40 protein-coding genes, 1 tRNA gene and 1 pseudogene (1 of these 42 running past the window's edge) are annotated in these 44,351 nt (G+C 72.4%); 19 read left to right on the top strand and 23 right to left on the bottom strand.

Features of this window, described 5'->3' with window-relative positions; genetic code table 11:
- Nucleotides 1–1,287 precede the first annotated feature (1,287 nt).
- Complete coding sequence (locus tag ABEA42_RS18445) at nt 1,288–1,989, bottom strand: cation diffusion facilitator family transporter (RefSeq protein ID WP_345505346.1); 702 nt, start codon at nt 1,987–1,989, stop codon at nt 1,288–1,290.
- The gene (locus ABEA42_RS18440; protein ID WP_345505345.1) at nt 1,986–2,324 is read right to left on the bottom strand and encodes an ArsR/SmtB family transcription factor; all 339 of its coding nucleotides are present in this window, start codon (nt 2,322–2,324) and stop codon (nt 1,986–1,988) included. Before ABEA42_RS18440 ends, ABEA42_RS18445 begins: the two co-directional genes overlap by 4 nt.
- Nucleotides 2,325–2,424: 100 nt before the next feature.
- On the opposite strand from ABEA42_RS18440, the gene ABEA42_RS18435 reads away from it, so the two are divergent.
- On the top strand, nt 2,425–2,952 hold the full coding sequence (locus tag ABEA42_RS18435) for a DinB family protein (RefSeq protein ID WP_345505344.1): 528 nt from the start codon (nt 2,425–2,427) through the stop codon (nt 2,950–2,952).
- Between the two features lie 295 nt (nt 2,953–3,247).
- Here the strand turns inward: ABEA42_RS18435 and ABEA42_RS18430 are convergent.
- A pseudogene (locus tag ABEA42_RS18430) lies at nt 3,248–4,093 on the bottom strand (glycoside hydrolase domain-containing protein); the annotation flags it as partial.
- 450 nt (nt 4,094–4,543) lie between these two features.
- On the opposite strand from ABEA42_RS18430, the gene ABEA42_RS18425 reads away from it, so the two are divergent.
- Nucleotides 4,544–5,191, top strand: a complete 648-nt coding sequence (locus ABEA42_RS18425; protein ID WP_345505342.1) for a class I SAM-dependent methyltransferase — start codon at nt 4,544–4,546, stop codon at nt 5,189–5,191.
- 70 nt (nt 5,192–5,261) lie between these two features.
- Here the strand turns inward: ABEA42_RS18425 and ABEA42_RS18420 are convergent, their stop codons facing one another.
- Nucleotides 5,262–6,440 carry a serine hydrolase domain-containing protein gene (locus tag ABEA42_RS18420; RefSeq protein ID WP_345505341.1) on the bottom strand — a complete coding sequence of 393 codons (1,179 nt, stop codon included), beginning with the start codon at nt 6,438–6,440 and terminating at the stop codon, nt 5,262–5,264.
- Nucleotides 6,441–6,629: 189 nt separating this feature from the next.
- Between ABEA42_RS18420 and ABEA42_RS18415 the strand changes: the two genes are divergently transcribed.
- The 3 genes from ABEA42_RS18415 (at nt 6,630) to ABEA42_RS18405 (ending at nt 8,646) form a co-directional block, all read left to right on the top strand.
- Nucleotides 6,630–7,079: an iron chaperone gene (locus tag ABEA42_RS18415; protein ID WP_345505340.1), complete on the top strand. Its 450-nt coding sequence runs from the start codon at nt 6,630–6,632 to the stop codon at nt 7,077–7,079.
- A gap of 56 nt (nt 7,080–7,135) precedes the next feature.
- The gene (locus ABEA42_RS18410; RefSeq protein WP_345505339.1) at nt 7,136–7,831 is read left to right on the top strand and encodes a hypothetical protein; all 696 of its coding nucleotides are present in this window, start codon (nt 7,136–7,138) and stop codon (nt 7,829–7,831) included.
- Between the two features lie 131 nt (nt 7,832–7,962).
- On the top strand, nt 7,963–8,646 hold the full coding sequence (locus ABEA42_RS18405) for a phosphatase PAP2 family protein (protein WP_345505338.1): 684 nt from the start codon (nt 7,963–7,965) through the stop codon (nt 8,644–8,646).
- A 371-nt stretch (nt 8,647–9,017) separates the two neighbouring features.
- Here the strand turns inward: ABEA42_RS18405 and ABEA42_RS18400 are convergent, their stop codons facing one another.
- The 6 genes from ABEA42_RS18400 to ABEA42_RS18375 form a co-directional block, all read right to left on the bottom strand.
- Nucleotides 9,018–11,036, bottom strand: a complete 2,019-nt coding sequence (locus ABEA42_RS18400; RefSeq protein WP_345505337.1) for a DUF6541 family protein — start codon at nt 11,034–11,036, stop codon at nt 9,018–9,020.
- Nucleotides 11,033–11,779 (bottom strand): ABC transporter ATP-binding protein, encoded by a 747-nt coding sequence (locus ABEA42_RS18395; protein WP_345505336.1) that lies wholly within the window; start codon nt 11,777–11,779, stop codon nt 11,033–11,035. Before ABEA42_RS18395 ends, ABEA42_RS18400 begins: the two co-directional genes overlap by 4 nt.
- Complete coding sequence (locus ABEA42_RS18390) at nt 11,779–12,618, bottom strand: ABC transporter permease (RefSeq protein WP_345505335.1); 840 nt, start codon at nt 12,616–12,618, stop codon at nt 11,779–11,781. Before ABEA42_RS18390 ends, ABEA42_RS18395 begins: the two co-directional genes overlap by 1 nt.
- 86 nt (nt 12,619–12,704) lie before the next feature.
- On the bottom strand, nt 12,705–14,657 hold the full coding sequence (locus ABEA42_RS18385) for a glycosyltransferase (protein WP_345505334.1): 1,953 nt from the start codon (nt 14,655–14,657) through the stop codon (nt 12,705–12,707).
- The gene (glf, locus tag ABEA42_RS18380; RefSeq protein ID WP_345505333.1) at nt 14,654–15,850 is read right to left on the bottom strand and encodes a UDP-galactopyranose mutase; all 1,197 of its coding nucleotides are present in this window, start codon (nt 15,848–15,850) and stop codon (nt 14,654–14,656) included. The genes ABEA42_RS18385 and glf overlap by 4 nt, the downstream gene beginning before the upstream one ends.
- Nucleotides 15,847–16,758 carry a glycosyltransferase gene (locus ABEA42_RS18375; protein ID WP_345505332.1) on the bottom strand — a complete coding sequence of 304 codons (912 nt, stop codon included), beginning with the start codon at nt 16,756–16,758 and terminating at the stop codon, nt 15,847–15,849. The genes glf and ABEA42_RS18375 overlap by 4 nt, the downstream gene beginning before the upstream one ends.
- Before the next feature lie 202 nt (nt 16,759–16,960).
- On the opposite strand from ABEA42_RS18375, the gene glfT1 reads away from it, so the two are divergent.
- The 5 genes from glfT1 to ABEA42_RS18350 all read left to right on the top strand — a co-directional run bounded on the left by glfT1 (nt 16,961) and on the right by ABEA42_RS18350 (nt 21,316).
- The gene (gene glfT1 / locus ABEA42_RS18370; protein WP_345505331.1) at nt 16,961–17,905 is read left to right on the top strand and encodes a galactofuranosyltransferase GlfT1; all 945 of its coding nucleotides are present in this window, start codon (nt 16,961–16,963) and stop codon (nt 17,903–17,905) included.
- 83 nt (nt 17,906–17,988) lie between these two features.
- The gene (locus ABEA42_RS18365; RefSeq protein ID WP_345505330.1) at nt 17,989–18,729 is read left to right on the top strand and encodes an amino acid ABC transporter ATP-binding protein; all 741 of its coding nucleotides are present in this window, start codon (nt 17,989–17,991) and stop codon (nt 18,727–18,729) included.
- A 60-nt stretch (nt 18,730–18,789) separates the two neighbouring features.
- Entirely contained in the window at nt 18,790–19,626 is an 837-nt protein-coding gene (locus ABEA42_RS18360; RefSeq protein WP_345505329.1) for a glutamate ABC transporter substrate-binding protein, read from the top strand.
- A gap of 113 nt (nt 19,627–19,739) precedes the next feature.
- A complete protein-coding gene (locus ABEA42_RS18355; RefSeq protein WP_345505328.1) occupies nt 19,740–20,402 on the top strand; it encodes an amino acid ABC transporter permease in 663 nt (220 codons plus the stop codon).
- Nucleotides 20,399–21,316 carry an amino acid ABC transporter permease gene (locus ABEA42_RS18350; protein WP_345505327.1) on the top strand — a complete coding sequence of 306 codons (918 nt, stop codon included), beginning with the start codon at nt 20,399–20,401 and terminating at the stop codon, nt 21,314–21,316. Before ABEA42_RS18355 ends, ABEA42_RS18350 begins: the two co-directional genes overlap by 4 nt.
- A 65-nt stretch (nt 21,317–21,381) precedes the next feature.
- On the opposite strand, the gene ABEA42_RS18345 is transcribed toward ABEA42_RS18350, so the two are convergent.
- The 3 genes from ABEA42_RS18345 to dnaG all read right to left on the bottom strand — a co-directional run bounded on the left by ABEA42_RS18345 (nt 21,382) and on the right by dnaG (nt 24,036).
- A tRNA-Asn gene (locus ABEA42_RS18345) sits at nt 21,382–21,454 on the bottom strand.
- Nucleotides 21,455–21,550: 96 nt separating this feature from the next.
- Entirely contained in the window at nt 21,551–22,084 is a 534-nt protein-coding gene (locus ABEA42_RS18340; protein WP_345505326.1) for a hypothetical protein, read from the bottom strand.
- Nucleotides 22,084–24,036 carry a DNA primase gene (gene dnaG / locus ABEA42_RS18335; protein ID WP_345505325.1) on the bottom strand — a complete coding sequence of 651 codons (1,953 nt, stop codon included), beginning with the start codon at nt 24,034–24,036 and terminating at the stop codon, nt 22,084–22,086. The genes ABEA42_RS18340 and dnaG overlap by 1 nt, the downstream gene beginning before the upstream one ends.
- 133 nt (nt 24,037–24,169) lie before the next feature.
- On the opposite strand from dnaG, the gene ABEA42_RS18330 reads away from it, so the two are divergent.
- From ABEA42_RS18330 to ABEA42_RS18315, 4 genes are all read left to right on the top strand, one after another.
- Entirely contained in the window at nt 24,170–25,249 is a 1,080-nt protein-coding gene (locus tag ABEA42_RS18330; protein WP_345505324.1) for a lysylphosphatidylglycerol synthase domain-containing protein, read from the top strand.
- A 114-nt stretch (nt 25,250–25,363) separates the two neighbouring features.
- Nucleotides 25,364–26,392: an iron ABC transporter substrate-binding protein gene (locus tag ABEA42_RS18325; RefSeq protein WP_345505323.1), complete on the top strand. Its 1,029-nt coding sequence runs from the start codon at nt 25,364–25,366 to the stop codon at nt 26,390–26,392.
- Nucleotides 26,393–27,928 carry an ABC transporter permease gene (locus ABEA42_RS18320; protein WP_345505322.1) on the top strand — a complete coding sequence of 512 codons (1,536 nt, stop codon included), beginning with the start codon at nt 26,393–26,395 and terminating at the stop codon, nt 27,926–27,928.
- The gene (locus tag ABEA42_RS18315; protein ID WP_345505321.1) at nt 27,925–28,962 is read left to right on the top strand and encodes an ABC transporter ATP-binding protein; all 1,038 of its coding nucleotides are present in this window, start codon (nt 27,925–27,927) and stop codon (nt 28,960–28,962) included. Before ABEA42_RS18320 ends, ABEA42_RS18315 begins: the two co-directional genes overlap by 4 nt.
- Before the next feature lie 9 nt (nt 28,963–28,971).
- On the opposite strand, the gene ABEA42_RS18310 is transcribed toward ABEA42_RS18315, so the two are convergent.
- The 3 genes from ABEA42_RS18310 to ABEA42_RS18300 are packed head-to-tail and all read right to left on the bottom strand — an operon-like array spanning nt 28,972 to nt 32,273.
- Nucleotides 28,972–30,210, bottom strand: a complete 1,239-nt coding sequence (locus ABEA42_RS18310; RefSeq protein WP_345505320.1) for a deoxyguanosinetriphosphate triphosphohydrolase — start codon at nt 30,208–30,210, stop codon at nt 28,972–28,974.
- Between the two features lie 10 nt (nt 30,211–30,220).
- Nucleotides 30,221–30,901, bottom strand: coding sequence for a YdeI/OmpD-associated family protein (locus ABEA42_RS18305; RefSeq protein ID WP_345505319.1), 681 nt, complete (start codon nt 30,899–30,901; stop codon nt 30,221–30,223).
- On the bottom strand, nt 30,843–32,273 hold the full coding sequence (locus tag ABEA42_RS18300) for an APC family permease (protein ID WP_345505318.1): 1,431 nt from the start codon (nt 32,271–32,273) through the stop codon (nt 30,843–30,845). Before ABEA42_RS18300 ends, ABEA42_RS18305 begins: the two co-directional genes overlap by 59 nt.
- An 80-nt stretch (nt 32,274–32,353) precedes the next feature.
- On the opposite strand from ABEA42_RS18300, the gene pdxR reads away from it, so the two are divergent.
- Entirely contained in the window at nt 32,354–33,862 is a 1,509-nt protein-coding gene (gene pdxR / locus ABEA42_RS18295) for a MocR-like pyridoxine biosynthesis transcription factor PdxR (protein WP_345505317.1), read from the top strand.
- A 52-nt stretch (nt 33,863–33,914) separates the two neighbouring features.
- Nucleotides 33,915–34,475 carry a type 1 glutamine amidotransferase domain-containing protein gene (locus ABEA42_RS18290; RefSeq protein ID WP_345505316.1) on the top strand — a complete coding sequence of 187 codons (561 nt, stop codon included), beginning with the start codon at nt 33,915–33,917 and terminating at the stop codon, nt 34,473–34,475.
- Nucleotides 34,476–34,546: 71 nt separating this feature from the next.
- Here the strand turns inward: ABEA42_RS18290 and ABEA42_RS18285 are convergent, their stop codons facing one another.
- Both ABEA42_RS18285 and dusB read right to left on the bottom strand, forming a co-directional pair.
- Entirely contained in the window at nt 34,547–36,319 is a 1,773-nt protein-coding gene (locus ABEA42_RS18285; protein ID WP_345505315.1) for a S8 family serine peptidase, read from the bottom strand.
- A gap of 155 nt (nt 36,320–36,474) precedes the next feature.
- Nucleotides 36,475–37,704 (bottom strand): tRNA dihydrouridine synthase DusB, encoded by a 1,230-nt coding sequence (gene dusB, locus ABEA42_RS18280; protein WP_345505314.1) that lies wholly within the window; start codon nt 37,702–37,704, stop codon nt 36,475–36,477.
- Between the two features lie 38 nt (nt 37,705–37,742).
- Here dusB and ABEA42_RS18275 point away from each other — a divergent pair, with 38 nt between their 5' ends.
- The 3 genes from ABEA42_RS18275 (at nt 37,743) to ABEA42_RS18265 (ending at nt 40,697) form a co-directional block, all read left to right on the top strand.
- A complete protein-coding gene (locus ABEA42_RS18275; protein ID WP_345505313.1) occupies nt 37,743–38,579 on the top strand; it encodes a sulfurtransferase in 837 nt (278 codons plus the stop codon).
- Between the two features lie 163 nt (nt 38,580–38,742).
- Nucleotides 38,743–40,200 (top strand): FAD-dependent monooxygenase, encoded by a 1,458-nt coding sequence (locus ABEA42_RS18270; protein WP_345505312.1) that lies wholly within the window; start codon nt 38,743–38,745, stop codon nt 40,198–40,200.
- A complete protein-coding gene (locus ABEA42_RS18265) occupies nt 40,197–40,697 on the top strand; it encodes an ATP-binding protein (RefSeq protein WP_345505311.1) in 501 nt (166 codons plus the stop codon). Before ABEA42_RS18270 ends, ABEA42_RS18265 begins: the two co-directional genes overlap by 4 nt.
- Before the next feature lie 139 nt (nt 40,698–40,836).
- Here ABEA42_RS18265 and ABEA42_RS18260 read toward each other — a convergent pair whose 3' ends face one another.
- From ABEA42_RS18260 to ABEA42_RS18240, 5 genes are all read right to left on the bottom strand, one after another.
- Nucleotides 40,837–41,445, bottom strand: a complete 609-nt coding sequence (locus ABEA42_RS18260) for a response regulator transcription factor (protein WP_345505310.1) — start codon at nt 41,443–41,445, stop codon at nt 40,837–40,839.
- Nucleotides 41,442–42,668 carry a sensor histidine kinase gene (locus ABEA42_RS18255; protein ID WP_345505309.1) on the bottom strand — a complete coding sequence of 409 codons (1,227 nt, stop codon included), beginning with the start codon at nt 42,666–42,668 and terminating at the stop codon, nt 41,442–41,444. Before ABEA42_RS18255 ends, ABEA42_RS18260 begins: the two co-directional genes overlap by 4 nt.
- A 184-nt stretch (nt 42,669–42,852) precedes the next feature.
- Complete coding sequence (locus ABEA42_RS18250) at nt 42,853–43,707, bottom strand: arylamine N-acetyltransferase family protein (RefSeq protein ID WP_345505308.1); 855 nt, start codon at nt 43,705–43,707, stop codon at nt 42,853–42,855.
- Between the two features lie 53 nt (nt 43,708–43,760).
- Nucleotides 43,761–44,195: a VOC family protein gene (locus tag ABEA42_RS18245; RefSeq protein ID WP_345505307.1), complete on the bottom strand. Its 435-nt coding sequence runs from the start codon at nt 44,193–44,195 to the stop codon at nt 43,761–43,763.
- 89 nt (nt 44,196–44,284) lie between these two features.
- Nucleotides 44,285–44,351, bottom strand: partial view of a hypothetical protein gene (locus ABEA42_RS18240; RefSeq protein ID WP_345505306.1) — the 3' portion only. 83 nt of this gene lie beyond the right edge of the window; the window shows 67 of its 150 coding nt (coding positions 84–150); its start codon lies off the right edge, out of view; the stop codon is at nt 44,285–44,287.

Genomic DNA, 44,351 nt, shown 5'->3' with positions numbered 1-44,351 from the left:
ACTCCCCGAAGGCCCCTCCTGTGCCGCAACAACCTGCACCACTCGTGGGAGACAGCGCACACCCCGGACGTCCACCGCTTCATCCGCTGCGCGCGGTGCCTCAAGGAACGCGGCGACGGCCGCACCGGGACATCCCCGACAGGACTCAGCATGGGCGGCACCGGCTGAGCCCTCGACGCACCGCATCCGCGCTCGGCACAACGCATGACCCACCCGGCCGCACGTGCCCAGAGTGGAACGAGCAGGAGGGCAACGTCCGGGTTCGCGAGCGGTCGTCGACGTCGAGTTCGCGGAAGTGCTCGACGATGGTCACCCACCTCGAGGCTCTCGAACGAACAAGGACCTTGACGTCCTCGACGGGTTAGGCGCCCGTGAGCGATCCGCTCGCGGCGTTCACAGCCACCGGGGTGGCCGAGGGGCCGGCCTGAGCGCGTGACGTACCACCAGCACCGCATTGAGCGCACACCGTTTGGATCACGCCTACAAATTTGCCAACCACGCAGCCATCGTCGTTGCCCAATCGCAACGAGGGAAAGAACTCGTACAGGCCTTGCAGTCGAGCAGCACGAACTCACCGGATACTAGAGGACGTTTGGCTGGCCGCGCCGAGCTCCGGTGCCTCGGTGAGGACTTTCCTTACTGGTTCAAGGCCGCGGCTCCGCCGCGGCGGCGTGGGACCCCGCGGTGGGGCCCCGCGCTGCGGGCGGCGCTGGCGCGCCGTCCTCGCGCACCCCACCGCACCCCACGCCGACACGCAGAAGAGCAGCGCCCCGGACCATTAACAGGACACTGCTCTCAGCTCAGGCGACCATCACCTCTATTGCGCTGACGACGGCAGGGGCCGGCGCGTGCCTGGCTGCCGCAAGCCCCAGCCCTCACCACCGGCGTGGCATCCGTTCTCAGACCCGTCCAGCTGGCTCCCGCACCGGCATCGCAGCCGGACACCTTCCAGCCGACCCAGCTCGAGGTCACTGCGCAGACCCGACTGACCGGAGACCGCGTCTGTGGCGCAGGGGTGGCACACCAGCTTGAAAATGAGTTCTGGCGGGTGTCATCGAACCACCAGCAACGGAGCACGAATTGGCGAGGATCCGCGTCTGGCCTGCCGCTTCCGGACGTCTCATAATCCGTCGGTCGTCGGTTCAAGCCCGACCTGCCCCACCGCCACGTCATCGCTTTGCCATGCTCGTCGCAGCGGGTTGTCGGCTTGAGAGGACGTCCGGCCCATGGGGCCCCCCACGCTCTGGGCGCCTCGCGCCGGGCTCGCAACCCCACCGCCCGCCACGGTCAGTCCTCGCAGCACCCGTCGGCGCATGCCCCGGCCGGCGCCGTTGCACCGGACTCGTGCAGTGCCGCGTTCGGGGCACAGCAGGTGTCGCCCTTCCATGCCTCCCGCCCTTCCTTCAGGGCAACACCGGCGATCACCAGCGCCGCGAGGGGGTCGGCCCATGCCCACCCGAACAGGGAGTTCACGGCGAGCCCGACCAGCAGCACCGCGGACAGGTAGGTGCAGAGCAGGGTCTGCTTGGAGTCCGCGACCGCCGACCTCGAGCCCAGCTCCCGGCCGGTGCGGCGCTGGGCGTACGACAGGCCCGGCATGATCAACAGGCTCACCGCCGCCAGGACCAGCCCGACCGTGGAGTGCTCGGCCCCGGCCGACCCGAGCAGCGACCGGACCGCCTCGAACGTCACGTAGGCGGCCAGGGCGAAGAACGAGCAGCCGATCACCCGCAGGGCGACGCGCTCCCGCGCCTCGGGGTCCTTCCCGGAGAACTGCCACGCCACCGCCGCGGCCGAGGACACCTCGATGACCGAGTCCAGACCGAACCCGATCAGAGCCGTGGATGACGCCGCGCGCCCAGCCCAGAGGGCGATGACGGCCTCGACGACGTTGTACGTGATGGTGGAGGCCACCAGCAACCGGATCCGACGCGACAGCACGATGCGACGGGCCGAGACCGACGACGTGGTCAACTGGACCGAGGTCATGGCAGGGCCTCGTCCTTGTCGCACACGTCGACCGGCGAGCACGTGGGGTCCACGGCAAGCACCAGGCTCAGCAGGTCACCCAAGGCGTGGCCGATGTTCCGGTCGGCCAGCTCGTACCGCGTGCGACGCCCCTCCGGAACGGTAACGACCAAGCCGCACCCACGCAGGCACGCCAGGTGGTTCGACACACTCTGCCGGGACGCACCCACCTGATCGGCCAAGTCGCTCGGATACGACGAAGACTCACGCAGCGACAGCAGGATCCGGGCACGGGTCGGGTCGGCCAGCGCATGCCCGAACCGGGCCAGCACATCAGCAGGGGTCGCGGCTTCCACGGCGTTGACAGTACACGCTGTGCTGTATTCATCCAAGCCTGAACCGATGGACGGCGTACTGTGAAGAGCGCCGGACGAGGCAGCACCTCAAGGAGCCGCGATGGACAGGCAGGCCGTCCTGGACGAGCTCGAGCGGGCCCGGGCCGACTTCCACGACCTCGTCGACTCGGCCACCACGGCCGAACTCCGTCTGCCCAGCAACGGCACCAGGTGGACCAACGACCAGCTGCTCTTCCACATGCTGTTCGGCTACATGCTCGTCCGCACCCTCCTCCTCCTGGTTCGTCTGCTCTCCAGGGCGCCACGAGGTGTCTCCAGGCGATTCGCAGCCGCACTCAACGCGGCCACACGCCCCTTCCACGTGATCAACTACCTCGGCTCCCTCGGTGGGGCCCGAGTGCTTGGCCATGCCGGGATGGAGCGCGTCTTCGACAGTGTCATCGCCCACCTGAGCGCCAGCCTCATCAAGGAGTCGGAGGAGCAGCTCGGACGCGGCATGCATTTCCCCATCGGCTGGGACCCCTACTTCAAGGACTACATGACCCTGGCGGACGTCTACCACTACCCCACCCAGCACTATGACCACCACCGGCGCCAGCTCACCCTGCACCGCGCGACGCACAGCTGACACAAAGCGTTGTGAGGCAACACGATTCGGATCCCCCGACCCGACCGCCCCTCAGGAGTGACACGGCACGCCGTCCACCCGCATCCGGGTTCCGTCCAGTGATCGCCGGTCCGGACGGCGAGTTCTGACGCAGCTTCTACCCGCCGGGCATCTCCGGGCACTCAGCGTCGAGCGGGGACACCTGCGGTTCGACGAGCATGTGCTCATCGGCCAGCCGCGGAGGTGCTCGCACTCACTGGAGCAGGAGCCTGTTCACCTCGGCCTGGACGACGATGGGGTCGAAACCGGCTGCCGTCAGTCGCTTGATCCTGTCGGGCCCGTTGCCCCACTTGCCGGCAAGGACCTCGGCAGCGACCTGAGCCACTGACTGCAGCAGCTTGTTGACCTCGGCCTGAACAGCCTTCGCGTCGTGCCCAGCAGCCGTCAGCCGCTTGACTCTCTCCGGTCCGTTCCCCCACTTCCCGGCGAGGACCTCGGTCGCGAGCTGGACCACGGACTTCGTGAACTGGGCCGCACCCTTGATCGCCGCGGGAACCAGCACGGCGTCGTCCGCGACGTTGATGTCGACGTCCAGCCCACGAACCCTGCACGTGTGGTCGTCGAACTCGCCGGCGTACTGCCAGGCCCGCTGGCCGGTCTTGGACCACAGGTCGTCGGGCATGCCCGTCGCCCTGTGCGGGTCGAGCCCGTGGTCGCTCTGGTGCGTGACCCACGATGCGACCCAGACCCAGTCCGGTCGGACCGCTCGCTGGGCCAGCGGTACCAGGGCGCGGGGGTTGGAGTAGACGCCGGGTCGGAGCCCTGCGGCCCGGACCGCATGGCACCAGCCGCTGGCGTAGTCGAGCGACCTGGCCGGCGCCGCGTCGAACGTCTTGCCCTCGAGGTCGAGGCACAGCGGGATCCCCGTGCCCGAGTACCCGAACAGTGCGGCCCTCGTGCAGGCATCCCTGCCGTCGTGTTCGCCCTGGCTCTCGGTGAGAAGAGGCACGTCGTTCTGCTGGCGCCCCGCGTAGATGAGCAGGAAGTGGCCGACTCCGTGCTCCCTGTAGGCGCGCACCGTGTCGGGTGTCCAGCCAGAGGCACTCGATCCGGGACCTCCGATGTAGACGTTCCACCACGTCCCGCCGATGTCGTCGAGCATCTTCCTGGCGACATCCGCACCCGGCGCCGCGGCCCGGTCCAACCCGTGCACTGCCATGGCCATCCCCCAGCTCTCCCTGCCCCGGTGCTTGGTCCCCGCCACGTTCCCTGCACAGCGGGTGGGTCTTCCAAGGATGGCACCGCCCGCGTCAGGTGCGGTAGGGCGAGCTGGCGGGCGCCTCCCGTCCCGGTCTGCCTTCGGGTGGCGACCCGGGACCCTCCACTGGAATGCGGTGGAACCTCGGCGGCGGCAAGTGGTTGGGTCCTGTTGAAGGCCTTGCGTGTCGTCGAGTGGTGGAGGTGGTCGCGGTGGCTGGCTATGGAGCGCTTTCCGACGTGTACGAGTGGCTGGTCGGGGACGACAAGCTGACTCCCGCCACGGCAGCCGCGGCGTACTACGGCGACGTCGTGGACTCCGTGCCGCCGGACGCGCGCGTCCTCGACTGCGCCTGTGGGACCGGCCAGCTCGCCGCCCGGTCTCGCGGGTCTCGGCCTCGACGTCGTTGCCACCGACGCCAGCGACGGGATGGTTCGCCGGACCCAGCAGCTCGCCACCGAGCAGGGCGTCTCGCTCCAGGCTCTCCGCGCGAGCTGGGACGAGCTGCCCGACCACTTCGAGGACTCCACGTTCGACCTGGTGTTCTGCGTCGGCAACTCGCTCGGGCACGCCGAGGGCGCAACCGGTCGCCTGACGGCACTGGCGGCGATGTCTCGGCTGCTCGCTCCTGACGGGCGCCTCGTGCTCACGTCACGCAACTGGGAGCGCGTCCGCTCAGCCGGCTCGCGGGTGGACGTCCGTGAGGGGCTGGTGCGCCGCAACGACTGCGATGCGGTCGTCAGCTACCACTGGCAGATCGAGCCGCGCTGGGAGCAGGAGCACTTCCTCGAGATCGTGGTCGCCCGGATCGAACCGGACAGGACAGTGCGCGCCTGCTCCGAGCGGTTGTCCATCTGGCCCTACCGGTACCAGGAGCTCGTGGCGCAGCTGGACAGCGTCGGGCTCACGGTGCAGTCCACCACCTACGACCCCGAGAGCGATGGGTACCTGGTGGTCGCCAACCGCGGTCAGGCGGGAGGCACGTCCGAGCCGCCGCGCTGAACCCCTCTGCGTCGTCTGCCATTGCTGACCTGTCCGGTAGCGGTCGCAGTCGCGGTCGCGGTCGCGGCTTTCAGAGACAGCGGCGCACCGCGTCGACGAGGGACGCCCAGCGGGGGTCTCCGTGGGGCCCGATGTCGCGCATCCTGCTGCACACGTATCCCAGCGCCACCTCGTGCTCGCTGTCGGCGATCCCCAGACGACCGCCGGCCCCCGTGTGGCCGAACGAGCTCGGGCCGAACCCGGGCATGCTCGGCGAGGCCAGCTGGTAGCCCAGTCCGAACCGGATGTCAGGACCGGCCGTCCCGCTCTCGATGAGCGTCTCCACGTCGTCGGTGCGAGGTCGCACGGCCAGCTGCAGGGTCGAGTCGTCCACCAGGCGGGTGCCACCGACCGGGCCGATCACCGCCGCGTACATCGTGGCGAGCGCACGGGCGTCGGTGATCGCGCCGATGGCCGGTCGTTCGGCGCCGTAGTGGGCTCGCACCTCCTGGGGGTCGGCGAAGTCCGGGTCCATCGGCGGGTTCTCGCGGAGGAACTGCTGCCGAAGGGCCGCATACGAACCCGGCTCGAAGGCACCCTCCTCCCCCGGCTCCATCGGGCTGGCCTGCTCCCACTTCCCGGGCACGACCCGGTCATCGAGGCCCGCGGGGAGGCCCATCCACATGTCGACGCCCAACGGCTCGGCGACGAGCCGGCGAACGTGTGCCGCGATGGTGGAACCCGTTGCCCTGCGGACGATCTCGTCGAGCATGGTGCCGTAGGTGACGGGGTGGTAGGCCATGGCCGTGCCCGGCTCCCACAACGGCGCGGCGGCGGCCAGCGCCCTGGTCACCGCTTCCCCACGGTGCAGGTCCAGCCCCTCGAGGCCCGTGCCGAGCGGCGGGTACGGGAGGCCGACGGTGTGGGACGCGACCATCGCGACGGTGGCGCGTTCCTTGCCGTTGGTGGCGAACTCCGGCCAGTAGGTCCCCACCCGCTCCTCCGGGTCGACCAGCCCCTGCTGCACCAGCATGGCCAGCACCGTGGCGGTGATGCCCTTGCTGCACGAGGCGACCATCATCAGGCCGTCGCGTGGCATGACCCTGTCGTTGACGACGTCCCGGCCGCCCCAGAGGTCGGCCACGAGCCGGCCACGGTGGAAGACCGCCACTGCCGCCGCGTCCTCACCCGGGTCCTGGAAGTTGCGGCGGAAGGCGTCCCCGACGGCGCCGTACCCCTGCTCCACGAACCCGTCCGCCACAGACTCCATGCTGCGACAGTAGCCGCGCCCGGCCCGCACCACCCGGCTGGGCGTGGCCGCGGGAGCCCCGCCCGCGCAGCCGCAGTCGACCAGCTCTCACACCGAGCAGGAATCGAGAAGCCTGCGGGCGCCCACCCGTCCTAGCCTTGCGAGGACAAGGACGGCAACACGCCGCCACACCGCGAAGGGGGAACCGAGATGCCCGCGAAGACGACCACCACCCAGACCGACGGCTTCAGCGCCGAGGAGCGCGCCGCCATGAAGGAGCGCGCCGCCGAGCTACGGGCCGAGGGGAAGAAGGGGGCCAAGCAGGCAGACGGGCTCGAGGCCCTGCTCGACCGCATCGCCCAGATGGACCCCGAGGACCGCGCCCTCGCCGAGCGCGTGCACGTGGCGGTCACGACGGCCGCGCCCGACCTGGTGCCCAAGACCTGGTACGGCATGCCCGCGTACGCCAACGAGGACGGCAAGGTCGTGCTCTTCTTCCAGGACTCAGGCAAGTTCGGCTACCGCTACTCCACGCTGGGCTTCCAGGACGCCGCCAACCTCGACGAGGGAGACCTCTGGCCGGTGTCCTACGCGTTGCAGAAGTGGAGCCCGACCGTGGAGAAGCGCGTCCTCGAGCTGGTGCGTGCAGCCGTCTCCTGACGGTGCCCACGGTGTGGCACCCGCACGGATAGCCGTCGACGGGCTACACCAAGACCGTGACCGATCGACCACCCCGCCGCAACAACGCAGGTGAGGCACGCCTGCCCGCAGCCGTCGCGGTGGTGGTGGCCATCGCGTCGTACGCCGCCCTGCCCGAGGGCCTGCACCTGGGCCCCCGGGTCGTCGTGCCCGTGCTCGAGGTGATCCTGTTCGTTCCCCTCGTGGCGGCGAACCCGCGCCGGATGACCCGGGAGAACCGCTGGTTGCGCCACCTCTCGATCGCGCTGGTGCTCCTCATCGCCGCCACCAACGCCGCCTCCCTCGTCCTGCTGGTCGACGCCCTCGTCAGCGGGCAGGCGAAGCAGGGACCCCGGCTGCTGCTGGCGGCCGGACAGGTCTGGCTGACCAACGTCATCGTCTTCGCGCTGGCCTACTGGGAGCTCGATCGCGGCGGCCCGGTGACCCGCCGTCGCCAGTCGCGTCCGCGTCTCCCCGTGGCGGACTTCCGCTTCCCACAGGACGAGGACCATGACGCGGTCACAGAGGTCGCCGCGCGCTCGGCAGCGAAGTCGGGCTGGACCCCGGGCTTCATCGACTACCTCTACGTGTCGGTGACCAACTCCTCCGCCTTCAGCCCCACCGACACCATGCCCCTGTCGCCACGCGCGAAGATGCTCATGGCGGTGGAGTCCGTTTCGGCCCTGATGCTGTCCGTGCTCGTCATCTCCCGGGGCGTCAGCCTCCTGCAGTAGGGACGGGCGGCGCGTGTCGCACGCGGGCAGGGGGCACCCCACCGCACACCGGCTATAGCCTGCGCTCACGCCCGGGCGGGACCGCCCGGGCCACGACCGGCTCGAGCAGCCGCTGACGAGGGAGCCCCCACGTGCCGTTCCTCACCCGGTACTCAGACGACACCAGCACCCCGAGCGTCGGCGAGGCGCTCCGCGACATAGGCCTGCGGGCCATCGCCCCGGCCATCGTGTTGTGGGCGGCCATCGTGGGCATCGGCGAGCTGATCCGCGGCCCCCTCGGTGGGCTCAACAGCGAGAACGCCGTGAGCCGCGACGTGCAGAAGACCCGCACGCCCACGTGGGACGAGGTGACGGCGGTCTGGTCGCACATCGGCAACACCGAGATCGTCATCGGCGTCTGCGTGGTGGCTGTCGCGTTCCTGTGGTGGCGCACCCGCCAGTGGTGGGTGGCGGTGACCCCGGCCATCGCGATCGCCCTGCAGGCAACGGTGTTCGTCATCGCGACGGCCATCGTCGGCCGCCCACGGCCCACCGTGCCGCACCTCGACCCCGCGCCGCCCACGTCCAGCTACCCCAGCGGCCACGTCGGCGCCTCGACGGCGCTCTACGTCACGTTCGCCCTGCTGGCCCAGCGCATCGAGACGCCTTGGCTGCGGCGCCTGCTGACCACGCTGTTCCTGCTCGTACCGGTCCTGGTCGCCTACGCCCGCCTCTACCGGGGCATGCACCACCTGACCGACATCCTCGTGGGCGCCGCCAACGGCCTCGCCTGCGCCGCGCTCGCCTGGGGGTACCTGCGCCGCCGCACCAGCTGAGCCCGGCCAGCGGGCCACGGGCGACCAGGCCACGGCCGCCCAAGCAACCGGCCAACCGGCGACCGGGCAACCGGTCGGCGCGCCAAACGGGACGGACAGGACAGTTCGGGCAGCCCCGGTATGGACTGCCCCCCGTGCAGGCAAAGGTCCGGTATTGCCCATGTCGCCGGCCCCACCACCGCGCTACCTTCATGAGGTCGGCACCGCCCAGCGCACCCCCACTCCAGCAGCCGAGCCCGCCGACACCGCCCGTTCGAGCTCATCCACTCGACGGGCCGCGGTCCGGCTCCAGGGACTGACCGCCAAGCGCTCCCGTCCACCCTCCGGGGAGGGCGGGAGCGCTTCTCGTCCGCGGGGCCGGCGGCCCCGGGTCAGGGCCGGAGGCTCGTGGCGGAGTCGCAGGCCGTGACGCGGTAGAGCGTCAGCCTGCCGGCGGTGGCCACCGGCTCGAAGCCCGCGACGCCGTGGACGGCGAGCCCGGCATACCGTGCCTGCCGCCGGTCGCCGGGCCAGAAGGCGACGGCTCCGTCGAGGACGAACCCCACGTGCAGCCGCCGCACCGCAGGGCACACCCTGGGGTCGCTGGCAGCCCGGTCGAGGTGGCCTGCGACCACGTCCCTGTCGACGCCCCAGTCGCCGTTGAGGTGCGGGAACAACGTCGCGACACCACCCACCGGACCTGCGAGCGACGAGCCGTTCCAAGGGTTTCCGGCCACGACCTCGCCCCGCGGCACGATGTCCGGCAGTCGGCGCAGCAGCTCGAGCTCCTCCGGGCCCGCGAGCCCGTGACCGCCGTACCACGTCGCCACGACCCGGCTGTTGGCGCCGGCGTACGTCCCTCCCGTGACCCCTGCGACCACGATGGCAGCGATGGTCACCAGGACGCCGATCGTGAGGCCGTCGGGCAGCCGGAGGTCCCGGGCGACCCGTCTGCGCAGGGTGGTGACAGCGCCCTCGAGACCCAGCGCGGCGAGGGGGACGGCCGTGACCCCCAGCAGTGCCGCGAGCCGGAACGGGTCGTCGTACCAGGGGCCGCTCAGCGCACGCGCGAACGGCCCGTCGCTGCCTGCGACGAGGACGAACAGCGCCCCCGCGGTCGCGTGGCAGGCCAGCAGCCACCAGTGCTCCCGCCGGCGCGCTGCGATGACGACGCCGACGAGGACCAGCACTGCGGCGAGCCACGGCACGGGCGTGCGCATGGGCGCGGCCAGCGTCCACTCCCCCGCCGCCTGCGCCAGGCTCTGGCGCGCCGGCCAGCTCGTACGACGCGTGGTCGCGAACAGAGGCGAGGCCGCGACCAGCCACGCCTCGGCCACCAACACCACGGCAACGCCTGCCACCACGGCCGTGCGGGCAGGCCACGAGGTGCGCGGACCCGAGGCCCAGGTGCCCACGGCGACCGTGCCGATGACCGTGGTCTGCAGCAGCAGGCTGAGGACGGCATTGGGGTGGGCCAGGGCCAGACCCGGCACGCTGCCGGCGGCGACCACGGCAGGCGCCACGCGCCCCGCGGCGCGCAGGCCGACCGCACGGTGCACCCCGGCGGTGGGGTTCCACGGACCCCGCCACACCCGTAGCCCGCAGGCGAGGATGCCCGGCAGCAGGGCGGTCGCGAGGGCGTTCGGCCACAGCGTGCCGTAGGACAGCAGGAGGAACGGGGTCGCCCCGAAGGCTGCGGAGAGCACCCCGGCGGCCACCACGGTGCCGGTGCGACCCCGGAACGCCTCTGCCGCGAGGGCCACGCAGGACAGCGGCCAGACCACTGCGGCGAGCACGATGGACACCGCGGTGACCCCGGCCGTGACCGACGACCCACTCCCCTGCACCACCAGCACCACCACGTCGTGCCAGGCAGCGGGGTAGAACACCGCGCTGTGGTCGGGCGCGGCGACCGTGCCCAGCCAGAGGGACGAGGCGTTTCCCGACTGGAGCGCGCGCTCGACGGCGTTGAGGTGGAACACCGCATCGAACGTCTGCGGGAAGACCGCCGGGTCGCCGATGCCACGGACCACCGCCGCCGCCGCGCACAGGCCCCCGACCGCAGCGCCCGCGACCGCGGCGACGGTGGCTGGAGCCGGTCGGGCCCACCCGGTGACACCCGCGAAGCCGGCACGGGCGCCCCAGCGCACCCGCGAGGACACCACGCCCACGAGGAGGGCCACCAGCACGCCCGCCACCGTGGCCACGAGCACCACGCCCGGGCCGAACCGCACGCCCGCGCGCCCTGCGACGACCGCCGTGAGCGAGATGGTCGTCACCGACAGCGGGGCGGCGGCACCCAGGGCCAGCGTGCCGCGCAGCCCGGCCGCCCAGGCCGTCAACGCCCCCGGCACGAGCAGGACACCGGCCGCCACGAGCACCACGGGGAGCAGGGCCGACCACGTGGTCAACCGGCAGCCCTCAGGCGTTCGACCGCCGTCCGGACCGGGCCGTCGGCCACCAGGCGCCCGCGGTCCAGCAGGACCCCCCTGCTGCAGAGCCGCTCGACGAGGGGAAGGTCGTGGCTGACCACCACGAGGGTGCGTCCCTCACCGGCCAGCCGTTCGATGCGGTCGAGGCACTTGGCGCGGAACGCCTCGTCGCCGACGGCAAGGATCTCGTCGACGAGGAACACGTCTGGCTCGGTGTGCACCGCGACCGCGAACGCCAGCCGCAGGAACATGCCGGAGGAGTAGAAGCGCACCTGCGTGTCGAGGAACCGGCCGATGTCGGCGAACGCCGCGATGTCGTCGAAGCGCTCCTCGACCTGCGCCCGGGACAGCCCGAGGATGGCCGCGTTGAGGAACACGTTCTCGCGACCCGTGAGGTCGGGGTGGAAGCCCGCCCCGACCTCGAGCAGTCCGGCTAGGCGCCCCCTGACCCGCACCTGGCCGCTGTCGGGCGCCATGACCCCGGCCAGCAGCTTGAGCAGGGTGGACTTGCCGGAGCCGTTGCGGCCCAGCAGTGCGAGCGACTCCCCCGCCTCGATGGCCAGGTCGAGGGGGTGCAGGGCCGTGAAGTCATCGGTGCGCGCCCGGCCCTGCACGGTCCAGACGAGCGCCTCCTTCAACGAGTGCGTGTGGCGCAGGCGGAAGTGCTTCGAGACGCCTTCCACCTCGACGGCGGCCCGGTCGACGACGGTGCGGGTCTGCATCACAGCTCCTGGGCGAACCGGCCGGACAGCCTGCCGAAGACCCACTGCCCGACGACGACGGTGACGAGGGCGACGGTGAAGGCCACCGCACAGCGGCCACCGAGCCCGGGGGGCATCGCGCCCGCGTTGCCCGGTGAGGCGTGCGACCACGTGCCCCGGTGCACGAGCTCGACGGCCACCGTGAGCGGGTTGGCCTGGTACAGGCGGAACCACGTCGAGTCGGCGCCCAGGAGGTCGGCCACGCGCTGCCACGGGTAGAGCACGGGGCTGGTCCACACCAGCACCACCAGGACGAGGTCGACGACGTTCTCGACGTCGCGGAACAGCACGTTGACGGCACCCAGGAGCAGACCGAGCCCCAGGGCGAGGACGGCGAGCAGGACCAGGCCCGCGACCAGGGCCCCGACGCCGACGAGGTCGGGAGACCACCCCGCGACGACCGCACCGACGAGCAGGACCAGCAGCTGCGGCGCCAGGTGGACACCCGCGACGGCCAGGCTGGAGACGGGGAACAGCTCCCGGGGCAGGTAGATCTTGCGCACGAGGTCGGCGTTGGCGACCACCGAGCGGGTGGCGTTGCCGACGGCCTCGCCGAACGTGGTCATCACGACCAGCCCACCGAACAGGTAGACCGCGTAGTCACCGATCGCGTTCTGGCGCAACACCATTCCCAGACCCGCGAAGTACACGCCGAACTGGACGGCAGGCTTGACGTAGGACCACCCGAGCCCCAGCACCGAGGCCCTGTAACGCACCCGCAGCTCCTTGCGCACGAGCAGGGCCAGCAGGAACCGTCGGCGCGCGACCTCGCCGAGGCCGCCTCCGCGCCCCTGGACCACGAGCGGGGTCGTCGGCGGTGTCGCTGCGCTGACAGGCGTCGGTGAGGGCGGGACCTTCGGCGCGACGCCGGACCCCATGGTCCACGTCACGGGACGCGGTCGCCGGGCAGCGGCTGGTCGAGGGTCTTGCGCCACGCGTCGACGCCCACGAGGTCGGGCAGCGCCGCACGGTACTCGGCCGCGAGCCGCGGCCAATCCCGCAGCAGCCGCTGGTGCACGAGCGTCGCACGGCGGGTCGCGGCGATGACGTGGCGGCGGTCGCGGCGGTGCCACGAGGCGCCGGTGCCGTCGGTCGTGGACACCAGCGCGGAGTCCAGGCCGGACAGCGTCCACCAGCCCGCGTCGGCCGAGGAGACCTCGCGGTCGGGCGCCAGCCGCGCCGACTCGGGCACCGGCGTGAGCTGGCGGGCGACCCCGCGAGCCGCCGCCACGAGGCGACCGACCCGGTCCCGGGGCTGCTCGGCGCGCTGGTCCCGCTTGCGGGGTCGCCCGGGCCGGACGGGCGCGAGCTGGTCGGGGTCGGTGGCGACGCGCGCGTCCTCGAAGCGCGCGCGGCGTGCCCGCACCTCACCCAGCTTGGTGGGCAGCTGCTCGTGGAGCGCGGCGGGCCCGGCCAGGACGTCGAGCAGCGCCTGCTCGCGCAGGTCAGCGGCCGAGTACTGCATGGCGACGAGGTGCTTGAGCTGGATGGCGAGGCTCTCGCGCACCATCCGGCCGCCGTGCTCGAACGGCGAGTGGAGCAGGGCGGTGACGAAGCGGTTGCGGGCGTGGAAGTAGGCCTGCCAGTCGACGGAGTCGTCCTTGTCCGTCCACGGCACGTGCCACACGGCCGCACCGGGCAGCGACACGGTTGGGTACCCGGCCTCGCGGGCGCGCAGCCCGAACTCGGCGTCGTCCCACTTGATGAAGACGGGCAGCGAGAGCCCCACGTCGCGCAGGACCGCAGTGGGTACGAGGCACATCCACCAGCCGTTGTAGTCGGCAGCGGACCGCCGGTGCAGCCACGGCGTCGAGCGCAGGTTGGAGGTCGACAGGTCGTGGTCGTGGCGCGTGGCGGCGGCCGGGCTCCACCGGAACTGCCACGGCAGCACCCGCTCGGCCCACGCGTGCAGCACCGAGCGCTCGTACATCGAGAACATGTGGCCGCCGACGACGGTGGGCGTACGCGCGTGGTCGGCGAACGCGACGGCGCGCGCGATCCCCTCGGGCTCGCAGACGACGTCATCGTCGAGCAGGAGGACGTGGTCGCTCACCCCGACGTCCAAGGTCTCCATCATGGCGCGGGCGAAGCCACCCGAGCCGCCGAGGTTGGCCTGCTCGAGAACCCTCAACCTGGGGCCGAGAGCCGTTGCAGCCGTGGGGAACCCGCTGTCCGCTCGGACGGCCTTGGTCCCCTGGTCCACCACGACGACCTCGTCCACGACCTCGCGCAGCTCCTCCGCACCGCCGAGCTGCGCGAGCAGCGCCGTGCAGTAGACGGGGCGGTTGAACGTCGTGATGCCGACCGTCACGGTGCCCTGCCGGGCGGGCTGTGCCCCCGCCACCGCCTCCCCCGCCAGCCACTCGGCCCGGTCGAGGACCAGCTCGCCCGGCCCCGCCACGAGGTCGAACCAGTACCAGCCACCGTCGGCGAACGTGTCGAGCGGGAGCGGCACCAGCTCCTCGGCAGAGCTGTCGAGGTGCCGCGAGGTGACCCGTGCCGTGGTGCCGCGGGCGGACGAGCGGTAGACGACCAGCGTGCCGGGACCGGTGGTGCGCACTCGGAGCCGGATGGAGGCCAGCGACGTCCACCGGCGCCAGTAGCCGGCCGGGAAGGCGTTGAAGTACGTCGCGAAGGACACCCGCTCGCCGTGGCCGATCCGGTAGGAGCGTCGGCCCAGCACCTGGTCGGGGTTCTGGTCGTAGGGCACCGGCAGCACCGTCGTCCCCTCCTCGACGGCGACCGGCACCTGCTGGCCGTCGACATAGAGGGGCAGGACGTCGAGGTCGCCGTCGGTCGGGAACACGACCCGTGCCAGCACCCGTTCGGAGCCGTTCACGACGCCACCCCCGCCCCCGTGCGGACGGGGTGCGCCGCGGGCCGGCCGTGGACGACGGACGCGAGGTCGTCGACCAGGCGCAGCGCCGAGGCGATCGCCATGTGCATGTCGAGGTACTGGTAGGTCCCCAGCCGTCCGCCGAAGACCACACCCAGGTCGCGCTCCCCGGCGACCTGCTCGCGGTAGGCCAGCAGGCGACGGCGGTCCTCGGGGGTGTTCACCGGGTAGTACGGCTCGTCCCCGGGTCCGGCGGCACGGGACCGCTCGCGCACCACCACGGTCCGGTCGGTCCGGTAGTCGCGCTCGGGGTGGAAGTGCCGGAACTCCAGGATGCGCGTGAAGTCGACGTCCGCGTCGGCGTAGTTGACCACCGGCGCACCCTGGAAGTCACCGACCGGCAGCACCTCGCGCTCGAAGTCGAGGGTGCGCCAGCCGAGGGCGCCGTGGACGTCGTCGAAGTAGCGGTCGACCGGCCCGGTGTAGACGACCGGCACCTGGCCGCGCACCGCGTCCCGGGACAGGCCGTGGTCCCCGGCGAGGAAGTCGACCCCGAGGTGCACGGAGATGCGCGGGTGGTCGGCCATCCGGGTCAGCCACGCGGCGTACCCGTCCACCGGCAGGCCCTCGTAGCGGTCGTTGAAGTAGCGGTTGTCGTAGGTGTAGCGGACCGGAAGCCGGCTGATGACCTCCGCCGGGAGCTCCCTGGGGTCGGTCTGCCACTGCTTGGCGGTGTAGTCGCGGATGAACGCCTCGTAGAGCGGCCGCCCGATGAGCGAGATCGCCTTCTCCTCGAGGTTGCGGGGCTCGCCCGTCACCTCGGCGGCCTGCTGTGCCACGAGCTCGCGCGCGGCCCGGGGGCCGAGGTTGGCGCTGAAGAACTGGTTGAGCGTGCCGAGGTTGATCGGCAGCGGGTAGACCTCGCCGTGGTGCACGGTCCAGACCCGGTGCTGGTAGGCCGTGAACCCGGTGAAGCGGTTGACGTACTCCCAGACCCGTTCGTTGGAGGTGTGGAAGAGGTGGGCGCCGTAGCGGTGCACCTCGATCCCCGTGTCGGGGTCGGTGTCGCTCCAGGCATTGCCGCCGAGGTGGTCGCGGCGGTCGAGGACCGCGACGTCGAGCCCGCGCTCAGCCGCCTGCTCGGCGACCGTCAGGCCGAACAGGCCGGACCCGACGACGACCAGGTCCGCCTTCATGCGAGCTCCCGCCGCGTGCGCGTCGGCGTGCCGGGCTCGGGCGCGAGCGCCCGCGACTCCCGCCCGACGGTCTCGGCGACATCGGCGACTTCCGTGGTGAACCTGTTGCGGTACAACGACTTCCGCAACCCCACGGGTATGACGCGGTAGCCGCCCCGGACGGCGATGTTGCGTGTCATCTCCTTGCGCGAGGTGAAGCCCTCGGACCGCAGCCGGCGCTGCAGCCCCAGTTCGGACCGCAGCAGGCGCAGCCCGCCGCGACGCTGGTACGACCCGGCGTCCACGCGGTAGAGCACCAAAGGCTCGGGCAGGTTGGCCACCACCGAGCCCGCCTCGATCATCCGTGTGAAGAGCCAGTAGTCCTCGAGCAGCGGCAGCTCGCGGTAACCGCCGGCCTGCAGCACCGCGGAACGGCGGTAGACCACGGTGGGGTGGTTGAACGGGCTGCGCAGCCGGGCTTCGGCCGCGATCCGCGCCGGGTCGGTCGGCGGCACCCGCAACAGGCCACCGAGGGGCGTCGCGTCACCGAACTCGCGCATCCCCGCGCCGACGAGGTCGACACCGGCCTCGACGAGCGGCAGCTGCACGGCGAAGCGGTGGGGCAGGCTGATGTCGTCGGCGTCCATCCGCGCGACCACCTCGTGGGAGCAGGCCGACAGGCCGCACTGCAGCGCCTGGGCCAGCCCGACGTTGTGCTTCAGCCGCAGGCGGCGCACCGGCACCGGGCTGGCCGACTCGAGGCGCTCCAGGGCCGAGGCCAGCTCGGGCCCCACGTGGCCGTCCTGGACGACGACCACCTCCGAGGGCCGGCGCACCTGCTCGTGGACGGTGCTCTCGAACGCCCTCGCGAGGTGGTCGGCGCGATCGCCGCGGTAGACGGGCAGCAGCAGGGAGAAGGGAGTGGTCACGCCGGCGACGCTAGGCAGCGAGCGCGACGGCCCGGTGAACTCGCCGTGACCACGAGGCGGAGCGTGCACCAAGGCGCGGTGGCTCACCCCACGGCAACCGCAGGCCCGAGGTCGCCACGGTCACCGCACCGGCACCCGGCGTTCACCTGCACGGCGCCTGCCGTGCGCCCGCTGGGTGCCCGGCGCTCCTAGCGTCGGCGACGTGAGAGCCCACCGACCCCGCGTCGTGTGCGTCGTCGTCACGTGCGACCGCGTCGCACTGCTGACCCGGTGCCTGGAGGCGGTGGCGTCGCAACGGCACCGCCCGGACCACCTCGTCGTGGTCGACAACGGCACGGAGCCCGGGGTCGCCGAGGCCCTGGCCACCACCCTCGCGGGCACCGGACTCCCCCACACCCTGCTGCCGTCCGAGACCAACCTCGGCGGAGCCGGTGGCTACGCGTACGGCATCCTCGCGGCCCGTGCGCTCGGGGCCGACTGGGTGTGGCTGGCCGACGACGACGGTCGACCCGGCTCCCCGTGGACCCTCGGCCGGCTCCTGACCTGCGCGGCCGACCACGCCCTCGACGTCGTGTCACCGCTCGTGGTCGACGAGGAGGACCCGGGGCGGCTCGCCTTCCCGCTGCGACGGGGGCTGACGTGGGTGCGCCGTCGCGAGCAGCTCGGCACCGACGTGCTCGTGCCCGATGTCGCCAACCTCTTCAACGGCGCACTGTTCTCCGCGCACGCGCTCGACGTCGTCGGCGTCCCGGACCCCCGCCTGTTCGTCCGGGGCGACGAGGTGGAGATCCACCGACGGTTGCGGCGCAGCCGTCTTCGCTTCGGGACGTGCAGCCCGGCCACCTACCTGCACCCGGCGGGCCACGACGACTGGGCGCCCCTCGCAGGGGGCCGCCTCACGGTCCTGGTGCCCAGGGATCTCACCCGTCGCGAGCGCACGTTCCGCAACCTCGGCTACCTCACCGCCCAGCCGGGGCTGCGGTGGCGACGCTGGCCTGACGAGGCGCGATACGCGTGGTACTTCCTCCTCCAGCGCCACGACGCCCAGGGCTGGCGGCAGTGGCGTCGGCTAAGCCGACAGGGTCGGCGGGAGGACTTCGGGCCACCGCCCCGGGCGCCCCACCGAAGGCCTGCCACGGCCGCCTGAGGGACTTTGCGGCAGGTTGCCATTGCGTGACGGTCCCGGTGCGGGTGGTTCCGCAGGGGACCCCAACCGGTAGGTTTCCGGACATGACGGAGCCACTCGTCGTCCTCAAGGACGTCAACAAGCACTTCGGCGACCTGCACGTCCTGCGCGACATCAACCTGTCGATCGGTGCCGGCGAGGTCGTCGTGGTCATCGGTCCCTCGGGGTCCGGCAAGTCCACGCTCTGCCGCACCATCAACCGGCTGGAGACCTTCGAGTCCGGGTCGATCACCATCGACGGCAAGACCCTCCCCGAGGAGGGAAAGGAGCTCGCGCAGCTGCGAGCCGACGTCGGCATGGTGTTCCAGTCGTTCAACCTGTTCGCCCACAAGACGGTCCTTGACAACGTGACGCTCGGCCCGATCAAGGCGCGCAAGGTGCCCAAGGCCGAGGCCGAGAAGCGGGCGATGGAGCTGCTCGAGCGGGTGGGCGTCGCCCACCAGGCGCAGAAGCTCCCCGCGCAGCTCTCGGGCGGGCAGCAGCAGCGGGTGGCCATCGCCCGCTCGCTGGCCATGGACCCCAAGGTCATGCTCTTCGACGAGCCCACCTCGGCCCTCGACCCGGAGATGATCAACGAGGTCCTCGACGTCATGGTCGCCCTGGCGAAGGAGGGCATGACCATGGTCGTCGTCACCCACGAGATGGGTTTCGCCCGCAAGGCCGCCAACCGCGTCGTCTTCATGGCCGACGGCCAGATCGTCGAGGAGCAGTCGCCCGAGGCGTTCTTCACCGCTCCCCGGTCCGACCGCGCCAAGGACTTCCTCGGCAAGATCCTCTCCCACTGACCAGCTCGGCCTGATCGACCGCGTCGCACCAGCGTCGCGACCACACCCAGGAGGAAATCAATGAAGGTTCGTCAGTATGGTGCGATCGCCGCCGCATCGGCGCTCGCACTCAGCCTGGCCGCGTGCGGGGACAGCGCGTCCAACGGTGGCAGCGGCGGCGGGGGCGGTGACTTCAAGATCGGCATCAAGTTCGACCAGCCCGGTCTCGGACTCAAGGAGGGCTCGTCCTACACCGGGCTCGACGTCGACGTCGCGACCTACGTGGCCAAGGAGCTCGGCCACGACGCCAAGGACATCCAGTGGGTCCAGGCCCCCTCGGCGCAGCGCGAGACGCTGATCTCCACCGGCCAGGTGAAGATGGTCGTCGCCACCTACTCCATCACCGACGAGCGCAAGCAGAAGGTCTCCTTCGCGGGCCCCTACTTCATCGCCGGCCAGGACCTGCTCGTCCGCAACGACGAGACCACCATCACCGGCCCCGAGACCCTCACCGGGAAGCGGCTCTGCTCGGTCAAGGGCTCGACCTCCGCCCAGAAGGTCAAGGACAAGTACCCGGGCGTGCAGCTCCAGGAGTTCGGCACCTACTCCGAGTGCGTCGCCGCGCTCGTGTCCAAGGGCGTCGACGCCCTCACGACCGACAACACGATCCTCGCCGGCTACGCCGCGCAGGACCAGTACAAGGGCAAGCTCAAGGTCGTCGGCAAGACGTTCTCCGAGGAGCGCTACGGCATCGGCCTCAAGAAGGGCGACAAGGCCACCTGCGAGAAGGTCAACACGGCGATCGCCAAGATGATCAGCTCCGGCGAGTGGCAGAAGGCCGTCGACAAGAACCTCGGCCCTGCCGGCTTCAAGGTCGACAGCGCGACCAACCCGCCGAAGCAGGACGCCTGCTCCTGACGGCCTGAGGGCCGGGTACGCCGCCTGCCTCCCCCACGCGCGGGGAGGTGAGCCGGCGGCGTACCCGGCGCTCCACCCCCTCCTGCCCCCACCCTGCGACGGAAGGTTCCTCCATGGGCGACATCCTGGGCAGCTACGACGTGCTCGGCGCGTTCTGGCTGACGATCCGGCTGGCCTTCTTCGGGGCGCTCGGCGCCCTGGTCCTCGGGACCGTGGTCGCCGTCATGCGCGTCTCCCCCGTGGCCGTGCTGCGCTTGCTGGGCACCAGCTACGTCAACGTCTTCCGCAACGTCCCGCTGACCCTGATGATGGTGCTCAGCGTCCTCGGCGTCACCTACATCATGGGCCTGCCGCTGTCGCAGGACGTGGAGCAGAACGCCATCCGCTGGGCGATCGTGGTGCTGTCGGTCTACCACGCGGCGTTCGTCTGCGAGGCCCTGCGCTCCGGCGTCAACACCGTCCCCGCCGGCCAGGCCGAGGCGGCTCGCGCCGTGGGTCTGACGTTCGGCCAGAGCATGGTCAACGTGATCCTGCCGCAGGCCTTCCGCGGCTCCATCGCGCCGCTGGGCTCGGTGCTCATCGCCCTCATCAAGAACACCACCGTGGCGGCGGTCATCGGCACCGCCGACGCGGCCGGCCTCATGCAGGAGGTCATCGAGAACGAGACGGGGTCGTTCTCGGTCTTCGCCGTGTTCGCGCTCGGGTTCGTCATCCTCACGCTGCCGCTCGGCCTGCTGTTCACCAGCCTGTCGCGACGCCTGGCGGTGAAGCGATGAGCGCCTCCGTCCTCTTCGACGCCCCCGGCCCGCGGGCCCGCCGCCGGCACGCCGTCCTCGCCGCCCTCGGCGTCGTCGCCGCCGTCGGCGTCCTCGTGCTCGTCGTGATGAAGATGAAGGAGGCCAACCAGCTCGGGGCCGACCTGTGGAAGCCCTTCGTCACCGACCGGGCGGTGTGGCGCGACTACCTGCTGCCGGGCCTGCTCGGGACGTTCAAGGCCGCGGCGATCTCGATCGTGCTGGCCGGGGTCTTCGGCGTGCTGTTCGGGGTGGGACGCCTGTCCTCGATCACGCCGCTGCGCTGGTTCTGCGGGGTCGTCGTGGAGTTCTTCCGCGCCGTACCCGTCCTGCTCATGATGATCTTCGCCTACTTCGGGCTCTACGCCCGCGGCACGTTCTTCTCCGCGGAGACCGCACCGCTGGCCGCGGTCGTGACCGGCCTGACGCTCTACAACGGCTCGGTCATCGCCGAGCTCGTGCGCTCCGGCGTCTTCTCCCTGCCCAAGGGGCAGTCCGAGGCGGGCCTGTCGGTGGGGCTCTCCGAGTCGCAGGTGATGCGCTCCATCCAGCTCCCCCAGGCGCTCACCGCGATGCTGCCGGCCCTGATCGGCCAGTTCGTCGTCGTCCTCAAGGACTCGGCGCTCGGATACCAGGTGACCTACCTCGAGCTCCTCAACTGGAGCAAGACGCTCGGCTCGGCCTTCGCCAACACCGTGCCTGCCTACCTCGTGGCGGCAGTGCTCTTCATCGTCGTCAACTACGCCCTGACGGTGCTCGCCTCCCGCGTCCAGCGCCGGCTGTCGAGGCGGGGTCGCGCCGTCGTCGGTGGCGGTGGCCCGGTCACGGGCACCGCGGCGGAGAAGTCCACCCTCGGTGGCGACGGCGTCGTCACCACGGACGCCTCCGGCACCTGACGGGGCGCCTCCACCCCTCACCACGACGAAGGCCCGGGTCCGAGGACCCGGGCCTTCGTGGTGCGCTCCCCCGGTTGGACTCGAACCAACAACCTGCCGATTAACAGTCGGCTGCTCTGCCAATTGAGCTACAGGGGAATGTGCCTCGGCGTGACCCGCCGTTGGCGCTGCGCAACCATAGCAAACGATCCGGGCTGATCCGAAAACGGGACCCGCGGGTCGGCAGGGGGGCCGTCAGGCCAGTCCGACCTGCTCGCGCAGGTAGTCCAGCGCCTCCTGCGCGGCGAGCGCCAGGTCCGGGTCGTCCGCCCGGACGCCGCGCCCCAGGACGACCTGCTCGACGAGCTCACCGGTCGCGAGGTCCTGCCTGATGACGGCGCGGGCGGAGCGGCGTGGCCCCAGCTCGATCCGCTGCGCCAGCACGACGCTGGCCTGCACGCGCTCGCGCAGGGTCTCCGGCAGCAGGGAGGTGTCGCCGAGCGCCCACTGCGCCGGCCGCGACCCGTCGACCCACGTGACGGTGAGCTGCTGCAGCTCGGCGGACCACGACCCGGCGTCCACCTCGTGCCACGGTCGGGCCACGACGCGCGTGCCTGCCGCGTCGACGGCATACAAGCCGTGCGTGGTGGCCACCACCGTCGTGCCGGTGGGCTGGCCACCGGCCTCCTCCGTCGCGAAGGTCAGGATCCGCTCGCGGGGGGCGAGCCCGAGCGCGCCCTTCACCGCGTCGGGCAGCCTGGCGCCGCGTCGGCGCAGCGAGAGCGCCATCAGCTCGCCCGGTCGCGCAGGCGGGCCAGCTCGCGCTGCAGGTCCTGCAGCTCGCCGCTGAGGGTGCGGGCTCGTGCGGGGTCGGTATGGGGGTCAGCGGCCATGCGCCGCATCGCGGACATGGCGTCACCGATCTTGCGGGTCAACGAGACCTCCTGGACGCGCACGAGGAGCGCGTCGACGTAGCGGCGCTCGGGCAGCCCGGTCGCCTTGTCGAAACGGGTGGGCAGCGGCGCCACCGCCAGCTCGGAGACGAGCCCGCGCACCGAGAGCGGCGCGGCCTCGGCGACCGTGTCGGCCCAAGCCTGTGTGGACAGCCCGCGACGGGGGCCTCCCGCGGCACGGATGCCGTCGAAGACCGCCCGGTGGGCCGGGGCGGTGAACGCCTCCGCGTCGAGGCTGTCGATGTCGGCGGGCTCGAAGCTGTCGGGGTACTGCAGCAGCGTCTGGAGCAGCTGGCGCTCGGCGAACACGACGGGGTCGCGCAGGTCGGGCGGCGGCAGGGAGGCCCGGACCTCCTCGAACGAGGGCTCCGGCACCATGTCGGCGTCCACGCGCTGGCGCGGACCGCTGCCCGGGCCGGCCTCGCCCTCGGCCTTGGCGTCGCGGGCGGCCAGGCGCTGCGCCCGGGACACCTCTGCCTGGACCTGCTCGACCTCGACCCCGATCCACCCGGCCACGGTGCGGATGTACTCGGGGCGCATCGAGCTGTCACGGATGCTGTTGACGATGGGGGCGGCCGCCCGCATGCCCTGGACCCGCCCCTCGGCCGTGGACAGGTCGAACCGGGCGATGGTGGTGCGCACCGCGAACTCGAACATCGGCACGGCGTCGTCGACGAGGTGGCGCACCGCGTCGTCGCCCTTGGCGATCCGCAGCTCGCAGGGGTCCATGCCGCCGTCGGCCACGGCCACGAACGACTGGGAGGCCCAGCGCTGGTCCTCCCCGAAGGCCCTCATCGCGGCCTTCTGCCCGGCAGCGTCACCGTCGAAGGTGAAGACGACCCGGGCGGGCGCGAGGTCGGCCTCGTCGCGCATGATGCGGCGCAGGACCTTGATGTGGTCGACGCCGAAGGCGGTGCCACAGGTGGCCACGGCGCCCTCGATGCCCGCGAGGTGGCAGGCCATCACGTCCGTGTAGCCCTCCACGACGACGGCCTTGCGCTCGGTGGCGATCGACTTCTTCGCGGCGTCGAGGCCGTACAGGACCGTGGACTTCTTGTAGATGGGTGTCTCGGAGGTGTTGAGGTACTTGGCGGCGATCCGGTCGTCGTCGAACAGGCGCCGTGCGCCGAAGCCGACCGTGTCACCGGTGATGTCGTGGATCGGCCAGACGAGCCGTCCGCGGAACCGGTCGTAGAGCCCCCGGCTCCCCCGACCGGACAGGCCACCGATCGTCAGCTCGTCGTCGGTGAAGCCCTTGGACCGCAGGTGCCGGGAGAGCTCCTCGCCCCCGCGCGGGGCGAACCCCACCCCGAAGCGCCTGGCCGCGTCGCTGTCGAACCCGCGCTCCCGCAGGAAGTCACGCCCGGTACGCGCCTCCGGGGAGTTGAGCAGCGCGTGGTGGTAGAACTCCTGGGCCACCCGGTGGGCCTCGAGCAGCCGCGAGCGCCGGCCGAGGGTCTCCCCGTCGCGCGGCCGTCCGCCCTCCTCGTAGTGCAGCTCCATCCCGAGCTTCTGGGCCAGCCGCTCGACGGACTCGCTGAACGTCAGGTGCTCGACCTTCTGCACGAACGAGATGACGTCGCCGCCCTCACCGCAGCCGAAGCAGTGCCACGCCCCGACGTTGGGCCGGATGTTGAAGGAGGGCGTCTTCTCGTCGTGGAAGGGGCACAGCCCCTTCATCGAACCCGGGCCCGCGGGTCGCAGCGTCACGTGCTCGCGCACGACGTCCTCGATCGACGACCGCTCCTTGACGAGCGCGACGTCCTCGGCCTTGATCCGACCCGCCACTGGCCCTCCTTGTCGCGGCCGAGTCTAGGTGGTCGGCGACGGGCCCCGCGGCGCTCCCCCACAGATCCCGTCGCGCCCGCTCCCGGGACCAAGTGCCCCACCGGTGGTGTCCGGCCGGCCGGACACTGCGGTCATGACCGGTGAGGGCCGTCGTGTCGCCCGGGCCGTCGAGGCGGTCGCGGCCGTGACGGCGGCCGTCGGCCTGCTCGCCCTCGGCCTGCCCCGGATCGCCCACGCGACGTGGACCCAGATCGGCGCCGTGCTCGGCTCGGTCCCGGTGCCCTGGTTCGTCCTGCTCGCGGCGGTGTGGCTGGCGGGCCTGTGGCTGCACACCATCGTGCTGGTGGCCGCACTCCCGGGCCTCAGCCACCGGCGCGCCTTCTTCCTCAACATCACGGGCAGCAGCGTGTCGAACGTCGTGCCCCTCGGCGGCGCGCTCGGCACGGTCGTCAACTGGTGGTCCTGCCGCCGCTGGGGGTTCACCACGACCGCCTTCGTCCGCTGGGCCCTCGTGACGAACATCTGGGACGTGCTCGGGCGCCTCGTGGTACCTGCGGTGGCCCTCGGGTGGTTCGGCCTCGAAGGGCGCGGTGAGGGCGACCTGCTCCTGAGCGCCGGCCTCGGGTCGGTGGCCGCACTCCTCGCGGCAGCCGCGCTCACCGCGTTCCTGCTCCGCACCGACGTGGGGGCGCGGCGGCTCGGCGCGGCCGCCGACCGCCTCCAGGTCCGGCTGCACCGCACGGCGGGAGGCCAGGAGGCCCGCGCCGTGGAGATGCGGGGCGCCATCATCGAGCTCGTCCGCCACGCGTGGCCCCGGCTCACCGCGGGCAAGCTGCTCTACGCCGCCGCCCAGGCCTGCCTGCTGTGGCTCTGCCTCGCGGCAGTCGGCACCCCGCCGGCCGCGTCGGTGGTCTTCGCGGCGTTCGCGGTCGAACGGGTCCTGTCGCTCGCCGTGATCACGCCGGGAGCGACCGGGTTCGTGGAGATCGGGATGACCGCCTACCTCGTGCGCATGGGAGCCGACCCGGCGACCGCGGCGGCGGGCGTACTGCTCTACCGGTTCTTCGTCATCGGCATGGAGGTGCCGGTCGGTGGCGCGCTGTTGCTCGCCTGGACGATGCGCCAGACGGTGCTCCGCGGGGTACGGGGCGGGACCGGCGGGCGGGCGGCCCGTGCCCCGATTTCGACAGGATCGGACGCGAGAGTAAGGTAAGCCTTGCCTTCTCAACGGCGAGGATGCGACGCGAGCGACCACCGACCACGGTGCCAGACGCCCGCCCTCCCCCGAAGCCCACCCCCTGTCGACCTCCAGGAGTGCCCGCCCGTGATGCCCCGACGCACCGTCCTCATCGCCCTGGCGACGACCGCCGCCCTCGGCCTCGCCGGCTGTGGCGGCGGGACCCTCGAGGCCGGCAAGAACCTCGACCCGGACAAGCTCACGATCTACAGCGCGCAGCACGAGAACCTCACCGAGGCCTGGGCCAAGAAGTTCCAGGAGGAGAGCGGCATCAAGGTCCAGATCCGCTACGGCAGCGACTCCTCGATGGGCTCGCAGATCGTGCAGGAGGGCAGCAAGTCCCCCGCCGACGTGTTCCTCACCGAGAACTCGCCCGCCATGACCACGGTGCAGCGCGCCGGCCTCCTCGCCCCCGTCGACGCCTCGACGATCGCCCAGGTGGGCTCCGGCTACGCACCCTCGTCGAAGGACTGGGTCGGCATCGCCGCCCGCTCGACCGTGCTCGTCTACAACCCCAGCAAGATCTCCCAGGCCGAGCTGCCGAAGTCGATCATGGACCTGCAGGACCCGAAGTGGGCCGGCAAGTGGGGTGCGGCCGCCGGCGGCGCCGACTTCCAGGCCATCGTCAGCGCGATCCTCGCGACCCAGGGCGAGGCGAAGACGGCCGCGTGGCTCAAGGGCCTCAAGGACGGCGCGAAGGTCTACCAGAACAACATCGCCGTGATGAAGGCCGTCAACGCCGGGCAGGTCCCCGTCGGGATCATGTACCACTACTACTGGTACCGCGACCAGGCGCTGACCAAGGCCGGCAGCGCCAACACCAAGCTGCTCTACTTCCGCAACCAGGACCCCGGCGCGTTCGTGAGCATCTCCGGCGGCGCGGTGCTCAAGTCGAGCAAGCACGCGGCCAACGCCCAGAAGTTCCTCGCCTTCATCACCGGCAAGGAGGGGCAGACCATGCTGGCCACCAGCGACGCCAAGGAGTACGCCGTCGGCAACGGCGTCGCCTCCGACAAGGCCCTCGAGCCGCTGGACTCGCTCCAGGCACCGAAGGTCGACCCCTATACCCTCAACGGCCCCAAGGTCATCGAGCTCATGACCGCCGCGGGCATCCTCTAGGTGGCACGCCACCGGCGCGGGCCCTCCGCGCCCCCGGCAGTCGTCACGGCCAGCCTGGCCGTGGCGGCGCTGTGCGTGCTGCCGCTGCTGGTCGTCTTCTCGACCGCGTTCGACACCGGCCTCGGCCAGGCGTGGTCGCTGTTGTGGCGCCCCCGTGTCGGTGAGCTGCTGCGCAACACCGCCTCCCTCGTGGTCGTCACGGTCGCCCTGACGACCGTGCTGGGCATCGGGACTGCCTGGCTCGTCGAGCGCACCTCGCTGCCCGGCGCGAAGTACTGGCGCGTGCTCATGGTCGCGCCGCTGGCCGTCCCAGCGTTCGTCAACAGCTACGCGTGGGTCACCGTGCGCCCCGACCTCGAGGGGCTGCGCGGAGCGGTGCTGGTCACGACGCTGTCGTACTTCCCGTTCGTCTTCCTGCCGGTGGCGGCCGTGCTGCGCGGGCTCGACCAGGCCATGGAGGACTCCTCGCGCTCGCTCGGGCAGGGCCCGTGGCGCACCTTCTTCCGGGCCGTCCTGCCCCAGCTCCGGCCGGCCATGCTCGGCGGCATGCTGCTCGTGTCGTTGCACCTGCTCTCGGAGTTCGGCGTCCTCGCGATGCTGCGCTTCCCCACCTTCACGACCGCGATCCTCGAGCAGTTCCAGGTCGCCTTCAGCAACAGCGCGGGCAGCGTGCTGGCCCTCGTGCTGATCGCCCTGTGTCTGGGGCTGCTCACCGTCGAGGCGCTGCTGCGCGGCACGGTGCGCCTCGCCCGCTTCGGCCGCGGCGCCTCCCGCCGCGCCCTGCCCGCCCGCCTGGGCCGGTGGACCGTGCCGGCACTGCTGGCCCTGGTCGCGCTGAGCGCGCTGTCGCTCGGGGTGCCGCTGGGCAGCCTCGTCTACTGGCTGCTCGCCGGGTCCGCGCAGGTCGACCCGGCCGAGGTCGCCACCACCCTCGGCAGCACCCTGGGCCTCGGTCTGGGCGCCGGTGTCGTCACCGTCGTCGCGGCCTTCCCGATCGCCTGGCTCATCGCGCGCCGCCGCAGCTGGCTGTCGGTCCTCGTCGAGCGCGCGACCTACGTCGCCTCGTCGCTACCCGGTGTCGTCATCGCCCTGGCCCTGGTCACCCTGTCGGTGAAGTACGCCAACGCGGTCTACCAGACGAGCGTCGTCCTCGTCGCGGCGTACGCGATCCTGTTCATCCCCCGCGCCATGGTGAGCATCCGCGCCGCCATGGCCCACGCGCCGGAGGAGCTCACCGACGCGGCCCGCGCCCTCGGCGACAGCCCCTGGCGCGCCTTCACCCGCGTCCTGCTGCCGCTGACGCTGCCGGGCACGCTCGCCGGCTTCGCCATGGTGTTCATCGCCGTCTCCACCGAGCTGACCGCCACCCTGCTGCTCGCACCGACGGGCACCAGGACACTGGCCACGGCGTTCTGGAGCGCGAGTGAGAGCATCGACTACGCGGGCGCGGCACCGTACGCCGCCGCGATGGTCCTCGTGTCCGCCCCGCTCACCTACCTGCTGCTGCGACGACCCGAAGAGGAGCCTGCGCTGTGACCACCCTGCGTGTCGCCGGGGTCGACGCGTCCTACGGACCGCGCCCCGTCCTGCACGGCATCGACCTCGTGGTGCCCTCCGGGACGACGACTGCCATCCTCGGCCCGTCGGGGTGTGGCAAGACGACGCTGCTGCGGGTCGTGGCCGGCTTCCAGACCCCCGACGCCGGCACCGTGCAGCTCGACGAGCGCACGGTCGTCGGCCCGGACACGTGGGTGCCCCCGGAGCGCCGCGGCATCGGCTACGTGCCGCAGGAGGGCAACCTGTTCCCCCACCTGTCCGTGGGCGCCAACGTGTCCTACGGGCTGCCCCGCGCCGCGCGCCGGGCCGGCACCCGTGTGGGCGAGCTGCTCGAGCTGGTGGGCCTGTCCCCCGACCTCGCCAAGCGCCGCCCCGACCAGCTGAGCGGTGGCCAGCAGCAGCGCGTCGCGCTGGCCCGTGCGCTCGCCCGTCGCCCCAGCGTGGTGCTGCTCGACGAGCCGTTCTCCTCCCTCGACGCCGGGCTGCGCGCCTCGACCCGGCAGGCGGTCGCCGACGCGCTGGCCCACGAAGGGGTCACCGTCGTCCTCGTCACGCACGACCAGTCCGAGGCCCTCTCGTTCGCCGACGAGGTCGCGATCATGCACGAGGGCCGGTTCGCCCAGGTGGGCGCCCCGACCGAGGTCTACGCGACGCCTGCCGACCGGCACGCCGCGGCCTTCCTCGGCGACGCGGTGTTCCTCCGCGGCCGCGCCGAGGGCACGTCCGTGGCCACCGCGCTGGGACTGCTCAAGGTGCACCAGCCCGCGCCGGCCGGGACGGTCGACGTCCTGCTGCGCCCCGAGCAGATCCAGCTCGGCAGCGTCGCCCCCGGACACCCCTGCGCCGAGGTGCTGTCCACGACCTACTTCGGCCACGACGCCCTGGTCGCGCTGCGGCTGCAGGGCGACCACACCGTCGTCACGGCCCGCATCCACGGCACCGACGTCCCCTCCACCGGGTCGATCGTCGGCCTCAGCGTGGTCGGCGAGGCGCGCGCCTTCAGCCCCGCCTGACCGCTCGGTTCAGCACCAGCGCTCGTGCAGCGCGAGGGCCCGCACGTCGCTGAGCGAGGCGACCTGGTCGACGACGACGCGCAGCGCCTCGGCGTCGGACGTCGCCGCCTTCCAGTCCGCGAGCAGGTCCGGGTCGAGCCGTCCCGGTGGGTCGGCCTGGTAGGCCTCGACGAGCGAGCGCACCACCTGCCGCTGGCCGGCCATCACGGTGACGCGCTCCTGCGCGTGCATGACGAAGTGCGCTGCGACCGCCTTGAGCACCGCGCACTCCGCCCGGGTGTCGTCCGGGACGACCAGGTCCGCCTCGTAGCGGGTGAGGGACCCCGGGCCGTGGCGCTCGCGCGTGGCCACCTCGACGGCGAGGACGAACCGGCCGATGAGCCGGGAGGTCATGTCCTTGAGCGCGGCGCGGTCGCCGCGGCTCCCGTCGTACGCCGTGGGGACGGCGCCGCTCGCGAGCACCCGCTCGAGGGCGGCGCCGAGCGCGTCCGAGCCGAGGTCGGCGGCGTACAGGCCGGTGGCCACGGCGACCACGCTGTCGACGTCGGTGGCGTCGCGCAGCCGCCGCACGTCGAGGCGTCCGGAGGCGATGGCGTCCTCCACGTCGTGGACCGAGTAGGCCACGTCGTCCGACCAGTCCATGACGTCGGCCTCGATGCACCGGCTCGCCGGGTCGCGGCCCGCGCGGTACCACTCGAAGACCGGCAGGTCGTCGGCGTAGACCCCGAACTTCGCCGTGCCGCCCACCTCGACCGGCGACGCTCCCCGCGTCCACGGGTACTTCGTCGTCGCGTCGAGGCTGGCCCGGGTGAGGTTGAGGCCGGCCGGGCGGCCGTCGGGGTGGGTCCGCTTGGGCTCCAGGCGGGTGAGCAGGCGCAGCGTCTGCGCGTTGCCCTCGAAACCGCCGATGTCGGCGGCGACGGCGTCGAGCGCCTGCTCGCCGTTGTGCCCGAACGGTGGGTGGCCGAGGTCGTGCGCCAGGCAGGCGGTGTCGACGACGTCGGCACTGCACCCCAGGGCCGCGCCGAACTCCCGTCCGATCTGCGCCACCTCCAGCGAGTGGGTCAGTCGGTTGCGGACGAAGTCGTCGTCACTGGGCTGCACCACCTGCGTCTTCGCCGACAGCCGACGCAGCGAGGCAGAGTGCACCAGCCTGGCGCGGTCGCGCGCGAAGTCGTCGCGGTCGGCCCGCTTGAGCACCGGGTCCTCGCGGACCCAGCGCTCACGGTCGGCCTCGGTGTATCCCACGCAGGGAACTCTAGGCGTCGCCGCCGCCCGGTCCGACCCGGCGCGCCTCCCGGGCCGCCGTGGCCCCTCGTTCGACCCAGCGGGGCTGCTCGCCGTAGCGCTGGGGCGGGATCAGCCGGCCGTGGGCGCTGTCGTCGACGAGCTGGGCCATGCGCCGGTCGCGGGTGCCCTCCTGCTTCGCCGTGAGCACCCAGCTGACGGCGACCCTGCGGTAGGAGGGCGTCGCCACCTCCCAGAAGGCCGCGGCGGCCGGGTCGGCGGCGAGCTGCGCGGCGTACTCCGGCGGGAGGTCCTGCGGCGCGGTCTCGTAGGTGTAGGTGCCGGACCGCTCGGGCCTGCGGCGCTCGTAGGCGGCCAGACCGGGAGGCTGCATGCGCCCCTCGGTGATGAGCCGCTCGACCGTCGCGATGTTGATCGTGCTCCAGTTGCTCGACGGCTTGCGCGGGGTCCACCGCTGCCGGACGGCGTCGTCGTCGACGCGCTGGGCGACCGAGTCGATCCAGCCCCAGCACAGCGCCTCCACGACCGCTGCCTCCCACGTCAGGCCGCGGTCGGGGACGTGCTTCTTGTACAGCCCCATCCAGAGCTCGGTGGCGGAGTCGTGGTGGGCGGCGAGCCACGCCGCGAACTCCTCAGGCCCGGAGAAGAACGTCGCCGGCCGCTCCGGGGTCCCGCCCGGTGTCCCGATCATGGGGGAAGCCTGCCACGGGGGTGTGACGGCCCGGGAGGTCCGGCACGGGCACGGCACGACCCCGGCGCCGGTCCGCGACCACCTGGTGGACCAGGGCGGCGGCCACGACCCCGAGCGCCCAGACGACGTGCCAGCCGTTCGCGGCCAGCAGGAGCAGGACGCTGGCGTGGGCGACCACCGCCACCCACCAGGCCCGCGACGAGCGCGGCAGCAGCCGGACGGCGGCCGCGGTGCCCAGGACGTAGACGACCGTGAAGCAGCCGGTGGCCAGCAGCATCAGCGGGGTGAGCCCGAGGTGCAGCACCTCCGACACGGCGAGCCAGAGCAGGGACTGGCCGGCGACCAGGGCCAGGCTGCGCCGCGGCACCTGGCCTGCGCCTGCCCCGGCGGCGAGCCACGCGGGCAGCGCCCCGTCCCGAGCCAGGGCCGCCCCCAGGCGCGAGCCCCCCGCGTAGTAGGCGTTCATCGCACCGATCGTGAGCAGCACCGCGGTCACGGCCGTGACGACCCGGACCTGGCCGCCCACCCCCGCCGCGAGCAGGTCCGACAGCGGAGCCGCGCTTCCACCGGTCGCCGGGCCGAGCACGAGCAGGGTCGTGGCGGCCAGGGCGAGGTAGAGGGTGCCGACGACGGCCAGGGCGACGGCGGTCGCCCGGGGGACGTCGCGCCGGGGCCGCCGGTAGTCCCCTGCGAGCGAGGCCACGGCCTCCCACCCGGCGAACCCCCAGACGAGGACCGCCGCGGCCGGGACCACCGCGGACCAGCCGTGCGGCGCGAACGGCGACAGGTGGTGCAGGTCGGCGTGCGGCAGGGCCGCCACGACCGTGACGACCATGAGCACGGCAAGCACCCCCGTGAGGCCGAGCTGGACCCGCCCCGACAGGCGCAGCCCGGCGGCGTTGAGCAGCCCGACCCCGACGATCAGCGCCGCCGCGACGGCGACCGCCACCCCACGACCGGACCCCGTGGCGTCGGCGACGTAGCCGCCCGCCATGAGCGACGCCGGTGGGGCACCGACCGGCACGGCGAAGTAGAAGCACCACCCGACGGCGGCGGACACCTTCGACCCGAACGCCCGACGCACGTAGGTCGAGACCCCACCGCTGTCCGGGAAGCGGGCCCCCATCGCCGCGAACGTCGACGCCAGCGGGATGCTCAGCAGCACCAGCGCCAGCCACGCGACGAGGGACGCGGGCCCGGCGACACCCGCGGCGATCGCCGGGAGGGTGATGACGCCGGTGCCCAGGACCGCGCCGACCGACAACGCCGTGCCCTGGGGGACCGACAGCCCCGAGTCGCGGCCGTTACGGGCTGCGGAGGGCGCGGGGGCCGGCATGGAGGCGGAGGCGGAGGCGGGCGCGGGGGTGGACATGGTGCGATCCTCCGTCCGGATTGGACCTGCGTACAGAGCCACTACTGGTCGAACCGATTGGTCCAATCTAGGCTGGCGACGTGGACCTCCACCTCTCCCTCGACGCCCCGGACCGTGCCACCGGCGACCTGGCCGCGAGGATCTACCACCGCGTCCTGGAGGCGGTCCACGACGGTCGCCTCGCCCCGGGAGAGCGGGTGCCGCCGACGAGGGAGCTCGCGGCGCAGCTCGGGGTCTCACGGGGCACGGTCACCACCGCGTACGACCGCCTCGTGGCCGAGGGGTTCCTCGAGACCCGTGTCGGCGCAGGCACGTTCGTCACCCGGGCGCCGACCGCTCCGCGTCCGGCCCGTCCACCGGGTGCGCGAGGTGCACCAGGCGTCCCAGGTGCCGAGGAGCGGGTGCGCGAGGTGTGGGCCCGGCTGCCCGCGCCGGTGCAGGACCCGCCGCCCATGGAGTTCGACTTCACGGTCGGCGGACCCGACACCTCGCTCTTCCCGCTCGCCGTGTGGCGTCGCCTCGTGTCGGCGACCCTCAGGCCTTCGCTGCTGGCGGCCTCCGCCTACGACGGCGGTGGCAACCCGGACCTTCAGGCCCAGATCGCGAGGTACGCCGCGCGGTCGCGGTCCGTCGTGGCCGGCCCCGCCGACGTGCTGCTCACCAACGGGGCCCAGCAGGGCCTCGACCTCGTGGCCCGCGCCCTCCTCGACCCCGGCGACGTCGTCGCCGTCGAGAGCCCGGGCTACACGGCGGCCGTGCGGCTCTTCGCCTCCCACGGGGCCCGGGTCGTGGGCGTCGCCGTCGACGGCGAGGGGCTGGTCGTCGACGACCTCCCGGCGTCCGCCAAGCTCGTCTACGTCACGCCGTCACACCAGTTCCCCACGGGCGCCGTCATGTCCCTGCGGCGGCGGATCGCGTTGCTGGAGTGGGCGTCTCGTCGCAACGCCGTCGTCGTGGAGGACGACTACGACAGCGAGTTCAGGTTCGAGAACCGGCCGCTCGCGCCGCTGCAGAACATGGACCGCGAGGGGCGGGTCGTCTACGTCGGGTCCTTCTCCAAGATCCTCATGCCGTCCCTGCGGGTCGGCTACCTCGTCGCTCCCCCGTCCCTGCAGCCCAGCCTCCGGCAGGCGAAGCTCCTCACCGACTGGCAGGGCGATGCCGTGACCCAGGGCGCCCTCGCGAGGTTCATGGAGGAGGGCCAGCTCGCCTCCCACCTGCGGCGGGTGACGCGCACCTACACGACCCGGCGCACGGCCCTGCTCGACGCGCTGCGCGGCCTCCCGGACGGGCTGCTCGAGGTGCAGCCGTCGGCCGCCGGGCTGCACGTCTGCGCCTGGCTCGGCGACCGGGGGGCCGACGACCTCGCAGTGGTGCGGGCTGCCGCGGACCGGGGCGTCGCGGTCGAGCCGGTGTCGGTGCGCCACCACGGGACCCCGGCCCGGCCGGGACTCGCGTTGGGGTTCCGACGGGTTCCGGTCGAGTCGGTGGGTGCGGCCGTGGCCCGGCTCGGGGACGCCCTCACGACGGGCCGGACGGCGGGTGTGCCCCGGTCGTCGGCGCCGAAACGGTGGGTTTCGCCACAGTGACCGTGCCCCTCCTGCGTTTGCGGGCCGCCTGCACTCGTCGCAGGGTTGAGGCATGAGCCATCTGAGTGGAAAGACCATCGCCTTCCTCGTCGCCTCCGAGGGCATCGAGCGCGTCGAGCTGACCGACCCCTGGCAGGCGGTCACCGACGCCGGGGCCCAGCCGGTGCTCCTGTCGCCCGAGTCCGGTGAGGTGCAGACCTTCGACCACCTCGACAAGGCCGAGACGCGCACGGTCGACAAGACGGTCGCGTCGGCCTCCGTCGACGACTACGACGCGCTGGTCCTGCCCGGCGGGGTGGCCAACCCCGACGCGCTGCGCACCTACGACGACGCGGTCTCGTTCGTTCGTGACTTCGTCGCCAGCGGCAAGCCGGTCGCTGCGATCTGCCACGCGCCCTGGACCCTCATCGAGGCGGACGTGCTCAAGGGACGCACCGTCACGAGCTGGCCCAGCCTGCAGACCGACCTGCGCAACGCGGGCGCGGAGTGGGTGGACAAGGAGGTCGTCGTCGACGGCAACCTCATCACGAGCCGCAACCCCGACGACCTGCCGGCCTTCAACAGCCAGCTCCTCGAGTCGCTGGCCCACGGTTCGGCGGCGCAGGACGCCTGACGTCCGAAGCGGTGGGGCGCTCGGTTTGACCGGCGAGCACCCCACCGCCTCAGTCGTGTCCGCGATCGGTGCTACCGCACCACCCTCGCGGCGTTGACGATGCCGTCACCGTAGAAGCTGTTCGCCGCGGCGTCCCCTACGCAGAGGGCGTCGAACTCGGCGGAACGTCCCACGTCGACGTACGACTGCAGGGGCGGGTTCGGGCACGCGTGGTCGGTGGCCGTGCGCAGCAGGATCGCCCGCACCCGGTCAGGGGCCATGCCGAAGCCGCGCTTCGTCACCTTGCCGTGGGCCGAGACCGCGAGCGCGGCGACACCGGCAGCGTGCGGGGACGCCATCGAGGTGCCCTGCAGGTACTGGTAGTAGCCGCAGGGGGTCGCGCCCTTGGCCGGGTGGGTGGTGCAGGCCTTCATGACGCCCGCGGCCTGGCCCGCCGCGGTGATGTCGCCGTTGGCGTCGACCAGGCCCTCGGCCACCATCACGTTGAGCGGTGCCGTCGAGAGGATCTCGTTGCCGACGGTGCGGTAGGTGTCCGTGCCGAGGCCGTCACGGAACCAGCCACCGGGCGCAGAGACCTCCAGCTCGCCCGAGCCGAGGTCGTTCGCGTAGTTGGAGAAGTCCGACTTGCGCTGCGAGGGCCCGAGGGCCGAGACGCCGATGACGTTGGGGTCCTCGAGGGGCAGGTCGAGGCACTTCGCGTTGTCGATGGTCCGTGGGTGCTCGGTCCCGATCGGGTAGTCCGGGCTCGAGATGTCCGGGCGCGGCTGTGAGATGTTGTCGTGCTCGTTGCCCAGGGCCGCGACGAGGGTCACGCCCTTGTCGTGCGCGTAGCCGAGCGCCCGGGTCAGGGTCTCGATGATGAGGTCCTGCTGCGCGGCCTGCTCCGGGGTGTCCTCAGGGGCTCCTCCCCGGCAGTTGTAGAGCCAGGGGTCGACGTAGAAGGACATGTTGACGACGTCGATGCCGACGTCTCCCGAGTAGGTCAGCGCGTTGGCCGTCGGGCCGAGGAAGAAGAAGCCACTGTCCTGGCCGGCACGGACGTTGACGATGTCCACGTTGGGCGCGACACCGGACACTCCCATGCCGTTCATGGCCGCCGCGATCGTGCCGGCGACGTGGGTCCCGTGGCCGTCGTCGTCGACGTTCGCGGGGTCGACGCAGCTGGCGACCTCGCAGGGGCCGTCGATGTCGGGGATGTCCGTCGTGAAGTTGCGCGACAGCGTGCGGTCGAAGTTGGCGGCGAGGTCAGGGTGCGTCCCGTCGACGCCGGTGTCCATGACGCCGACCCTCACCCGCTTGTCGCCGAGCTGCTTGAGGTGGGCGGCCGGGGCGTTGATCATGTCCATGCCCCACAGCAGGCTGTCCAGTGGGTCCGACGGCCCCTTCGTGGCCGTCGCAGCGACCGTGGCCGTCGTGGTCGAGGTGCTCCGGGCCATTGCGGTGCCCGCCCCGGCCGAGGCGCCCGCGGACTGGCGCTCCCTCAGGACCGAGTCCTGTACCCGTGCCGCGCCCGGGGACCTGCCGACGACGCCGTCGCGGCCGGCGACCTTCACGCCGGACAGCGCGCGGGCGCGCGACAGGAAGGTGGCCGAGGTCGACTCCACCGTGACCATCCCGATGGCCCGGTTGACCGAGGTGACCAGGCCCCCGGCGCTGCGCAGCGCCCCGGCCAGGCTGTCCGCGTCGGCTGCGCGGTCGGCGAGGACGACGTAGCGGGCGGCTGCAGCGGGGCTGGCCGTGGTCGTCGACGTGGTGTGTGTTGCCGCTGTTGCTGTCGTCCCCGCCAGAGCGCCGGTGGCAAGAGCCACTGCTCCGGTGATGGCGACCATGCGAGATCGTCGCATCAGTCCACTCCTCCATAGAGATGAGCCAAGGGCGGATGGCTCATCGCTCACCGTAGGGTCGGCGTCCCGCGAGCGGATGGGCCGAAAAGCGTGTCCGTGACGAGAAGTTGATGCCTGGAGGAGTGGAGTGTCGGGCCTGTCCCGAACTGCCGGGGTCAGCCCCCGGAGACGGACAGCTCGGCCTGGGCGACGGCCTCTCGCGCCGAGTCGTCCAGGGTCCGGGACTGCAGCCAGCCGTCGGGCAGCGCGACGTGGCGGGGTGAGCCCGCCCGTCCGCGCTGCCCCTCGGCGGCCTCGCCCGGCCACGGGGCGTCGGCGTCCATCGTGGCGATGAGCGCGTCGAGCGCGTCCAGCGAGTCGACGAGCGCGAGCGAGTGCCGCACGGTCGACCCTGCCGGGAACCCCTTGAGGTACCAGGCGATGTGCTTGCGGATGTCACGGCAGGCCTTGTACTCGTCGCCGTAGAAGTCCACGAGGTACTCGGTGTGGCGGCGCATCGTGGCGGTGACCTCACCGAGCGTCGGCTGGGCCCGCGCCGTGGTGCCCGCGAACGCGGCGGCCAGGTCGGTGAACAGCCAGGGCCGCCCCAGGCACCCGCGACCGACGACCACCCCGTCGCAGCCTGTCTCCTGCACCATCCGGACGGCGTCCTCGGCCGACCAGATGTCCCCGTTGCCGAGCACCGGGATGGTCCTGACGGTCTCCTTGAGGCGGGCGATCGCACTCCAGTCCGCCTCTCCCGAGTAGGCCTGGGACGCCGTGCGCCCGTGCAGGGCGACGGCGGCCACGCCTGCGCGCTCGGCGGTCAGGCCGGCCTCGAGGTAGGTCAGGTGGTCGTCGTCGATGCCCTTGCGCATCTTCACGGTGACGGGCACGTCGTACGGGCTCGCCTCGCGGACGGCGGCGGTGACGATGCCCTCGAACAGGTCCTTCTTCCACGGCAGGGCCGCTCCCCCGCCCTTGCGGGTGACCTTGGGGACCGGGCAGCCGAAGTTGAGGTCGATGTGGTCGGCCCGGTCCTCGGTGACGAGCATCCGGACGGCCGCGGCGACGGTCGCGGGGTCGACGCCGTAGAGCTGGATCGAACGGGGCGACTCCTGGGGGTCGTGCTCGATGAGCCGCATCGACTCCGGCGTCCGCTCGACGAGGGCGCGCGAGGTGATCATCTCGCTCACGTAGAGGGAGGTCGCCCCGCTGGCGCCGCCCCGCTCGAGGCCGTCGTCGCCGTACTCGCGGCACAGCTTGCGGAAGGCGCGGTTGGTGATGCCGGCCATCGGCGCGAGCACGACGGGCGACTCGATGGTGTGGCGGCCGATCTGGAGCGGGGGCAGGACGGCGGTGCCGGGCTGCGGGGTGCGGGTCTGGGGTGCGGTGGTGGCGGTCATGGCCGCACCAGTGTCCCATCTGCTGCTTGACTGGCCGAATGAGCGCCCTCGTCACCGCCGCCGAACTGCGGGCAGAGCTCGCGCAACCCCTCTCACCCGTCGTCGTCGACGTGCAGTGGGTCCTCACCGGGGCGCAGGGGCCGGGTGGCCGTGAGCGGTATGTCGCGGAGCACCTGCCCGGCGCCGTCCACGTCGACCTCGACGCCGAGCTCGCAGGCCCGCCGGGCGCCGGTGGCCGCCACCCGCTGCCCGACCCGGCGGTGGTCGAGGCGGCGCTGCGACGTGCCGGAGTCGACGCGGACAGCCGCGTGGTGGTCTACGACCAGGGGCCGTCGTTCGCGGCGGCGCGCGCCTGGTGGGTGCTGAGGTGGGCCGGGCTGCAGGACGTCCGGGTGCTCGACGGCGGGATGGCCGCCTGGCTCGCCGAGGGTGGACCGACGACGACCGATGTGCCGCAGCCGGAGGCCGGGAGCTTCACGGCGCGGCCGGGTTCACTGCCGGTGCTCGACGCCGACGCCGCCGCGAAGATCGCCAGCGCCGGGACGCTCGTGGACGCGAGGGCCTCCGAGCGCTTCGCCGGGCGGACCGAGCCCATCGACCCGGTGGCGGGCCACATCCCCGGTGCCGTGAACGCACCCACGACCGACAACGCCCTCCCCGACGGCCGCTTCCTGGACGCAGGCACGTTGCGACAGCGGTTCTCCGCGTTGGGGATCCGCGCGGACGACGGTGACGTCGGCGTCTACTGCGGGTCCGGTGTCACGGCAGCGCACGAGCTGCTGGCACTGCACAAGGCCGGCATCGACGCAGCACTCTACGTCGGGTCGTGGAGCGAGTGGGTCACCGACCCCGGCCGGCCCGTGGCCACCGCGTGAGCAGTGCCCCCGGGTCGCCCCCCACCGACGGCGAAGGCGAGGAGCTCTGCTCCTCGCCACTACCAAGGTATAGCGCGACCGGGGGCTTGCGGCAAGGCCCCCGTCCTGCCGCACACTGGGCGGCCGTGCCCGGCTGCGGGCGGTGACGAGTAGGGGGAACGACGTGGTGGACGACGTGGACGTGGTGGTCGTGGGCGGAGGCCCGACCGGCATGATGCTGGCCGGCGAGCTGGCGCTGGCAGGGGTCGAGGTCGTCGTGCTCGAGCGCCGGGCCACACCGGAGCTGGTGGGTTCGCGGGCCGGCGGGTTCCACTCGCGCACCATCGAGATCCTCGACCAGCGAGGCATCGCCGACCGGTTCCTCGCCGAGGGCAAGACCCATGACGTGCCGTACTCGGGACGGCTCCTGCTCGACATGAGCGACTTCCCGACGAGGCACCCCTACACGCTGGGCCTGTGGCAGAACCACATCGAGCGGATCCTCGCCGGCTGGGTGGACGAGCTCGGCGTGCCGACGCGTCGCGGCGTCGAGGTGACCGGCCTGACCGAGGACGACGAGGGCGTCGAGGTCCGGCTCGCCGGTGGCGAGGTGGTGCGGGCGCAGTACGTCGTCGGCGCCGACGGCGGGCGCAGCGTAATCCGCAAGGCCGCCGGGATCGAGTTCCCGGGGTTGGAGGCGACCACGAGCACGCTCATCGCCGAGGTCGAGGTGACCGAGGAGCTGCCGCAGGGGATCAAGTTCGACGCCCACGGCGTGCACGGGCTCAGCTTCATGGAGAACGGGCACACGGTCCGCGTCGTCTCGGCCGAGGCAGGGCTCGGCGCGACCACCGAGCCCACCCTCGCCGACCTGGCCGCCAACCTGGAAGCCGTGTACGGCACCGACTTCGGCGTCCACGACCCGACGTGGATCTCGCGCTTCAGCGACGCCACCCGGCAGGCGGCCACCTACCGCAAGGGCCGGGTGCTGGTGGCCGGGGACGCGGCCCACATCCACTCCCCGGCCGGCGGTCAGGGCATCGGCCTGGGCATCCAGGACGCGGTGAACCTCGGCTGGAAGCTCGCCCAGGTGGTGCAGGGCGTCTCCCCCGACACCCTGCTCGACAGCTACCACGACGAGCGGCACCCGGCCGACGCCCGCGCGCTGGAGTACACCAAGTCCGTGAGCGCCCTGCAGCGGCAGGACGCCCGCATCGTCGCCGTCCGCGACCTGCTGGACGAGCTGGTGGCCATGGACGAGCCGCGGCGCCACGTCGTGGGGATCATCTCGGGGCTCGACGTCCGGCACGACCTCGGTGAGGGGCACCCCCTGCTCGGGCGGCGGGTGCCCGACCTCGACCTGCAGGTCGACGGGCAGCTGGTGCGGCTCTACTCGTTGCTGCACGCGGCACGTCCGGTGCTCGTCAACCTCGGGCCCGCCGGCTCCGTGGACCTCGGTCGGTGGTCGGGTCGGGTGCAGCTCGTGGACGCCGAGTACGCCGGCGCCTGGGAGCTGCCGGTGGTGGGCGCCGTCGACGCCCCGGCTGCGGTGCTGGTCCGTCCCGACGGCCACGTGGCCTGGGTCGGCGACGGGACCGCGGAGGGGCTGCAGGAGGCGCTGGTGAGATGGTTCGGCCCATGAGCGAACGTGCGACGTGGGGCGTGACGACCCACGACTGGGGCCACGACCTGGACCGACAGCACCTGGCGGACGTCCGGCGCGAAGCGCAGACCCATGACGTCGGGGGTCTGCGACACCTGGTGCTCGAGGTGCTCGCCTACGCCGACGACGAGGCGCAGGCGCTCGGGCGGGTGGGGCACGCCACCGTCACCGTGCACCCCGACGGCTCGGTCACGGTGGCCGACGACGGGCGCGGCACCGACACGCGGGTGGACAAGGACGGCAACGTGGTCCGGAAGCCGGTGATGGCGACGCGGGACGTGCGCTTCTTCGGTGCCGAGGACGCGCCACTCCTGCCCGACGGGCTCCCGCGGCGCGGGATGTCGACGGTCGCCGCGCTGAGCCCCCTACTCGTCCACGAGAACCACCGCAGCGTCGGCGCCTGGCCTACCGGCACGGCATCCCCGACGACGAGCTCCGCGCCGTCACCCCCGGCCCGCGTTCCGGCACCTTGGTGACGTTCCTGCCCGGGGAGTCGGTCGGCGGGCCGGCCTCCCTGACCGCGGATGACGTCCGGGCGTTCGCGTGGCTGCGCGTCGAGCTGCACCGCGGAACGGTCGACCCAGCCGACTGAGACGCCTGCCGGCCGAGAACCGTTCAGAGCCAACCGAACTCGTCGGCGATGCGGACGGCGTCGGCACGGTTGCGGGCCATCGTCTTGCCGATCGCCGAGGAGAGGTGGTTGCGCACCGTGCCCTCGGACAGGCTCACGTGGCGGGCGATGTCGGCCACGGACCCGCCGTCGCGAGCCGCCAGCAGGACCTCGGTCTCCCTCGCGGTCAGGGGCGACTCGCCCCCGGAGAGGGAGTCTGCGGCGAGGGCCGGGTCGACCACGCGCAGCCCGGCGCTGACGCGGCGTACGGCCTCCGCGAGCTGACGCGCGGGGGTGTCCTTGACCACGAACCCGCTCGCGCCGGCCTGCAGGGCACGGCGCAGGAAGCCGGGACGGCCGAACGTCGTGACGATGAGGACCCGCACACCGGGCAGGGCCTCGTGCAGGGCGGCGGTCGCTGCGATGCCGTCGAGCCCGGGCATCTCGACGTCGATGAGGGCCACGTCGGGCTCGGTGCGTCGAGCCGCCTCGACCACCTCGTCACCGCGGCCCACCTCGCTGACCACCTCCATGTCCGGCTCGAGGCCGAGCAGGGTCGCAAGGGCACCGCGTACGAGGGCCTGGTCGTCGGCGAGGAGCAGCCTGATCGTCACGCGTCCACCCTCTCACCCGGATCGACTCCCCCGCCGACGGGGCGGCCGGCGGTGCGCACGGAGAGCTCGAACCCGTGCGGCAGGAGGCCGCGGGTGCGCAGCTGCGCACCTGCCGCCTCGGCGCGCTCGGTCAGGCCGAGCAGACCGGTACCGGGCGTGCCGGGCAGCGGTCCGCTGCCGTCGTCGCGCACGCAGATCCCCGTCTCGTCGAGGGTCACGCTGCAGGTGGACGCCCCGCTGTGGCGGATCACGTTGGTGACGCCCTCGCGCAGGGTCCAGGCGCACACCTCCCGCAGGTGGGTTGGCACGGCATCGACGGCGGTGGGGAGGTCGGCCTCGATCCCGGCGGTGGCGAGCGCGGCACGCGCCCGGGCCAGCTCTGCCGGCAGGGACATCTCCCGGAAGCCCACCACGGCCTGGCGCACGTCGGCGAGCGCGTCCCGGGCCAGCCGCTCGAGGTCGGCGACCTCCGCCCGGGCCCGCTCGGGGCTGACCTCCAGCAGACGTGCCGCGAGCTCTGCCTTCACCGTGATGACCGTGAGGCTGTGGCCGAGGATGTCGTGGACGTCGCGGGCCATCCGGTTACGCTCCTCCTGGATGGCCAGCTGCGCGTTCTCCTGGCGTGCCTCGGCGAGCGCCCTCTGGCGCTGGGCGGCGATCATCCCCCCGGTGACAGCCGCCATGGCGAGGACCATCGACATGGTGATGCTGGCGTCGTGGGTCCAGCCGTCGACGTGGAAGGTGAGGAACTCGTAGAGGACCACCAGCACGAGACCGACGACCAGGCCCAGCCGCAGCCGGAAGGTCCACAACCCCGACACCGCGAGGAAGACCCAGGTGCTGGCCCCCTCCTGCCCGATCGTGATGGTCGACAGGGCAGCCAGGACCGCGAGCCCCGCCCACGACAGCAGGCCGATCCGCGACACGTACCACGTGCGGGGAGGTGCGCTGAGCGCTCCCCACGCGGCACGCCGCAGGTGCATGAAGTGGGCGAGGTAGACGACGACGAACGCGACCAGCACCGCCAGCGCGGTGTCTCCACGGAGCTCGAGGCGGTGGCGCCAGGCGGCGGAGAAGGCGTCGGAGAGGAAGACGAGCCAGATCCCGGCGAAGAAGACCCCCAGCAGCCGCCCGGTCAGCGGCTGCTCGTCGTCACCGGTGAGGAGCCGGGGACGTGGCTCGGCGAACTCCTCCGACGACCTGGACCTGGGGTGCGTGCTCACAGCCCCCAGCCTCGCAGAGTCGACGTCCGTCGCGGCGGCGAGTGCGGCGATCAGGCGCGGCCGTCTGCGCGGCCGGGGCGCCATACCGCTCCTCCGACGGTGCGCGATCTGGTCATGCCCCCACCGTGCCGCCGGCCGCCGGGCTCGACCCGCGACGCGCGTCACGAACTTCCCGTGACGTCTGTCAGGGATGGTCGAGCGAGGCGACCTTCTCCAGCAGGCGCGAGCGCTCGTCGGGCGTCAGGGGCACGTCCAGGGTGGTCAGCCAGTCGTCGAGCTCCCCCGGGCGCAGTGGACGGTGCTCGGTGGGCTGCCCGGGCCTGCGGACCGTCAACGTCGAGTCAGTCACCGCCACGTGGCGGTCGGGCAGGTGCTTGGTGACGATGAGGCCCTGCGTGAAGTGCGAGCCCGGGAAGGTGCTCGTGAAGTGGTGCCCCATCACGACGTCGACCGGCCGGACCTCCAGCTCGTCGGTGGTGTGGGTGACCTCCCAGCCCTCGTCCCGCCTGCGGAGCAGCGCCCAGCCGCCCGCCGTGTGGTGCACGCGGTACTGCCACCCCGGGAGGTAGTCGTCCTCGGCACCGTCCTCGAGGGGTATGGGACGGCTCAGGCTCATCCCGAAACCGGGGTCGCACAGGAGGCGCCGGCCGTCGAGGACGACCTCGACCACCATGTGCGTGCGCCCCTGCTGGGCGCCGGTCGCGGGGTCACCGACCCGGCCCAGGCGACGTCGGACGTCGTAGCCGAGGCGTTGCAGGGCTGCGGCGAAGATCGTGCTGTGCTCGAAGCAGTAGCCACCCCGGCCCCGCCCGACGAACTTCTCCTGGACGCTGCCGAGGGAGACGCCGGGGTGCTGGCCGAGGAGCACGTCGACGTTGTCGAACGTGAAGGTGCGCACGTGGCGCTCGTGCAGCTCTGCGAGGGCGTCCCGGCTGGGCTCCCGTGCCGGCAGGTCGAGGCGCCGCAGGTAACCCTCCAGGTCGAGCGAACCCACCAGCCAGTCATCGGCAGCCGCGTCCGCGGTCCGGTCCGTCGTCACGTCTGCTCCCTGTCTCCCCTCGTGGCTGCGCCTCGTGCCCGACTGGGTCCGCCTCAGTCGAGGCAGAACTCGTTGCCCTCGACGTCCTGCATCACCAGGCAGGACTCGTTCTCCTCGTCGGCGGTCAGCAGCCGCACACGGGTCGCCCCCAGCGGCAGCAGCCGGGCGCACTCAGCCTCGAGGGCCGCGAGACGCTCCTCGCCCACCAGGCCGGTGCCCACGCGCACGTCGAGGTGGACCCGGTTCTTGACGACCTTGCCCTCGGGGACGCGCTGGAAGAACAGCCGCGGGCCCGCGCCCGTGGGGTCGACGCACGCGAACGCCGAGTCCTGCTTGTCCGCCGGCAGGGAGGCGTTGAAGTCGTCCCAGGAGTCGAACCCGGGCGGGGCGGGCGGGACGACGTATCCCAGCACCTCGCACCAGAACCGGGCGACCCGCTCGGGCTGGGCGCAGTCAAACGTGACCTGGACCTGCTTCACCGTTGGCATGCGCACACCCTAGGACGAGGGGTCCGACAGCCACCACGCCATTTGCCGGCCGCGGCCGCGGTCGCGCCGCCAGGTTCGGTGGACGCGCCCTACCGGTCGACTTGGTGGTCGACCTGGTGGTCGACCTCGTGGTCGACCTCGTGGTCGGACTGCCCC

The organism is Pedococcus ginsenosidimutans, from assembly GCF_039544395.1.
GTDB classification, from domain to species: Bacteria; Actinomycetota; Actinomycetes; order Actinomycetales; family Dermatophilaceae; genus Pedococcus; species Pedococcus ginsenosidimutans.
The sequence above is the reverse complement of the archived record's forward strand: the minus strand, read 5'-3'. Positions and strand labels throughout refer to the sequence as shown.

Bases quoted from the DNA above. Each gene is read 5' to 3' on its own strand.
- ABEA42_RS18355 (WP_345505328.1), top strand. From the start codon at position 19,740: ATGGGCGACATCCTGGGCAGCTACGACGTGCTCGGCGCGTTCTGGCTG.
- ABEA42_RS18415 (WP_345505340.1), top strand. From the start codon at position 6,630: ATGCCCGCGAAGACGACCACCACCCAGACCGACGGCTTCAGCGCCGAG.
- ABEA42_RS18350 (WP_345505327.1), top strand. From the start codon at position 20,399: ATGAGCGCCTCCGTCCTCTTCGACGCCCCCGGCCCGCGGGCCCGCCGC.
- ABEA42_RS18265 (WP_345505311.1), top strand. From the start codon at position 40,197: ATGAGCGAACGTGCGACGTGGGGCGTGACGACCCACGACTGGGGCCAC.
- dusB (WP_345505314.1), bottom strand. From the start codon at position 37,704: ATGACCGCCACCACCGCACCCCAGACCCGCACCCCGCAGCCCGGCACC.
- ABEA42_RS18445 (WP_345505346.1), bottom strand. From the start codon at position 1,989: ATGACCTCGGTCCAGTTGACCACGTCGTCGGTCTCGGCCCGTCGCATC.
- ABEA42_RS18340 (WP_345505326.1), bottom strand. From the start codon at position 22,084: ATGGCGCTCTCGCTGCGCCGACGCGGCGCCAGGCTGCCCGACGCGGTG.
- ABEA42_RS18395 (WP_345505336.1), bottom strand. From the start codon at position 11,779: ATGCAGACCCGCACCGTCGTCGACCGGGCCGCCGTCGAGGTGGAAGGC.
- ABEA42_RS18325 (WP_345505323.1), top strand. From the start codon at position 25,364: ATGCCCCGACGCACCGTCCTCATCGCCCTGGCGACGACCGCCGCCCTC.
- ABEA42_RS18330 (WP_345505324.1), top strand. From the start codon at position 24,170: ATGACCGGTGAGGGCCGTCGTGTCGCCCGGGCCGTCGAGGCGGTCGCG.
- ABEA42_RS18285 (WP_345505315.1), bottom strand. From the start codon at position 36,319: ATGCGACGATCTCGCATGGTCGCCATCACCGGAGCAGTGGCTCTTGCC.
- ABEA42_RS18365 (WP_345505330.1), top strand. From the start codon at position 17,989: ATGACGGAGCCACTCGTCGTCCTCAAGGACGTCAACAAGCACTTCGGC.
- glf (WP_345505333.1), bottom strand. From the start codon at position 15,850: ATGAAGGCGGACCTGGTCGTCGTCGGGTCCGGCCTGTTCGGCCTGACG.
- ABEA42_RS18275 (WP_345505313.1), top strand. From the start codon at position 37,743: ATGAGCGCCCTCGTCACCGCCGCCGAACTGCGGGCAGAGCTCGCGCAA.
- ABEA42_RS18420 (WP_345505341.1), bottom strand. From the start codon at position 6,440: ATGGAGTCTGTGGCGGACGGGTTCGTGGAGCAGGGGTACGGCGCCGTC.
- ABEA42_RS18245 (WP_345505307.1), bottom strand. From the start codon at position 44,195: ATGCCAACGGTGAAGCAGGTCCAGGTCACGTTTGACTGCGCCCAGCCC.
- ABEA42_RS18290 (WP_345505316.1), top strand. From the start codon at position 33,915: ATGAGCCATCTGAGTGGAAAGACCATCGCCTTCCTCGTCGCCTCCGAG.
- ABEA42_RS18435 (WP_345505344.1), top strand. From the start codon at position 2,425: ATGGACAGGCAGGCCGTCCTGGACGAGCTCGAGCGGGCCCGGGCCGAC.
- ABEA42_RS18360 (WP_345505329.1), top strand. From the start codon at position 18,790: ATGAAGGTTCGTCAGTATGGTGCGATCGCCGCCGCATCGGCGCTCGCA.
- ABEA42_RS18300 (WP_345505318.1), bottom strand. From the start codon at position 32,273: ATGTCCACCCCCGCGCCCGCCTCCGCCTCCGCCTCCATGCCGGCCCCC.
- ABEA42_RS18305 (WP_345505319.1), bottom strand. From the start codon at position 30,901: ATGATCGGGACACCGGGCGGGACCCCGGAGCGGCCGGCGACGTTCTTC.